This window comes from Leucobacter sp. Psy1 (assembly GCF_020096995.1).
GTDB lineage: Bacteria > Actinomycetota > Actinomycetes > Actinomycetales > Microbacteriaceae > Leucobacter.
In genome coordinates this window covers 455,562-513,232 of record NZ_CP083692.1, presented here as the reverse complement: position 1 = coordinate 513,232, position 57,671 = coordinate 455,562, and the positions used below count along the sequence as shown (strand labels likewise).

The 57,671-nt window shown below is 67.7% G+C and carries 47 protein-coding genes and 2 tRNA genes (2 of these 49 cut by a window edge); 13 read left to right on the top strand and 36 right to left on the bottom strand.

The annotated features are described in order from the left end of the window. The 5 genes from K8P10_RS02340 to K8P10_RS02320 form a co-directional block, all read right to left on the bottom strand. On the bottom strand, nt 1-1,488 hold the 5' portion of the coding sequence (locus K8P10_RS02340; protein ID WP_224780202.1) for an ABC transporter ATP-binding protein. The gene continues 462 nt to the left of window position 1, outside the view; only the first 1,488 of its 1,950 coding nucleotides appear in the window; it begins with the start codon at nt 1,486-1,488; its stop codon lies beyond the left edge, outside the window. Beyond that, complete coding sequence (locus K8P10_RS02335; protein ID WP_224780201.1) at nt 1,488-3,242, bottom strand: ABC transporter ATP-binding protein; 1,755 nt, start codon at nt 3,240-3,242, stop codon at nt 1,488-1,490. The genes K8P10_RS02340 and K8P10_RS02335 overlap by 1 nt, the downstream gene beginning before the upstream one ends. Before the next feature lie 208 nt (nt 3,243-3,450). Further along, complete coding sequence (gene rplL / locus K8P10_RS02330; RefSeq protein WP_208240670.1) at nt 3,451-3,834, bottom strand: 50S ribosomal protein L7/L12; 384 nt, start codon at nt 3,832-3,834, stop codon at nt 3,451-3,453. A gap of 72 nt (nt 3,835-3,906) precedes the next feature. Next, a complete protein-coding gene (rplJ, locus tag K8P10_RS02325) occupies nt 3,907-4,416 on the bottom strand; it encodes a 50S ribosomal protein L10 (RefSeq protein ID WP_224780200.1) in 510 nt (169 codons plus the stop codon). A 268-nt stretch (nt 4,417-4,684) separates the two neighbouring features. Further along, the gene (locus tag K8P10_RS02320) at nt 4,685-5,410 is read right to left on the bottom strand and encodes a response regulator transcription factor (protein ID WP_305069237.1); all 726 of its coding nucleotides are present in this window, start codon (nt 5,408-5,410) and stop codon (nt 4,685-4,687) included. A 64-nt stretch (nt 5,411-5,474) separates the two neighbouring features. On the opposite strand from K8P10_RS02320, the gene K8P10_RS02315 reads away from it, so the two are divergent. Then, nucleotides 5,475-6,062, top strand: a complete 588-nt coding sequence (locus K8P10_RS02315) for a YqaJ viral recombinase family protein (RefSeq protein ID WP_224780199.1) — start codon at nt 5,475-5,477, stop codon at nt 6,060-6,062. A 1-nt stretch (nt 6,063) separates the two neighbouring features. Here K8P10_RS02315 and K8P10_RS02310 read toward each other — a convergent pair whose 3' ends face one another. The 3 genes from K8P10_RS02310 to K8P10_RS02300 are packed head-to-tail and all read right to left on the bottom strand — an operon-like array spanning nt 6,064 to nt 8,785. Next, nucleotides 6,064-6,606, bottom strand: a complete 543-nt coding sequence (locus K8P10_RS02310; protein ID WP_224780198.1) for a PH domain-containing protein — start codon at nt 6,604-6,606, stop codon at nt 6,064-6,066. Continuing rightward, nucleotides 6,603-8,204, bottom strand: a complete 1,602-nt coding sequence (locus tag K8P10_RS02305; protein ID WP_224780197.1) for a flotillin family protein — start codon at nt 8,202-8,204, stop codon at nt 6,603-6,605. The genes K8P10_RS02310 and K8P10_RS02305 overlap by 4 nt, the downstream gene beginning before the upstream one ends. Then, entirely contained in the window at nt 8,201-8,785 is a 585-nt protein-coding gene (locus tag K8P10_RS02300) for a hypothetical protein (protein WP_224781199.1), read from the bottom strand. Before K8P10_RS02300 ends, K8P10_RS02305 begins: the two co-directional genes overlap by 4 nt. A 195-nt stretch (nt 8,786-8,980) precedes the next feature. Here K8P10_RS02300 and K8P10_RS02295 point away from each other — a divergent pair, with 195 nt between their 5' ends. Further along, nucleotides 8,981-9,577, top strand: a complete 597-nt coding sequence (locus tag K8P10_RS02295; protein WP_224780196.1) for a TetR/AcrR family transcriptional regulator — start codon at nt 8,981-8,983, stop codon at nt 9,575-9,577. Between the two features lie 466 nt (nt 9,578-10,043). Here K8P10_RS02295 and K8P10_RS02290 read toward each other — a convergent pair. The 4 genes from K8P10_RS02290 to K8P10_RS02275 all read right to left on the bottom strand — a co-directional run bounded on the left by K8P10_RS02290 (nt 10,044) and on the right by K8P10_RS02275 (nt 13,364). Next, nucleotides 10,044-10,116: transfer RNA gene (locus tag K8P10_RS02290), tRNA-Arg, on the bottom strand. A gap of 138 nt (nt 10,117-10,254) precedes the next feature. Further along, a complete protein-coding gene (locus K8P10_RS02285; protein ID WP_224780195.1) occupies nt 10,255-11,040 on the bottom strand; it encodes an NlpC/P60 family protein in 786 nt (261 codons plus the stop codon). A 224-nt stretch (nt 11,041-11,264) separates the two neighbouring features. Continuing rightward, complete coding sequence (gdhA, locus tag K8P10_RS02280; protein WP_224780194.1) at nt 11,265-12,617, bottom strand: NADP-specific glutamate dehydrogenase; 1,353 nt, start codon at nt 12,615-12,617, stop codon at nt 11,265-11,267. Nucleotides 12,618-12,671: 54 nt separating this feature from the next. Beyond that, nucleotides 12,672-13,364 (bottom strand): metal-dependent transcriptional regulator, encoded by a 693-nt coding sequence (locus K8P10_RS02275; RefSeq protein ID WP_224780193.1) that lies wholly within the window; start codon nt 13,362-13,364, stop codon nt 12,672-12,674. 116 nt (nt 13,365-13,480) lie between these two features. Here K8P10_RS02275 and serC point away from each other — a divergent pair, with 116 nt between their 5' ends. Next, nucleotides 13,481-14,599, top strand: coding sequence for a phosphoserine transaminase (gene serC / locus K8P10_RS02270; RefSeq protein WP_224780192.1), 1,119 nt, complete (start codon nt 13,481-13,483; stop codon nt 14,597-14,599). 52 nt (nt 14,600-14,651) lie between these two features. Here the strand turns inward: serC and K8P10_RS02265 are convergent, their stop codons facing one another. Both K8P10_RS02265 and K8P10_RS02260 read right to left on the bottom strand, forming a co-directional pair. Then, entirely contained in the window at nt 14,652-15,185 is a 534-nt protein-coding gene (locus K8P10_RS02265) for a DUF3027 domain-containing protein (protein WP_224780191.1), read from the bottom strand. Then, nucleotides 15,178-15,555 (bottom strand): cold-shock protein, encoded by a 378-nt coding sequence (locus K8P10_RS02260; RefSeq protein WP_224780190.1) that lies wholly within the window; start codon nt 15,553-15,555, stop codon nt 15,178-15,180. Before K8P10_RS02260 ends, K8P10_RS02265 begins: the two co-directional genes overlap by 8 nt. 121 nt (nt 15,556-15,676) lie before the next feature. On the opposite strand from K8P10_RS02260, the gene K8P10_RS02255 reads away from it, so the two are divergent. The 6 genes from K8P10_RS02255 (at nt 15,677) to K8P10_RS02230 (ending at nt 22,951) form a co-directional block, all read left to right on the top strand. After that, nucleotides 15,677-15,952 (top strand): hypothetical protein, encoded by a 276-nt coding sequence (locus K8P10_RS02255; RefSeq protein ID WP_224780189.1) that lies wholly within the window; start codon nt 15,677-15,679, stop codon nt 15,950-15,952. Between the two features lie 13 nt (nt 15,953-15,965). Further along, nucleotides 15,966-17,810, top strand: coding sequence for a helicase-associated domain-containing protein (locus K8P10_RS02250; protein ID WP_224780188.1), 1,845 nt, complete (start codon nt 15,966-15,968; stop codon nt 17,808-17,810). A gap of 68 nt (nt 17,811-17,878) precedes the next feature. Then, the gene (locus tag K8P10_RS02245) at nt 17,879-19,537 is read left to right on the top strand and encodes a DNA repair helicase XPB (RefSeq protein WP_224780187.1); all 1,659 of its coding nucleotides are present in this window, start codon (nt 17,879-17,881) and stop codon (nt 19,535-19,537) included. A gap of 56 nt (nt 19,538-19,593) precedes the next feature. Continuing rightward, entirely contained in the window at nt 19,594-20,295 is a 702-nt protein-coding gene (locus tag K8P10_RS02240) for a response regulator transcription factor (RefSeq protein ID WP_208240719.1), read from the top strand. Between the two features lie 4 nt (nt 20,296-20,299). Beyond that, nucleotides 20,300-21,769, top strand: coding sequence for a HAMP domain-containing sensor histidine kinase (locus K8P10_RS02235; protein WP_224780186.1), 1,470 nt, complete (start codon nt 20,300-20,302; stop codon nt 21,767-21,769). Nucleotides 21,770-21,901: 132 nt separating this feature from the next. Beyond that, nucleotides 21,902-22,951, top strand: coding sequence for a homocysteine S-methyltransferase family protein (locus K8P10_RS02230; protein ID WP_224780185.1), 1,050 nt, complete (start codon nt 21,902-21,904; stop codon nt 22,949-22,951). A 50-nt stretch (nt 22,952-23,001) separates the two neighbouring features. Here the strand turns inward: K8P10_RS02230 and K8P10_RS02225 are convergent, their stop codons facing one another. Genes K8P10_RS02225 through K8P10_RS02205 form a run of 5 tightly spaced genes read right to left on the bottom strand, consistent with a single transcriptional unit; the run spans nt 23,002 to nt 29,332 of the window. Further along, nucleotides 23,002-23,802, bottom strand: coding sequence for a putative hydro-lyase (locus K8P10_RS02225; protein WP_224780184.1), 801 nt, complete (start codon nt 23,800-23,802; stop codon nt 23,002-23,004). Next, entirely contained in the window at nt 23,799-25,559 is a 1,761-nt protein-coding gene (locus K8P10_RS02220) for a biotin carboxylase N-terminal domain-containing protein (RefSeq protein WP_224780183.1), read from the bottom strand. Before K8P10_RS02220 ends, K8P10_RS02225 begins: the two co-directional genes overlap by 4 nt. After that, nucleotides 25,556-27,253: an urea amidolyase family protein gene (locus tag K8P10_RS02215; protein ID WP_224780182.1), complete on the bottom strand. Its 1,698-nt coding sequence runs from the start codon at nt 27,251-27,253 to the stop codon at nt 25,556-25,558. The genes K8P10_RS02220 and K8P10_RS02215 overlap by 4 nt, the downstream gene beginning before the upstream one ends. After that, nucleotides 27,250-28,035: a LamB/YcsF family protein gene (locus K8P10_RS02210; protein WP_224780181.1), complete on the bottom strand. Its 786-nt coding sequence runs from the start codon at nt 28,033-28,035 to the stop codon at nt 27,250-27,252. The genes K8P10_RS02215 and K8P10_RS02210 overlap by 4 nt, the downstream gene beginning before the upstream one ends. 37 nt (nt 28,036-28,072) lie before the next feature. Continuing rightward, complete coding sequence (locus K8P10_RS02205; RefSeq protein WP_224780180.1) at nt 28,073-29,332, bottom strand: NRAMP family divalent metal transporter; 1,260 nt, start codon at nt 29,330-29,332, stop codon at nt 28,073-28,075. A gap of 139 nt (nt 29,333-29,471) precedes the next feature. On the opposite strand from K8P10_RS02205, the gene K8P10_RS02200 reads away from it, so the two are divergent. Beyond that, nucleotides 29,472-30,158, top strand: a complete 687-nt coding sequence (locus tag K8P10_RS02200; protein WP_224780179.1) for a GntR family transcriptional regulator — start codon at nt 29,472-29,474, stop codon at nt 30,156-30,158. 135 nt (nt 30,159-30,293) lie between these two features. Here the strand turns inward: K8P10_RS02200 and groL are convergent, their stop codons facing one another. The 8 genes from groL to K8P10_RS02160 all read right to left on the bottom strand — a co-directional run bounded on the left by groL (nt 30,294) and on the right by K8P10_RS02160 (nt 43,513). After that, nucleotides 30,294-31,913 (bottom strand): chaperonin GroEL, encoded by a 1,620-nt coding sequence (groL, locus tag K8P10_RS02195; RefSeq protein WP_224780178.1) that lies wholly within the window; start codon nt 31,911-31,913, stop codon nt 30,294-30,296. A gap of 153 nt (nt 31,914-32,066) precedes the next feature. Further along, the gene (locus tag K8P10_RS02190) at nt 32,067-32,795 is read right to left on the bottom strand and encodes a LytR C-terminal domain-containing protein (RefSeq protein ID WP_224780177.1); all 729 of its coding nucleotides are present in this window, start codon (nt 32,793-32,795) and stop codon (nt 32,067-32,069) included. Nucleotides 32,796-32,919: 124 nt separating this feature from the next. Further along, the gene (locus K8P10_RS02185) at nt 32,920-33,699 is read right to left on the bottom strand and encodes a heme ABC transporter ATP-binding protein (protein WP_224780176.1); all 780 of its coding nucleotides are present in this window, start codon (nt 33,697-33,699) and stop codon (nt 32,920-32,922) included. Then, complete coding sequence (locus K8P10_RS02180) at nt 33,696-34,772, bottom strand: FecCD family ABC transporter permease (protein ID WP_370631936.1); 1,077 nt, start codon at nt 34,770-34,772, stop codon at nt 33,696-33,698. Before K8P10_RS02180 ends, K8P10_RS02185 begins: the two co-directional genes overlap by 4 nt. Then, nucleotides 34,769-35,926, bottom strand: coding sequence for a hemin ABC transporter substrate-binding protein (locus K8P10_RS02175; RefSeq protein WP_224780175.1), 1,158 nt, complete (start codon nt 35,924-35,926; stop codon nt 34,769-34,771). The genes K8P10_RS02180 and K8P10_RS02175 overlap by 4 nt, the downstream gene beginning before the upstream one ends. Continuing rightward, nucleotides 35,923-36,810 (bottom strand): HtaA domain-containing protein, encoded by an 888-nt coding sequence (locus K8P10_RS02170; protein WP_224780174.1) that lies wholly within the window; start codon nt 36,808-36,810, stop codon nt 35,923-35,925. The genes K8P10_RS02175 and K8P10_RS02170 overlap by 4 nt, the downstream gene beginning before the upstream one ends. A 48-nt stretch (nt 36,811-36,858) precedes the next feature. Then, nucleotides 36,859-40,620 carry an HtaA domain-containing protein gene (locus tag K8P10_RS02165; protein WP_224780173.1) on the bottom strand — a complete coding sequence of 1,254 codons (3,762 nt, stop codon included), beginning with the start codon at nt 40,618-40,620 and terminating at the stop codon, nt 36,859-36,861. A 160-nt stretch (nt 40,621-40,780) separates the two neighbouring features. Beyond that, nucleotides 40,781-43,513: an HtaA domain-containing protein gene (locus tag K8P10_RS02160; RefSeq protein ID WP_224780172.1), complete on the bottom strand. Its 2,733-nt coding sequence runs from the start codon at nt 43,511-43,513 to the stop codon at nt 40,781-40,783. 174 nt (nt 43,514-43,687) lie between these two features. On the opposite strand from K8P10_RS02160, the gene K8P10_RS02155 reads away from it, so the two are divergent. Beyond that, the gene (locus K8P10_RS02155; RefSeq protein ID WP_224780171.1) at nt 43,688-44,269 is read left to right on the top strand and encodes a nitroreductase family protein; all 582 of its coding nucleotides are present in this window, start codon (nt 43,688-43,690) and stop codon (nt 44,267-44,269) included. Between the two features lie 24 nt (nt 44,270-44,293). On the opposite strand, the gene K8P10_RS02150 is transcribed toward K8P10_RS02155, so the two are convergent. From K8P10_RS02150 to secA, 8 genes are all read right to left on the bottom strand, one after another. Beyond that, nucleotides 44,294-45,280, bottom strand: coding sequence for a glycine betaine ABC transporter substrate-binding protein (locus K8P10_RS02150; protein ID WP_224780170.1), 987 nt, complete (start codon nt 45,278-45,280; stop codon nt 44,294-44,296). Beyond that, nucleotides 45,277-46,029 (bottom strand): ABC transporter permease, encoded by a 753-nt coding sequence (locus K8P10_RS02145; RefSeq protein WP_224780169.1) that lies wholly within the window; start codon nt 46,027-46,029, stop codon nt 45,277-45,279. The genes K8P10_RS02150 and K8P10_RS02145 overlap by 4 nt, the downstream gene beginning before the upstream one ends. Continuing rightward, nucleotides 46,022-47,251, bottom strand: coding sequence for an ABC transporter ATP-binding protein (locus K8P10_RS02140; protein ID WP_305069236.1), 1,230 nt, complete (start codon nt 47,249-47,251; stop codon nt 46,022-46,024). Before K8P10_RS02140 ends, K8P10_RS02145 begins: the two co-directional genes overlap by 8 nt. Beyond that, the gene (locus K8P10_RS02135; protein ID WP_224780168.1) at nt 47,244-47,885 is read right to left on the bottom strand and encodes an ABC transporter permease; all 642 of its coding nucleotides are present in this window, start codon (nt 47,883-47,885) and stop codon (nt 47,244-47,246) included. The genes K8P10_RS02140 and K8P10_RS02135 overlap by 8 nt, the downstream gene beginning before the upstream one ends. A 295-nt stretch (nt 47,886-48,180) precedes the next feature. Further along, nucleotides 48,181-49,146, bottom strand: a complete 966-nt coding sequence (locus K8P10_RS02130) for a DMT family transporter (protein ID WP_224780167.1) — start codon at nt 49,144-49,146, stop codon at nt 48,181-48,183. 40 nt (nt 49,147-49,186) lie between these two features. Next, nucleotides 49,187-49,262: transfer RNA gene (locus K8P10_RS02125), tRNA-Thr, on the bottom strand. A 46-nt stretch (nt 49,263-49,308) separates the two neighbouring features. After that, the gene (locus K8P10_RS02120; protein WP_224780166.1) at nt 49,309-50,322 is read right to left on the bottom strand and encodes a thioredoxin domain-containing protein; all 1,014 of its coding nucleotides are present in this window, start codon (nt 50,320-50,322) and stop codon (nt 49,309-49,311) included. 1 nt (nt 50,323) lies between these two features. Continuing rightward, on the bottom strand, nt 50,324-53,122 hold the full coding sequence (gene secA / locus K8P10_RS02115) for a preprotein translocase subunit SecA (protein ID WP_224780165.1): 2,799 nt from the start codon (nt 53,120-53,122) through the stop codon (nt 50,324-50,326). Nucleotides 53,123-53,359: 237 nt separating this feature from the next. Between secA and K8P10_RS02110 the strand changes: the two genes are divergently transcribed. Continuing rightward, nucleotides 53,360-54,820 carry a catalase gene (locus K8P10_RS02110; protein WP_224780164.1) on the top strand — a complete coding sequence of 487 codons (1,461 nt, stop codon included), beginning with the start codon at nt 53,360-53,362 and terminating at the stop codon, nt 54,818-54,820. Between the two features lie 73 nt (nt 54,821-54,893). On the opposite strand, the gene K8P10_RS02105 is transcribed toward K8P10_RS02110, so the two are convergent. Next, nucleotides 54,894-56,570: an amidohydrolase gene (locus K8P10_RS02105; RefSeq protein WP_224780163.1), complete on the bottom strand. Its 1,677-nt coding sequence runs from the start codon at nt 56,568-56,570 to the stop codon at nt 54,894-54,896. 202 nt (nt 56,571-56,772) lie between these two features. Here K8P10_RS02105 and K8P10_RS02100 point away from each other — a divergent pair, with 202 nt between their 5' ends. Continuing rightward, nucleotides 56,773-57,671, top strand: partial view of an Lrp/AsnC family transcriptional regulator gene (locus K8P10_RS02100; RefSeq protein ID WP_224780162.1) — the 5' portion only. Its footprint extends 22 nt past the window's final position; only the first 899 of its 921 coding nucleotides appear in the window; the start codon lies at nt 56,773-56,775; its stop codon lies beyond the right edge, outside the window.

Here is a 57,671-nt window from a genome sequence, read left to right as displayed (position 1 = left end):
CCGATCGACCATGGTCGCCTGCGCCGCCGCGACGACCTCCTCGTCGGTGGCGTCGAGCCTGCCGTAGCGGATGTTCTCCCGGATCGTCCCCTCGAAGAGGAAGGCATCCTGGAGCACCATGCCGACGTGGCCGCGGAGCTCGGCCCGGGAGAGCCTGGTGATGTCGACGCCGTCGAGCAGGATCCGCCCGGCGTTCAGCTCGTAGAACCGCATGATGAGGTTCACGAGAGTGGTCTTCCCCGCGCCGGTCGGGCCGACGATCGCGATCGTCTGCCCGGGCTGCGCTGAGAGCGACAGCTCCTCGATGAGGGGTTCGGCCGGATCGTAGCTGAACGACACGCGCTCGAAGTCGATACGGCCGGCGGTCCGTTCGGGGAGGTGCTCCGATGCGGTGTCGGGATCCTGCTCGTCGGCGTCCAGCAACTCGAACGTCCGCTCGGCCGAGGCGACGCCCGACTGCAGCATGTTGGCCATGCCGCCCATCTCTGCGAGCGGCTGCGCGAACTCGCGCGAGTACTGGATGAACGCCGTCACGTCGCCGAGTGACATCTGCCCCGCGGTGACGCGGAGCGCACCGACGACGGCGATGAGCACGTAGCTGAGGTACTGCACGAACTGCATCGACGGCATGATGGTGCCCGACAGCGCTTGCGCCTTGTAGGCGGCCTGGAAGAGCTCTTCGTTGCGCCGGCCGAACTCTTCCGCCATCTCGCGGTCGCGGTTGAAGATGCGCACCAGCTCGTGTCCGGTGAACGACTCCTCGATGTGGCCGTTCACGGCACCCGTGTACTTCCACTGGGTCACGAAGAGCTTCTGCGCGCGCACGCCGACGATGCCGACGATGATCGCCGACAGCGGGAGGGCGATCAGCGCGATCAGCGCCAGCTGCCAGGAGACGATGAACATCATCGCCGCGATCCCGATGACCGTCAGCACCGACTGCACCAGTTGCGAGAACGCCTGCTGCAGCGCCTGCTGGATGTTGTCGACGTCGTTCGTCACGCGCGAGAGCACGTCGCCGCGTTGGCGGCTGTCGAAGTAGCTGAGCGGCAAACGGTTGAGCTTCGCCTCGATATCGGCACGGAGGCCGTAGACGATGCGCATCACCATGCGGTTCAGGATGTACCCCTGCAACCACATCAGCACGGAGGCGACGAAGTACAGCCCGATGACCGCGATGATGAGTCGCGAGAGCACGGGGAAGTCGATCGGCGAGCCGCTGACGACGCCGTCGAAGATGACGTCGACGGCCTGGCCGAGGATCTTCGGTGCGATGACCGTGAGCACCACCGACAGCACGACGAGCACGACCACGAAGGCGAAGAGCCATTTCTCGGGCTTCAACAGGCCGAACAGTCGCTTCGCCGACGGCCAGAAGTGCTTCGCCTTCTTCGTCGGCTGCGAGCCCGACCAGTCGTCGTTATCGGGCTGGTAGTCGTCTGGCAGCTCGAACTCGTCGGTCTCGGCCGACTGCTGCTTCCGGGCCATTACGCTGCACCCCCTTCCGGCGTCGCGTCGGATTTCTCGAGCTGGGACTCGACGATCTCCTGGTAGACGGGACTGCACTCAAGTAGCTCCTCGTGGGTGCCTCGACCGACGATCTCCCCGTCTTCCATGACGAGGATCTGATCCGCCTCGGTGATCGTCGATACGCGCTGCGCGACGATGATCGTCGTCGCGCCCTCGGTCGCCGACGGGAGCGCCTCGCGGAGCCGCGCGTCGGTCGCAACGTCGAGGGCGGAGAACGAGTCATCGAACAGGTACACCCGCGGTTTCGCCACGAGTGCTCGAGCGATCGAGAGCCGCTGCCGCTGTCCGCCCGAGACACTGGTGCCGCCCTGGGAGATCGGTTCGTCGAGACCGTGCTCCTTGGCGCGGACGAAGTCGTCTCCCTGGGCGACCCGGAGGGCCTCCCAGAGCTCCTCATCGGTCGCTGCCTCATTGCCGAAGCGCAGGTTGGTGGCGACGGTGCCCGAGAACAGGTACGGCCGCTGCGGCACCAGGCTCACGGCCTTCGCCAGCTGGGCACGGGTGAGCCGCGTCACTTCGGCGCCGTCGATCGTGACGCTCCCGCTCTGCGGGTCGAAGAGGCGCAGCACGAGGTTCAGCAGCGTCGTCTTGCCCGAGCCAGTCGACCCGATGATCGCGGTCGTCTGTCCGGGCTCCGCCACGAAGGAGGCGTTCTTGATCACGGGCAGCTCCGCTCCGGGGAACCCGAAGGTCACGTCGCGGAACTCCACGCGCCCCTCAGCAGGCGTGGGCACGGACTCGGTCTCGGGGAACGAGAGGGCGGACTCGGTGTCGAACAGGTCGCGCAGGCGCTCGGCGCAGACGACGGCGCGAGGGATCATCATCGTCATGAAGACCCCCATCATGACCGCCATGAGGATCTGCAGGAGGTACTGCAGGAAGGCCGTCAGAGAGCCCACCTCGACCAGGCCGGCGTCGACACGGTGCCCCCCGAACCACAGCACGGCACCGGTCGCGACGTGCAGCACCATCATGATGACGGGGAACATGAGGACGAACACGTTGCCGACCTTCACGGAGACGTCGGTGATGTTGCGGTTCGCGACCTCGTAGCGATCGGTCTCGAAGTGCTCGCGCACGAACGCGCGAACCACGCGGATACCCATGATCTGCTCGCGGAGCACGCCGTTGATCGCATCGACGCGGTCCTGCATCTTGCGGAAGAGGGGCAGCAGCAACCAGACGAGGAAGCTCACGATGACCGCCAGCACCGCGACCGAGACCCAGACGAGCCAGGCGAGCCCTGCGTCCTCGCGGAGCGCCATGATGATGCCGCCGATCGCCATGATCGGCGCCGTGACCATGAAGTTGAACGTCATCATGGCGAGCATCTGGATCTGCTGCACGTCGTTCGTGCCACGGGTGATGAGCGTGCCGGCACCGAAGCGCATCGCCTCGAGCGTGGAGAGGGAGTCGACCTTGCGGTACACGCGACTCCTCAGGTCGCGACCGATGCCCATGCTCGCTCGGGCCCCGAAGTAGACCGCTGCGACCGCCGAGAGCACCTGGCCGAGGGAAACGAGGAGCATCAGGCCGCCCGTGCTCCAGATGAAGTCGGTATCGCCACTGGAGATACCGCGATCGATGATCTGCGCGTTCAGGCTGGGCAGCACCAGCGCGGCGATTGTCGCGAGCAGTTGGAGCACCAGCACCAGGATGATGAAGATGCGGTATCGCTTCGCGTGGTGGAGCGTGAGCCTGAGGAGCGCCACGAGAGTCCCTTCGTCCAGTGAGCACGGAAGCTCGCACCCTCAGGTCGACCAGGAGGGGTTCAGGGACGATGCGATGCTTCAGGGCAGACGGGTGAGACTATCAGATTCATCGAGGCCCTGCAATGACTGACGGTGGGCGGGGGCCGAGAAACGCCGCAGGGGCGGCACCACCCGTGAGTGGTACCGCCCCTGCGAACTGCGAAAGAACTTACGCGAGCTTGACGCCTGCGCCTGCCTCTTCGAGCTTGGCCTTGGCCGCCTCGGCGTCCTCCTTGTTCGCGCCCTCGAGCACGTTCTTGGGGGCCTCCTCGACGAGGGCCTTCGCCTCGCCCAGGCCGAGGCCGGTGAGCTCGCGCACGACCTTGATGACCTGGATCTTCTTGTCGCCGACCGAGTCGAGGACGACGTCGAACTCGTCCTTCTCCTCCTCAGCGGCGGCCTCGCCACCGGCGGCGGGTGCAGCGGCAACCGCGACGGGGGCAGCGGCCGAGACGTCGAAGGTCTCCTCGAACGCCTTCACGAACTCCGAGAGCTCGATGAGGGTGAGCTCCTTGAACTGCTCGAGCAGCTCTTCAGTCGAAAGCTTAGCCATTGTGTATCTCCTTGGTGTGTGCCCGTACGGGACGAGCGGATCTTGTCAGTACCGAACTGCGTGAACGAGTGCTTACGCGTCCTGCTTTTCCTGCAGCGCGCCGAAGCCGCGAGCGGCCTTGGCGGGCAGAGCGTTGAACAGCTGCGCTGCACCGATCAGCGATGCCTTCATGGCGCCGGCGGCCTTGGCCAGCAGCACCTCGCGGCTCTCGAGATCGGCGAGCTTGCCTACCTCAGCGGCGGTGAGGGGCTTGCCATCGAAGTAGCCAGCCTTCACCACCAAAAGAGGGTTTGCCTTGGCGAAGTCACGCAGTGCCTTGGCGACCGCGACGGTGTCACCGTGCACGAAGGCGATCGCCGAAGGGCCGGCGAGCTCGTCATCGAATGCGGTGATCCCGGCGTTGTTGGCCGCAATCTTGGTCAGCGTGTTCTTCGACACGGCGTACGTCGCGTGCTCGCGGATGCTCCGCCGCAGTTCCTGCAGCTGTGCAACCGTGAGTCCGCGGTACTCGGTCAGCAGAACGGCGCTCGACTCTTCAAACTTCTGCTGAAGATCGGCAACCGTAGCTTCCTTCGTAGCCATGGCGCTCCCTAGCTTGTCGTCATCCGCTGGACGGGCGTCCAGCGGCGGCCGCGACGCTCGAAGCTCCTCGGAAAACAAGAAAAGCTCCGGCGCGCACGCACGGAGCTTCGGAGTGTTTCGAAGATTCGCACCTGCGCAGGTCTCCGCTTTCGCGGACGTTCCGGGATCCGGGGGATCCTACCGACGGTCTTTGGCCAGGTATGACCATACCACGCGCGGGTCGACCAGGCAATTCGCCCGGTATCCAGACGGCCGACAGCCGACCTGCTCAGGAGTCGGCGGCCTTCAGCATGTATCCCGCCCCGCGGACCGTGTGGATCATCGGTGACCGACCGGCGTCGATCTTCTTGCGGAGGTACGAGATGTAGAGCTCGACGACGGCCGGCTTCCCGGTGAAGTCGTAGGTCCACACCCGGTCGAGGATCTGCGCTTTCGAGAGGACGCGGCGCGGATTGCGCATGAGATAGCGCAGCAGCTCGAACTCGGTGCTCGTTACGTCGATCGCGTCGCCGCCGCGCTCGACCTCGTAACTGTCCTCGTTCAGTGTGAGGTCACCCACGCGGATGATCGGATCGGGCGTCGCGCTCTGCGTGATCTGAGAGCGCCGCACGAGGCCGCGGAGCCTGGCGATGAGCTCTTCGAGGCTGAACGGCTTGACCACGTAGTCGTCGCCTCCGGCGGTGAGTCCGTTGATCCGGTCGTCGACCGAGTCGAGCGCCGTGAGAAACAGCACGGGGACCGTCACTCCCTGACTGCGGAGACGCGAGAGCACCTGCATCCCGTCGATGTCCGGCAGCATGATGTCGAGCACTGCGACATCCGGCGAGAACTCCCGGATGGCGTCGAGAGCACCCTGCCCCGTTCCGGAGGTCCTGACCTCCCACCCCTCGTAACGGAGCGCCATCGCGATGAGCTGCGAGATCGAATCCTCGTCGTCGGTAATGAGCGCTCGCAGCTTCCCGCCGTCGGCGCGCAGCATGTCACCTGGGGTCATAGGGAAATTGTGGAGCGCTCTGCTGTGTGCCCGCTGAGCCTCGCGAAGTGGCAGAATACAGACGATGTCAGTCCCCGCCCCGAGCTATCTCACCCGCGTCGTCACCGACGGTACCGACCGCGTCGCGTGGATGCGCGCGCGTTCACGGGGAATCACGGCGACCGACGTGGCGAAGCTCTCGACGCCGCGCTCGATCGAGACGGCGGCGCACGCCAAGCTCTTCGGCACCTCGTTCAGCGGAAACATCTACACGGATCACGGCAGGGCCCGCGAACCCGAGATCGCAGCGTGGGTGCTGCGGGAGCACACCATCTCCCCCAGCGCCGCGCTCTTTCACGCCGCGTCGGACCTGCGGCACCTCGCGACGCCCGACGGGATCGTCGAACGCGAGGACGGGCGCATCGAGCTCGCGGAGATCAAGACGACGAACAAGGAGTGGCGGTCGATCCCTCGCCACTACCTCCGCCAGGTCTGGTGGCAGCAGTACGTGCTCGGGGCCGAGCGGACGCTCATGGTGTGGGAGCGCCACGAGGGGTTCGTTCCCGTCGGCGATCCGGAATGCCGGTGGATCGACCGCGACGAGAACGAGATCGCGCGGCTCGTCGGTCTCGCCGGACAGCTGATCGACACGCTCATCGCGCGCACCACCTGAATCAGAACCGCTGCGGTGGAGCGGCGTTCCGGGCGACGAGTTCTTGGACGGCCTCGGCGACCCGCGTCATGCCTGGCACGTCAGGGATGGTCGTGCGGTCAGGACCGACGCAGACGTCGATGTCGCCGGATCCGTGCATCCGCTGGCCCACTGTGCGGCGCGTGCGCACCTCGCTCACGCGCGACAGCGAGATCTCGAGTCGATGCCGGACGAAGAACCCCCGGCGCATGATCACGCGCCGCGTCGTGATGGTGGTCCGCTCCGCCAGCCAGGTGAGGATCGGGACGAACACGAGCAGGATGCTGAGCAGGATCGCGCCCGCCCCCGCTGCGATGTTCGCGAGGGGTTCGGCGAAGGAGCCGACCCAGTAGCCGCTCGCCGCGGTGATGACGAAGAGCAGGATCACCGGAACCGTGAGGTGACGACCGTGCCGACGCACGCGCAGGACCACGATCTCGGGTCTCGCCGGAGGTTCCGGTGCCGGCCCCAGCGCGGCCTCGAGATGGGCCGCGCTGGAGTCGAGCGAACGTCGCTGCCGACTCATGACGCGTCGGTACCGCCGTTCTCCGTGGCCTGGTCGGTGGACGCTCCCGCATCGCTACCGAGGTCGGAGCCGAGATCGGGAGTCGCGATCGTCGGGTCCATGCCGGTCCCCCGCTCGTTCACGCGATCCGCACCGCGATCAGCGGTCTCCGCGGCGTAGTCAGCAGCCTCGCCGAAGCTCGACGACGCACGCCGCTGCGCGCGGCCGGCTGCGGCCCCCGCAGCACTGCCGGTGGCCACGCCGTTGAGCATGCCGACGAGGTCGACGCCGACGGTGTCGCGCGCCATGTCGAGCAGCCCCTTGATGTTGCCCATGGCATCGCCCGCTACCTTCGAGGTGCCGTCCGCCGACACCACGGTCATCGTGTCGATCGCGCTGATCGCGTTCGCGTACTCCGCGGCGATCTGCGGGAGCAGCTGGATGAGTTCCTGCGCCAGCACCGCCTGCGACTGGGTCTCCAGTGCACGGGCACGCGCGTCGATCGCGTCCGCCTCTGCCGTGCCCTTGGCTCGGAGCGCGCGGGCTTCCGCCTCGCCCTCGGCCGCCAGCGCCTCGGCGCCCGCGATACGCGCGGCACGTGCGGCGAGGCCCTCGCGCTCGGTCGCCTGCGCGCGGCCGTCCGCGGCTGCGACCGCGGCGGCGGCTTCGGCCTTCGCGATCTGCTCGACGCGGTACGCCTCAGCCTCGGCAACGGCGCGAACGTCGGCGTTCAGCTGCTCCTTCCGGAGCGTCACCTGGCGCTGCGCGGTGAGCTGCTGCTGCTCGACGATGCCCTGCTGCTGGATCGCATCCTCGAGCGGCTGCGCTGCCGAAGCCTGCGCGGTCGCCTTGTCGGTCTCAGCCTGCACGGCCGCCTGGCGCAGCTTGAACTCGCGATTCCGATCGAGCAGGTGCTGCTCGGCCGAGATCTTCGCCTCCTCGGAGGCCTGGTACGCGTTCGTCTCCGCGATGTCGGCGGCCTGGCGCACCTTCGCGGCTTCGGGACGACCGATGTTGGTGATGTAGTCGGCCCCGTCGCGGATCTCCTGGATCTGGAGCGTGTCGACCACGAGGCCCTGCTTCGTGAGCGCCTCTTCTGCTGCTTCGAGCACGCTCTGAGCGACCACTGCGCGATCCCGGATGATCTGCAGCACCGTGAGCCCGCCGATGATGGAGCGGAGCGAACCCGACAGCACTTCCTGGGTCGACTCGTCGATCTCGTCCGAATTCGAGAGGAAGCGCTGGGCGGCAGCACGGATCATCTCCTGGGAGCCCCCGACCTTCACCACGGCGACCGCCTGGGCCTGGATCGTGATGCCGTCCGTCGTCTGCGCCTCGGTGGTGATGGTGAGGCGCCGGGAACGGAGAGAGATCGTGAACGACTTCTGCACGAAGGGCACGACGAACACGCCGCCGCCCGTGACGACCTTCTGCCCCGACAGGTCGCGGACGGTCTGCCCCGTCTTGGAGTCGGAGACCTCCTTGCCTCTGCCGCCGGTGACGATGATCGCCTCGTCGGGCTTCGCAATGCGGTAGCGCTTGATGATGACCAGCGCGATCAGCACTAGCGCGACTATCGCGCCGAAGATCCCGACGATGGCGGGGGTGAACAAGATCATGAATGCTCCGTTCTCGGGGGGTCAGGCGTTTCCGGGGTGTCGGCCTCGACCGGCGCGACCTGCACCGACGTCGACGTCAGGGTCTGAACGATGCGCACTGCTGCGCCCCGCTCGATGCTCTGCTGAGCGGTAGCGGACAGCGAAACGCGTTCTCCGTGACGCACGAGCGCGACCTCTCCGAGTCCGCCCTGCGGGATCGCCAGCACGACGAACGCTTCGCTGCCGATCAGATCGCTGCCGCTCACCGCTGTCGAGGACTCCGCGCCTCGGATCAGCTTACTCAGCCACCACGCGGCGACCGCGCCGATGAGCCCCGCGATCGCGCCGACGACCGAGCCAGCCCCTGGCGACATTCCCGCCCCGACGCTGGCGAACGCTGTGAAGCCGAAGATCGAGGTGAACGCGGCGATGGTGGTGAGGCTGAGCGGGCCGTCGCCGAAGTCGAACGCATCGAAGATGCCGTCCAGCACCAGCGAGATGAGCAGCAGGACGCCGCCCACGATGCCGATGACCAGGAAGATGCTGCCGGCGAAGAGCGAGCCGTCGAGGAGACGCCCGAACCAGTCCATCGCTGCCATCATTCCCGTCACCCCGCTCTCCCCGTCGCTGCCCCCAGTGTAGCGGCCCGGCCCACGGAGACCGCAGGCACCAAGCACCTCCGCCACTCAGAGAAACACACGTGACGAAAATGTGAGCAACGTCACTGTATCGATTGCCCGTAAGACAACTAGTGTAGGTTTCGGGTGGGCTCAGTACTTGTCAAAGGAGTGGCGAAGATGGCGAAGCGACAGCCGGGGAGACCGTTCTCCACCGAGATCACGACTGATCTTCTCGAAGCCGCGGAGCGCGCCATGGAGCGCGGCGGTTACTCGAATCTCACGGTGGACAACCTGGTCCGCGAAGCAGGAACCACTCGCGCCACGTTCTATCGACGATTCACCGGCGCCTCGCACCTCGCCTACGAGGTGCTCGCAGCGAAGTTCGGAGACGTCGCCGATGTCGACACCGGGTCACTGCTCGACGATCTGATCGAGATGCAGCGCGCCGACGTGAAGGTGCTGTCGTCGAAGCTCATGCGGAATAACCTCGCCGGACTCCTCGAAGCGATGCGCACCGACGATCAGGTGCGAGATCTCTACCGCGACCGATTCCTCGACCCCAGGCGTGAAGCGATCCGTCTCGCCGTCGAGCGCGCGACGGTGCGCGGCGAAGTCTCCTCCGAGCTCACCATCGACATCGACGAGATCAGGGACCTTCTCGTGGGGCCGATACTCGCCAGGACACTGCTCCCGACGGGCGGCAAGTTCGATCAGGAGTACCCTGCGCGCTCAGCGGCGGTCGCCTACCGCCAGATCACCGGCGCCGCTGCGTAACACCCACTGCGGTCTTGAGTCGCGCACCCGGTCACCCAACGGCCGCGACTGGACACCCGGACAGTCTGGCACCAGGGCACACAATATTCGCGTGCACACACGAAATGTTCGCTTCATACGATGTGCGCGGGTGAATTTCCTGTGCCGACAGGACAGAGTGCCCCGGAGAGTGTCTGAGTTCATGACATACGTCTCAACTGACTCGTCGCTCAGGAGTCGCGACATCCGCCATAGTCTCGAATCTGTCGAGAGCACGCGTCGCTGTTCTGAAAGTCATCTCCCACGAACCCACCGTCACCCAAGCCGCAACCCAATACGGCTACTCACGACGACTTGGCGAACGCGTCATCATCCTCATCGATGAGCACACGGCCGCCATGGCCCACCTCTACGCCGGCGATATCATCGCACACACCTCATCGATGCCGCCCGCAACTACTGGCGAGACCAGCGACTCATCGCAGAGTGCCCTGGAGAGGAATCGAACCTCCGACACCTTCTTTAGGAGAGAAGTGCTCTATCCACTGAGCTACCAGGGCGGTCGGGCGCGACCGCATGTGTCGCACCAGTGATCCAGGCTAGCAGAACCCACTCCCGGGCAACGACGGGGGCCCGCATACGACTGAAGCCCGCCTCCCCGAAGGGAAGCGGACCTCAGTCTGAAGTACTGGGAGCGTTTAGAAGCGGACGACCGCGCCGGGGCCGCCACCCATGGTGCCACCCGAGATCGGGCCGATGGCGGTCGTGCCGCCGTTCCAGCCACCGTGGACGGCCTGGCCGTTGCCGATGTAGACGGCGACGTGCGCGCCCGGCCAGACGAGGATGTCGCCGGGGGCCATCGAGCCGGTCGAGACCTGCTTGCCACCGAGGGCGGTGTACTCGCCGACCTGCGTGCCGAGGTCACCGGCGGGAATGCCGGCCGCACGGAGCGACTTCTCGACGAGCGCGGTGCAGTCCTGAGCAACGCCCAGCTGAGCCTTGGCGGCACTCACGATGGCGCCGGCGCCCTCACCCGAGGGGATGTCCTCGCCCGCGGGCTCCGAAGCGGAAGCAGCATCGTCAGAGCTGGATGCCTGCTGAGCCTCGAGGGCCTCGGCTTCCTTCGCCGCTTCGGCGTCGGCCTTCTTCTTGGCCTCGGCTTCAGCCTTGGCCTTCTCCTGCTCGGCGGTGTACACGTCATCGCTCATCGCGGACGGGGCTGCAACTTCAGCAACCTCGGAGATGCTGCTCTCAGGCGCCGTAAGCGACTGGGCGTTCTCAACAGGGGCGCCGTACTCGGCGGCCTGGGAGAGCCCGTCGGGACCGTTGCCGGCGTCGTCGAACGTGGCGTATGCGGGGAACGCGAAGGTTCCCATGAGACCGACACTCAGTGCCGCAGCGCCTGCTACCTGGGCGAATCGCTTGGTCTTCGAGGGTGCCGAGGGAGCGGCGGTTGCCGCTACGAGTTCGGAGCTCTGGGTCACGAGTGAATCTGCCTAACGTTGTGCGTACGTGGACGTATGAGGTTCCTTGCGAACCACGACTCGGACCAGCCTAACCGAAGATCACGAAATTGTCACACTGTCCGCGAAAGTTCTTCAGGAACCCGAGAAATCGGCGAAATCACGCCAATTTCACGCACCACATCTCCAACACTCATCGCTCGGCATCAAGATATTACGCGTTCGTCGGAGAACTCGGCGGGGTGTCAGATGACGCCCTGCTCCACCATCGCCTGCGCCACCGTCACGAATGCAGCGGAGTTCGCACCGAGCACGTAGTCCCCCGGCCGGCCGTACCGCTCCGAGGCGGTGTAGGCGGCGTCGTGGACGTCGCGCATGATGCCGTGGAGGCGGGTCTCGCTCATCTCGAAGTCCCAGCGATCCCGCGACGCGTTCTGGCTCATCTCGAGTGCCGAGGTCGCGACCCCTCCGGCGTTCGCCGCCTTGCCTGGACCGAAGAGCACGCCGGCTTCCTGCAGCATCATGACGGCGTCAGGCGTCGTGGGCATGTTCGCGCCCTCGGCGACCGCGCGCACCCCGTTCGAGATGAGCTCGCGCGCGGCGGCGGCGTCGAGCTCGTTCTGCGTCGCACACGGGAGCGCGACGTCTCCGGCGACGTCCCAGACCGATCCGCCCTCGACGAACCGCGCACTGGGCTTCCGCTCGGCGTAGACCGAGATGCGTCCGCGCTCGACCTCCTTGATCTGCTTGAGCAGATCCAGATCGATGCCTGACTCGTCGACGACGTACCCTGAGGAGTCGGAGGCCGTGATGGCCGTACCGCCGAGCTGGCCGACCTTCTCGATGGCGTAGGTGGCGACGTTGCCCGATCCGGAAACGATCGCTCGGCGCCCGTCGAGTCCCTCGCCCGCGCGCTGAAGCATCTCGTCGAGGAAGTAGACGGCCCCGTACCCCGTGGCCTCGGTGCGGACTTCTGCGCCGCCCCAACCCTTCCCCTTGCCCGTGAGCACACCGGCCTCGTGGCGGCCGGTCAGTCGGCGGTACTGCCCGAACAGGTAGCCGATCTCCCGACCACCGACGCCGATGTCGCCGGCGGGAACATCGATGTCTTCTCCGATGTGGTTGACGAGCTCCGTCATGAAGCTCTGGCAGAACCGCATCACCTCGCGATCGCTCTTCCCGCGCGGGTCGAAGTCGGAGCCGCCCTTGCCTCCGCCGATGCGCTGCCTGGTGAGGGCGTTCTTGAAGATCTGCTCGAACCCGAGGAACTTCACCACCGAAAGCGTCACGCTCGGGTGGAAGCGGAGTCCGCCTTTGAAAGGGCCCAGCGCCGAGTTGAACTGCACCCTGAACCCGCGGTTCACCTGGACCCGGTTGTCGTCGTCGATCCAGGGGACCCGGAAGATGATCTGACGCTCCGGCTCGACGAGGCGCTCGAGCACCCCGGCTTCGAGGTATTCGGGATGCTCGGCGAGCACCGGCGTCAGCGTATCGAGGACCTCGTGGGCGGCCTGCAGAAACTCTGGCTCGTTCCTCCCCCGTTGCTCCAGAGTCTCGAGGACGGTCCGGATATGAAATTCAGGGGTGTGGACAGCCAATGCGGGCTCCTTTGCTCTCTGTTCGCTGCCCGTCACTGGGCGACTCGGTGATCCCTACTCCGAGACGAAGACGTAGGGCATGAACTCGATGGGGAGCAGGAACTCCTCCGAGTCTCCGTCCACGCGAATGCGCACCGAGTCGGCATCGCGCACGAAGGTGGCCATCTGGCCGGGGGTGATCCGGGCGTCCGCGAGCTGCTTCAGGAGCTCGGGATCGTACTGCGCGGGCTCCGCGAGACGTCGGACGCGCGCCGTTACGGTCGCACCGACACCGTCGAGCACCGTCGAGAGGTTCTCCACACCGACCTGGAACGAGGCACCCGATCGCGCGCCGAGCTCTTCGAGACCGGGGATCGGGTTGCCGTAGGGAGACTCCGTGGGGTGGTCGAGGATCTCAAGGAGCTTCCGCTCGACCTGCTCGCTCATGACGTGCTCCCAGCGGCACGCCTCCTCGTGCACGTACTCCCACTCGAGTCCGATGACATCGGCGAGCAGACGCTCTGCGATGCGATGCTTGCGCATGACGTGCACGGCCTTCTCGCGCCCCTCGGGGGTGAATTCGAGATGCCGATCACCCGTGACGACGACGAGGCCGTCCCGCTCCATGCGGCCGACGGTCTGGGACACGGTGGGCCCGGAATGGCCGAGACGCTCGGAGATGCGCGCGCGCAACGGCACGATCCCCTCTTCCTCGAGTTCCAGGATCGTGCGCAGGTACATCTCCGTCGTGTCGATCAGATCCGTCAACTCGCCACCTCCATGCGCTTTCCGCGACCAGTGTATGGCACGAGTGTATGCCACGCGCACCCGGGCAAATGCCGGGTGCGCCGGACCCCCGGTTCTCCCGGGTCTAGGATCGGTGCATGGCCGAAATCGTGATCCCTGCAGACCTGCTCCCCTCCGATGGACGATTCGGATGCGGTCCATCGAAGGTGCGTGACGCTCAGCTCCGCTTCCTCGAGTCCGTTCAGGGATCGGTGCTCGGAACCTCCCACCGTCAGGCACCGGTGAAGGACCTCGTCGGCAGCGTCCGTGAGGGGCTCGCGCAGCTCTTCCGCGCCCCTGAGGGCTACGAGATCCTCCTCGCGAACGGGGGCGCCACCACTTTCTGGGACTCTGCGGTGCACTCACTCATCGAGACGCGCAGTCAGCACCTCTCGTTCGGCGAGTTCGGGGCCAAGTTCGGGAAGGCCGCGGCGGCCGCACCGTTCCTCCAGGATCCCGACATCCGCACCGCGGACGCCGGGTCGCGCGCCACCGCCGAAGCAGTCTCAGGCGTCGACGTGTACGCCTACCCCCAGAACGAGACCTCCACGGGCGTCATGGCCCCCGTGCGGCGAGTGCACGGAGACGACGGGGCGCTGACGGTGGTCGATGCCACGAGCGGTGCCGGAGGGATCGACTTCGACGCGAACGAAGTCGACGTCTACTACTTCTCTCCGCAGAAGAACTTCGCATCGGACGGGGGCCTGTGGTTCGCACTCGTCTCCCCCGCCGCGATCGAGCGCATCGAGCGGGTCACTGCATCCGGACGATACATTCCCGAGGTGCTGAACCTGTCGGGCGCGATCGAGAACTCCCGGAAGAACCAGACGCTCAACACTCCTGCCCTCGCGACCGTCGCCATGATGGACGAGCAGGTGCGCTGGATGAACGAGAACGGCGGGCTGCCGTGGGCGGCATCACGGACGGCGGAGTCCTCAGGGGTCCTCTACACCTGGGCCGAGCGCAGTTCCGTGGCCACCCCGTTCGCGGCGAAGCCCGAGGACCGCTCGCAGGTCGTCGTGACCATCGATTTCGACGAGAGCGTGGACGCGTCGCAGATCTCACGCGTGCTCCGCGCCAACGGAGTCGTCGACACCGAGCCGTACCGGAAGCTCGGGCGCAATCAGCTCAGGATCGCGACCTTCACGGCGATCGATCCCGACGATGTGCGTGCGCTCACCCGCAGCATCGACTACGTGCTCGAGCGCATCGTCTGACCGGAGCGCTCTCGGTGGGAGCCTGCAGCGATGCAGGCCCCCACCGGATGGGTCAGGCCTCCTCGCGAGCGTCACTCTCGGTGTCGTCGCTCTCGGACCCATCGTCATCGAGCTCGTCGATGTCGACGCCATCGATGTCATCCTCGACACCGTCGAACTCGTCGGTGTCTTCGTCGGCGTCGTCGGTCTCGTCATCGGAGGATTCCTGCGACTGCGCGTCGCGGAACTGGGCGAGGCGCTCGGACCAGGGCACCCACTCGGGAGCGACCACGGCGCCCTCGCCCGGAAGCAGTTCGACCTCCAGCACCGTGATCGGGGAGTCCTCGTCGACGCGGGTGAGCGATGCCGCCCAGCGCCACCCAGGGTAGCCGAGCAGGCGGCACTCGAAGTAGAGCGTCGCGACGCGCGGCTCCGACATCTCCGCCCCCGCGGGCGCGCCGATGTCGGCGGGATCCGTGACCTCGGCGATAGCGGCCCTCGCCTGTTCGTACGCACCGAGCAGCGCCGGATCCTCGGTGATCACCGTGTCGGTTCCCTCCGCCGTGGCTGCTGTATCGGCCCGGGCGGCGGCGTCTGACTCAGACATCGAAGTCGTCCGCAACCTTGCGCAGCATTGTAGCGATCTTCCGCGACTGCGCGCGCTCCGGGTACTGGCCGTGCTGCAGGCGCGTCCCCATCCCGTCGAGCAGCTTCACGAGATCCTCGATGATGACCGCCATCTCGTCTGCCGACTTCCTCGAGCGTTTCGCGAGCCTGGGGGCGTCGAGCACCCGCACCGACAGGGCTTGCGGACCCCGGCGCCCCTCACCGACGCTGTACTCGAGGCGCGATCCGGAGTGCACCTCAGTACCCTCGGGGATCACCGAGGCGTGCAGGTACACCTGCTGCCCGTCATCGCCCTGGATGAAACCGAAACCCTTGTCCTCGTCGTAGAACCTGACCTTGCCGTTCGGCATGCCTCGTCCCTTTCCGCTGCGCAGCCCGGGCGGGCTCCGCTCTCGCTCTTCGTGGTCCGCAGTGCGCGCCCCACCCGGCCCCCACTCTATCGCGGGAGCGGACCGCGATAGACTGTGCAGGATGTCCCGAGATCCGAACACCCCGTCACGCCTCGAACGCGTGCTCGCGTTGGCGACGCTGACGATCATCGGCGTCGCCGTGATCTGCTTCTTCGTCACGCTGATCGTCGGCATGAATGATCGCTTCCTCCTGGCCGAAGGGGTGTGGCCGGTACTCGTCGCGCTGACCTACGTCGGCCTCCCCGTCGCGTTCGTGCTCCTGGTCGTGCTGCTCATCATCAGCATGCGGCGTCGGGGCAAGGAGAACGCGTCGGACGCCCGGAACCGGCAACGGTAGTCCGGGGACGACCATGAGCGGAACGCTCGCACTCGCCACATCGATCGCCGCTCTGGAGCGCGCGGAGCTCGAGCGGCTGGTGGAGCGCCGCCCTCCGGTCGCACCGACGCAGGTGGTCGACAGCATCTCGCTCGCTCTGGACCTGCTCCGCGAGGACTCCCTCGCCCGCGCCCTCGAGGCCCAGGATCGCGCGAGCCTCGCCGGCCTCAGGGACCTCGGGTCCGCGGACGCCGACATCGCGGCCTCATTGAGGTCGTGGGGACTAGTCGGCATCGATGCGACGGGGATCGTGGCGCTCCCCGAAGTGACCGCGGCCCTCGAGGCCGCCTCCGCTCGCGCGGCGCACGATGCGGTAGCCGGAACGTCTGATGCCTCCGGGTCCGCGATACGGGAGCGACGGGAAGACCTCTCGGCCTGGTATGCGCCTGCGCTCGTCGAGACGCAGCGCGCCGCCGCGATACTCCGCGGACTCCGCCAGGCGCCTGGCAAAGCGAACCGTCGCGGCGAGGTCGCCGTGACGAGCGTACGCGCCCTCGCGGAGGCGGCCAGATCGGAACCCGAACTCGCCGCGCGCACCCTGACGACGCTGCGACTGGCGGGGCTCATCACCGTGACCGGTCAGCGCGATGTCGCCGAGCGCCGGGTCGTGGTGACGGAGCGCGCGGGAGCGTGGCTCGCCCACCCCCATGCTGCGCGCTGGATCACCCTCGCCTCGGCGAGGGTGGCGGCCGTAACGCCCGCGCTCCGCCGCGTCGTCGCACTCGCCGGCGGGGACGTCCGCGCAACCGTCGGCAGCAAGCTGCGCGACGAGTACCCGCTCAGTTCCGACCGCACGCTCGAGGCCGCGAGCGAGTTCGCCGAGGCCGCCGAACAGCTCGGGCTCACCCTCGATGGGTTCCTCACCGCGCCTGCGACCGCACTGTGGGACGACGCCTCGCCCACCGAGGACCTGCTCGGGACCGTCGAGGCCGCACTCCCCGACCAGGCTCCCGGCGTCTACCTGCAGCCGGACCTCAGCGTCGTAGCACCCGGCCCGCTCGCCCCCGAGGACGAGGAGATGCTGTTCGCGCTCGCCGTGGTCGAGCAGCTCGGCGTCGCCTCCACGTTCCGGCTTTCCGATGGCTCACTGCTGCGGGCGCTCGATGCGGGTCTCCCGATCGGCGATGTGCGAGCATTCCTGGAACGCATGTCGCTCACGTGGATCCCGCAGCCGCTCGAGTATCTGCTCGGCGACCTCTCAGAGCGCGCCGGGAGCATCACCGTCGAGGTCCACCACGGTGATGAGGGGCGCTCGCGGGTGCGCGTCGCGAAGAGCGACGTGCTGCACCGGCTCGCCGCCGACCGCGCGCTCCGCCACCTCAGGCTGCAGACCTTCATCGTGTCCGAGGTGCCGCCTCGCTCGGGGGCCGGGCCGGTGGCTCAGGCCGACTCGGAGCCTCCCGTCGAATCGCTCTCGCTGTTCTCCCCGCTCGCCCCTGAGCACGTGCACGCCGCGCTCGTCGATGCGCGGTACCCGGCCAGGCTTGCCGCCGACGCGGCACCGCCTGCCCGACCCACCGGCGCTGCGGCCTCCTCCCCCGCGCCCGTCGGCACGGATGATCCCGGAAGCGATCTCGTCGAGCGGGTCTTCGCCGCGTCCCGTAGCGAGCCGGGCGCGGGCGACTTCACCCGGCACCTCGAGCTCGCGATCCGAGATCGCCGCCCGGTCAGGGTCAGTGCCGAAGCCCGCGGTGCGACGCACAGCTTCACCTTGCAGCCCCTCTCGATCAGCGGGGGGCGTCTCCGCGCCGCCGATCAGCAGGCGGGCGTCGAGCGCACCCTCCCCATCACCGCCATCACGGGCGTCGAGTCGATCTGACGCCGGTTACGGGTGCCCTGGCACCCCGCTCAGCCCGGCGTGACCGTCCGCGAGTAAACTGGAACACTATGACTCTCGGCCCCCTCATCGTGCAGAGCGACCACACCGTGCTCCTCGAGGTGGCGCACCCTGACGCCGAAGAGGCCAGGCACGCCCTCGCCGTCTTCGCTGAACTCGAGCGCGCACCCGAGCACATCCACACCTACCGCGTCACCCGACTCGGCCTGTGGAACGCCCGCGCCGCCGGGCACACTGCCGAGGAGATCGTCGGAACGCTGAACGAGTACGCGAAGTTCCCGGTTCCGACCTCGGTGTCGAGCGAGATCGAAGAGACCATGCGCCGGTACGGCAAACTCACGATCGAGCGTTTGGAGCCCGCAGTGGGCGACGACGACGGGACGGCGCAGCTGGTGCTGCGATCCGACGAACCCGCCATCTTGAAAGAGGTGGCGAGCGCGAAGAAGATCGCACCGCTGCTCGGCAACCAGCTGGACGAGCGCACCTACCCCGTCGAGGCGTGGGCGCGCGGCCAGCTGAAGCAGGAGCTGGTGAGCCGCGGCTGGCCTGCGGAGGACCTCGCGGGGTTCACGCCGGGCGAGCCGCACGAGATCACGCTCGAGGAGGACGGCTGGCACCTCCGCGACTATCAGGCCAAGGCCGTGGACGCGTTCGAGCGCGGCGGTTCTGGCGTCGTCGTGCTGCCGTGCGGTGCGGGGAAGACGATCGTGGGCGCCGCCTCGATGGCCGCGGTCGGGGCGAAGACGCTGATCCTCGTGACGAACGCCGTATCGGCCAGGCAGTGGCGCGACGAGCTGATCAGGCGCACCTCGCTCACCGAGGACGAGATCGGCGAGTACTCCGGGCAGGTCAAGGAGGTCAAGGCGGTCACCATCGCGACCTACCAGATCCTCACGAGCCGCCGGAAGGGCGAGTACCAGCACCTCTCGCTGCTCGACGCGCAGGACTGGGGGCTCATCGTGTACGACGAGGTCCACCTGCTGCCGGCGCCGGTGTTCAAGCTCACCGCCGACCTGCAGGCGCGCCGCCGCATCGGCCTCACCGCCACCCTCGTGCGCGAGGACGGCCGCGAGGGCGACGTCTTCAGCCTGATCGGGCCGAAGCGCTACGACGCCGCATGGCGCGACATCGAGGCGCAGGGGTTCATCGCACCTGCGGAGTGCTTCGAGGTGCGCGTCGAACTGCCCGAGTCCGAGCGCATGGACTACGCCGTCGCCGAGGATCAGGATCGCTACCGGATCGCCTCGAGCGCGTCGGTGAAGCAGCCCGTCGCGCGCCGCATCATCGCGAAGCATCCCGGCGAGAGCGTGCTCGTGATCGGTCAGTACATCGAGCAGCTCGAATCGATGGCGGAGGCCCTCGGGTGCCCGCTCATCACCGGGCAGACCCCGGTCGACGAGCGGGAGCGCCTCTTCCAGGCGTTCCGGGAGGGCTCCGAGCGGATCCTCGTCGTCTCGAAGGTCGCGAACTTCTCCGTCGATCTGCCCGACGCCTCGGTGGCGATCCAGATCTCGGGCTCGTTCGGGTCGCGACAGGAGGAGGCTCAGCGTCTCGGCCGTCTGCTCCGCCCCAAGGCGAACGGGGCCTCCGCGTCGTTCTACACGCTTGTCACCCGCGACACCGTCGATCAGGACTTCGCGCAGAACCGTCAGCGGTTCCTCGCCGAGCAGGGATACGCCTACACGCTCATGAACGCGGACGAGCTGTAACCCGACAACACACCGCTTTCAGCCACTTCATAGCAAACCGTCAGACACTGGTGAGCATGAACGCACAGCCCAAAGGCCCCAGGATCCTGATCGTCGACGACGAGCCCAGCATTCGCGAGCTCCTGAGCACCAGCCTGCGGTTCGCCGGTTTCGGCATCCGCGCCGTGGCGAACGGTGCGCAGACCATCTCGGCCGTTCTCGAGGAGGAGCCGGACCTCATCATCCTCGACGTCATGCTGCCCGATATGAACGGGTTCAGCGTCACGAAGCGTCTCCGCAGTGCCGGGTACACGGCGCCTATTATCTTCCTCACTGCGAAGGACGAGACCGACGACAAGGTCGAAGGCCTCACCGTCGGCGGCGACGACTACGTGACGAAGCCGTTCAGCCTCGACGAGATCATCGCCCGCATCAAGGCGATCCTGCGCCGCACGACGCAGGAGGACGAGGAGTCGGTGCTCTCCGTCGGCCCCATCACGATGGATCAGGACACCCATGAGGTGTCGGTCGCGGGGACGCCCGTCGAACTCTCCCCCACCGAGTTCAAGCTGCTGCGCTACCTCATGCAGAACACGAACCGCGTGCTCTCGAAGGCGCAGATCCTCGACCACGTGTGGGAGTACGACTTCAACGGCGACGCCGGGATCGTCGAGTCCTACATCTCGTACCTGCGCCGCAAGCTCGACCCGCTGACCGAGGAGTCCCTCATCCAGACGAAGCGCGGCTTTGGGTACATGCTGAAGACCGAGCAGAAGTAGCCTCGTGGCGAAGCGCACCCTCACCGAGCGCTTGGCCGACGTATCACTGCGGGCCAAGACGACCGCGGTGACGGTGTTCATCCTGTTCCTCGGCCTGTTCGTCGCGGGTATCGGCACGCTGACGCTGCTGCAGCCGCTCCTGCTGGGGTCGCAGGAGACGCAGTTGCAGCAGCTGCGGAGCGACCCCTCTGGCGCGCTCGCCCCTGAGGCGGACACCGGGCAGCTCAAGCGGAACGACGTGCTGTACGCGACGAATCAGTACTACGTCGCTGTGCTCGGCACCGACGGCGCGGTCCAGTACGACAATACTCGCGGCTCGACCTCGGCGAACGTTCCCCACGTCCCGCACCTCACGCGGGCCGAGGTGGCCGCCAACGGGAACGAGATCACCCGACTCTCGGGTGAGGACGGGGCCACCTGGCTCGCCGTGACCCTCCCGATCACGGGAACGAGCGGCGAGGTCACCGGCACCCTGCTCATCGCGAGTTCGACCGCGTGGGCGACGCGAGTGCTCACGCAGTTCGTCATCATCTTCAGCGGGTTCGGGATCGCCGTGATCCTGCTCGGCGCGGCGCTCACCCGGATCCTGATCACCGGCACCCTCATGCCGCTGGCCTCGGTCGAGAAGACCGCGCTCGAGATCTCGAAGGGCGACTATTCGAAGCGCATCATGGTCGCGAGCCCCCACACCGAAGTCGGACACCTCGGCGAGTCGTTGAACGTCATGCTCGACCGCCTCGACGGGTCGCTCGCCGACCGTGCGCGCACCATCGAGCAGATGCGCCGCTTCGTCGGCGACGCCGGTCATGAGCTCCGCACGCCGCTGGTGTCGGTGCGCGGCTACGCCGAGCTTTACCGCATGGGCGCGCTTCAGGATGAGGAGCATGTCGCCCAGGCGATGGAGCGCATCGAGAAGGAGGCGATCCGCATGACCTCGCTGGTCGAGGATCTCCTCTCCCTCGCGAGGCTCGACGAGCGACGCCCGCTCGAACTCGCCGAGCTCGCGCTCAACGATCTCGCGAACGATGCGGCGCTCGACGCCGGCGTGCAGGCCCCTGACCGGGAGATCACCGCCGTCACTGACCCCACGAACCCCGTCGTCGTGGGTGACGAGCACCGCGTCAGGCAGGTCATGACGAACCTCATCGGCAACGCACTGCGCCACACGCCAGAGGGCAGCCCCATCGAGGTCGTCGTGTCGCGTCCCGAGGGCGCGAGCGGCGCACGTTTCGAGATCGTCGATCACGGTGAGGGGATCCCCGAGCAGATTCGCACCAAGATCTTCGACCGGTTCTGGCGCGCCGACACCTCGCGGAACCGCGAGACGGGCGGCTCGGGCCTGGGGCTCGCGATCGTCAAGTCCATCGTCGATCTGCACGGCGGTTCCGTCGCGGTCCACGAGACCGCCGGTGGCGGTGCAACGTTCCGCATCGACCTCCCCGGGCCGGCGGAGAGCGGTACCACGCAGGCGTGATCACGCGCCCGCACCGCTGCGACGCCGACGCGTGTGTGGTTGTGTTACGTCGGCCGGGAAGAAGCAGTGGCCACCCGATTATCATCGGGAACTGCGGCCGGACGGCCGTCGCAACGACTTCAGGAGATCCGCATGACCGAGACCAATCCCCTCAAGGCCCGCCTCGACGCGGGCCCCGTCATCTGTGCCGAGGGCTTCCTCTTCGAGCTCGAGAAGCGCGGCTACCTGACCGCCGGAGAGTTCGTTCCCGAGGTGGCCCTCGAATTCCCGGACGCCCTGGAGTCCCTCCACATCGACTTCCAGCGGGCCGGCTCCGACATCGTGGAGGCGTTCACGTACAACGGTCACCGGGAGAAGATGCGGGTCATCGGCAAGGAGGACCTGCTCGAGCCCCTCAACCGGTCAGCGCTGCAGATCGCGCGACGCGTCGCCGACCGCGTGCCCGGCAACTTCATGGCGGGCAACATCTCGAACTCGAACATCTGGGATCCCGCCGATGCCGGCCGACAGGCAGAGGTGCGGGGCTTCTTCGACGAGATGGTCGGCTGGGCCGTCGAGGAGGGCGCTGATCTCATCATCGGCGAGACCTTCTACTTCGCCGGCGAGGCGATCGCCGCGGCGGAGTCCGCGAAGGCCAGCGGGCTGCCTGTGGTGCTCACGCTGGCGCCGATGGCGTTCCAGGAGATGGCCGACGGGGTCAGCATCGTCGAAACCGCGCAGCGTCTCGAGCAGCTCGGCGTCGACGTCGTCGGCCTGAACTGCTTCCGCGGTCCCGAGACGATGCTGCCCTGGCTGCGGCAGATCCGCGAGGCGGTCTCGTGTCACGTCGGCGCGCTCCCCATCCCCTACCGCACGACCGAGGCGGAGCCCACCTTCTTCAACCTGTCAGACCCGCACGCCGCGGTGCCCTCGCCGCACGGCCGCACGTTCCCGACGGCACTCGACCCGCTCTACACGAACCGGTACGAGATCGGCGCCTTCGCGAAGGAGGCCTACGACCTCGGCGTGCACTACATCGGCGTGTGCTGCGGCGCGACCCCCATGCACATCCGCGAGGTCGCGGAAGCCGTTGGACTCACCACCGAGGCGAGCCGGTTCTCCGAGAACATGAAGAACCACTTCATGTACGGCGACAACGAGCGCCTGGCGGACAACGTCGTCGCACTCGGCGACCGCGCCTAGGCACCGCTCGCGCGGGTGAGCCCACCGGCCACCCGCGCGAGGCACCCGTCTCAGACGAGGTAGTTCGCGTCGGGGACGTCGGTGATGAACATACTGCCGGGAGCGTGAGTCAGCGCGAACGGCGGACGCGAATCCATGATGGCCGCCTGCGGCGTCACGCCGCACGCCCAGAACACGGGAACGTCGCCCGGCTCGATGACCGGCGCATCGCCGAACTCGGGAGCGTGGAGATCCGCGATCCCGAGCGCGGCGGGATCTCCCACGGCGACCGGGGCTCCGTGGACCGCGGGGTACCGACCCGAGATCTGCACCGCGTCCGCGACCCGCTCGGCGGGAATCGCGCGCATCGAGACGACAGTGTCGCCGCGCAGACGACCCGCTGGAGCGCACGCGCGCGACGTGCGGTACATCGGAACGTTTCGCCCGGCCTCCTGGTGCCGGATCGGAATTCCCGCCTCGACGAGCCCCGCCTCGAAGGTGAAGCTGCATCCGATGAGGAACGACACGAGGTCGGGGTGCTCCTCCCACACAGAAGCGGCACCGGACACCTCCTCCGTGAGCACGCCGTCACGCCAGACCCGATAGCCGGGAATGTCGGTCCTGAGGTCCGATCCCGGCGCGAGCCGCGACTCCCAGGCACCGGCGTCGAGCACCTCGAGGACGGGGCAGGGCTTGGGATTTCGCTGCGCAAACAGGAGCACGTCGTACGCCCAGTCGGCCGGCACCGAAATCAGGTTCGCCTGCACGAGACCGGCGGCGAGACCGCTGGTGGGCGCCGTGGAGCCTGAGCGGGCGTCGGCACGCGCCGCACGCGCCGCCGCGAGCTGTTCAGCAGTGGGACGCACGCTCATGCGCTCGTCACCTCCCCCAGGGTCTCCTTCGCGGCGACATCCGATCCCGTCGCGGCGGTCTGCCGGAGCACACCGTCGATGGGAGCGGTGACCGGCACCTCCATCTTCATCGCCTCGAGCACCGCGACGGTCTGGCCAGCGGTGACCGCATCGCCATCGGCGGCCTTCCACGCACTGAGCGTTCCCGCGAATGGCGCGAGCACCGCTCCGTCCGACGGACCTTCCTCGGTGTCAGCCGGGTCAGCGGCTGCAGCGTCCTGAGGCGATCCCGCTGCCGATCCGAGCGCGCTGAGCAGCGCACCGGGGAGCCCGATCGTCGTCAGGCGCCCGTCCCACTCGATCGGCACCCGCGTCAACGACGCGGCCGCGGGATAGGAGACGTCAGCGCTCGGAGCGAACTCCACCGTGCAGTCGTCCTCGATCCAGCGCGTGTGCACCGAGAAACCGGCGGAACCGCGGCCGGTGAACGCCGGATCCTCGACGATGTGACGGTCGAACGGCAGCACCGTGGCCACGCCGCCCACCGTGAACTCCGCGAGTGCGCGCCGCGCACGCGCGACCGCCTCGTCGCGATCTGAGCCCCACACGATGAGCTTCGCGAGGAGGGAGTCGAAGCTTCCCGACACCACGTCCCCCGCAGCCACGCCAGAGTCGAACCGGACGCCCGGCCCGGCCGGAGGCTCCCACTGGGTGAGTGTGCCAGGGGTCGGCAGGAAGCCGAGCCCCGGATCCTCCGCGTTGATGCGGAACTCGATGGCGTGCCCGATGGGCGTCACCGTCTCGGGAACATGCGTCGGTTCCCCGGCGGCGATGCGGAACTGCTCCTGCACGAGGTCGACACCCGTGGTCACCTCGGTCACCGGGTGCTCGACCTGGAGGCGCGTGTTGACCTCAAGGAACGTGAGCGTGCCATCTTCGCCGAGGAGAAACTCCACCGTCCCAGCGCCGACATAGGCCGCAGCACCGCAGATGTCAGCCGCGGCACGGTGGATGCGCTCACGCAGCGCGTCGTCGATGAACGGCGCAGGGGCCTCCTCAACGAGCTTCTGGTTGCGACGCTGCAACGAGCAGTCACGCGTTCCGAGCACGACGATACGGCCGTGGCGGTCGCCGAGCACCTGCGCCTCGATGTGCCTGGGCCGGTCGAGGAAGCGCTCGACCAGACAGGCGCCAGCCCCGAACGCCGCCTCCGCCTCGCGCACGGCCGACTCGTACTCCTCGGCGATGCGCTCCCGGTCGCGCACCACCCGCATACCGCGCCCGCCTCCGCCGTGCACCGCCTTGATGGCGACGGGGAGACCGTGCTCATCGGCGAAGGCGATGACGTCGTCGGCGCTCGTGACGGGGTCGTTCGTTCCTGGCACCAGCGGTGCGCCGACGCCCGCGGCGATGGTGCGCGCACGCGCCTTGTCACCGAGCTGCTCGATCGTCTCGGGGTCTGGACCGATCCAGACGAGTCCCGCGTCGATCACCGCCCGGGCGAACGCGGCGCTCTCAGAGAGGAACCCGTAACCGGGGTGCACGGCATCCGCGCCGGAACGGCTGGCCACCTCGAGCAGCTTCTCGGCATCGAGGTAGGTCTCGGCCGGCGTCGAACCGCCGAGCGCGTAGGCCTGGTCCACGGTGCGGACGTGGAGGCTCTCGGCGTCGCCGTCGGCGTAGACGCCGATCGAGGTGATGCCCGCGTCGCGCGCGGCACGGGCGACGCGCACGGCGATCTCGCCGCGGTTCGCGATCAGTACGGTTCGGATCGTCATCGGATCACTCCTTCGGTCTCGGCGCCGTCGAGCGCCGCGAATCTCACGCGCGCCCCCGGAGGGAGCTGCGCTGCACGGTCGAGGTCGGCGTCGACGACGACGCCAATGACCGGATACCCGCCGGTCAGCGGGTGGTCTGCCAGAAAGAGGACGGGCTGGCCGTCCGGGGGCACCTGGATCGCCCCGCGCACGAGCCCCTCGCTCGGAAGCTCGACATCGCGAGCGTGCGGTGCGCGCACGAGCGGGTCGCCGGCGAGCCGTACGCCGACGCGGTCGCTGCGGGGGGTCACTTCCCAGGCCTGCTCGCCGAGCGCGGTGAGCGCCGACTCGTCGAACCAGTCGTCGCGTGGACCTCGGCGCACCCGCAGCACCGCCTCAGCACCGACGCGCGGGAGCCCCTCCGTCTCAGCGGCTTCGGCGGCCGCACCATCCCGCACCGGAGTCTCGCTCCCCGAGCGTGACTCGACACCGGCCACGCGCACCTCATCGCCCGACGCGATCGGGGCGGGCCCGAGGCCGGCCAGTGTATCGGTGGCGGCGCTGCCGAGCGTCTCGCGCGCCGCGACGCCTCCGCGGATCGCCAGAACAGTACGGAGTCCCGCCTCGGCGGCACCGAGCCGCAGCTCCTCCCCCGCATCGATGCGGGTGGGGGTCCCCATACGAATCGTCCTCGCGCCGGTGGGTCCGCTGATCGAACCGGTACGCGGGGCACCGGTGAGTCCGATCACGAGCATCCGTTCGGCGCGAATTGCGAACTCGCCGATCCCGATCTCGAGCACCGCAGCCGCATCGGCGTTGCCGACGATCCGGTTCGCACGACGGTGCGCGGCACGGTCCGCAGCACCCGAGGCGCTGACGCCGAGATGCGCGAGCCCCGGGCGGCCGAGATCCTGCACGAGGCACTGCAGCCCGGCGTCGCGCACCGTCAGAGCCACGGGTCCGGTCAGCGGGCTCCCGGCACTGTCAGCGCTGTCCGTGTCGTCGTCGGCGGCGCGGTCGGCCGCGACGAAGCGCACCCGCGTGCCCGGCTGCAGGAGCGCGGGGGGATCCCTATCGAGGTCCCACATCGGCACCTCGGTGCGCCCGATGAGCTGCCACCCGCCCGGACTCTCGCGGGGGTACACCCCGCTGAACGGACCGGCGAGCCCAACCGAACCGGCGGGGATCCTTGCCCGCGGCGACGAGCGGCGCGGCACCTGCAGGGCCGGATCGCCTCCGGCGATGTACGCGAAGCCGGGCGCGAAGCCGGTGAACGCAACGGTGTACTCGGCCGCCTGGTGGCGCTCGATCACCTCCGCAGCCGTGAGCCCGGTCAGCTGCGCCACCTCGTCGAGGTCGGCACCGTCGTAGACGACCGGAACCTCGACGGGGGTCTCGGGTGCCGCCGCGCGTGCCGTGCTGCCGGCGTGAGCCGACCAGATCTCCGCGAACGGGATCCGGGCGCGACCCGCGACGTGATCCGCCGCGTCGCGCCCGCGCACGAGCACCGTCCGGGCGGCCGGCACGAGTTCATCGATGCGCAGGGCGCCGTCCCCCCAAGCCCGGGACAGTGCTTCGTGCATCGCGAGGGCGGCACCGAGGTCACCGCAGTCAACGAGCACCGCGCCGTCACCGGCGGGTCGCACGTCGAAGTCGGCCGGAGGCGCGTCCACTGCCGTGTCGCCCGACGAGTCCCCCGCGTGAGCCGCGCTCAAGATTCGCTCCGATGCATCTGACGACCGACCGTGAACGGAGCGAGCTCCTCCCCGGCATCGAGCAGTGCGGTGCGGACGGTGGCAGCGATCTCGACCGCCCCCGGACTGTCGCCGTGCACGCAGATCGATGCGGCGGGAACGGCGACCTCCGTCCCGTCCCTCGCCTCGATCACTCCCTCGCGCGCCAAGCGGACCATACGCTCCGCCACCTGCTCGGGATCATGGATCACCGCGCCGGCCTCCCGCCGCGAGACGAGGGCCCCGTTCGGCTCATATGCCCGATCCGCGAAGGCCTCAGGCACGGCCCGGAGCCCGGCGGCCTCCGCCCACTCGACCAGCGGCGAGCCGGCGAGACACACGAGCGGCAGGCCGGAGTCGACAGCGCGGATCGCACGGATGACCGCTGCTGCCTGACGCTCATCCCGCGCGATGGTGTTGTACAGCGCTCCGTGCGGCTTCACGTAGGAGACCTCGGTACCGGCGACCCTCGCGAGCGCCTGAAGCGCGCCGATCTGATAGATCACATCGGCCTCGAGCTCGGCGTCGCTCACGTCCATGGGCCTGCGGCCGAAGCCGACGAGATCGGGGTACGCAACGTGCGCACCCACGGCCACCCCGCGCTCGACAGCGCCGCGAAGCGTCTCCAGGATCGAGCGGGGATCCCCCGCGTGGAACCCGCAGGCGACGTTCGCACTGGTGACGATCTCCAGCATCGCGGCGTCGTCGCCGAGCGTCCAGGCACCGAAGTGCTCGCCGAGATCGCTGTTCAGATCGATGCTCATGGTCCGGCCTTTCTCTCGTGGATGGTGCAGGATCGGTTCACGCCGCCAAGAAGGCGAAGATACCGCTGAACGACATGACTCCCATGTACCACGTCAGCACCGTGACGATGGTTCCCGAGATCAGCAGCCACTTCGGCACCCGGTATCCGTGCAGCAGATCACGGCGGAACCACCCGATGTACATGAAGATCGTGAAGCCGATCGGCAGGATCAGGCCGTTGAATCCACCGGCGAAGACGAGGAGCGCGACGGGCGTGGTTCCGAGGATCAGGTACACGGTCAGACCGACGAGGATGAAGCCCACCGTGATCCACGACCGCACTCTCAGATCGATGCGTCGACTGAAGACGGTGGTGAACGACACCGAGGTGAACGCGGCGCCGATGACGCTCGAGATGCCGGCGGCCCAGAGCACCAGGCCGAACGCGCGGAGACCGATCTCGCCGGCGGCGGCCTGGAACGCATCCCCGGCGGGGTTCCCCGCGAGGTCGAGTGTCACGCCGCTGGCGGTGACGCCGAGAAATGCGAGGAACAGCACGTACCGCATCACGCCCGTGACCGCGATGCCGGTGAACGCGGAACGGGTCACCTGCTCGGCGTGCTCGACCCCTGCGACGCCGGAATCGAGCAGCTTGTGCGCTCCCGCGTAGGTGATGTAGCCGCCCACGGTTCCGCCGACGATCGTGGTGATCATCGCGAAGTCGATCACATCGGGAAGGACGGTCTGCGTCAGCGCCTCGCCGATCGGCGGGTTCGCCACGATGGCGACGATCACCGTCAGGACGATCATGACGAGTCCCAACGCGACGATGACCCAATCCATCACGACGCCGGCTCGCTTGACGATGAAGATCACGATCGCCAGCGCCGCGCTGATGGCGCCGCCGATCTTCGCGTCGATGCCCAGCAGTGCGTTCAACCCGAGGCCGGCACCAGCAATGTTGCCGATGTTGAAGACGAGACCGCCGAATATGACGAGCACGGCGAGTACGTAGCCGCTGAAGGGCACCGCCGCGTTCGCCAGTTCTGCCGCACGGCGCCCGCTCACCGTGACGATGCGCCAGATGTTCGCCTGCACGACGAAATCGATGATGATCGACACGAGAATTCCGAACGCGAAGGCTGCTCCGAGCGTCGCCGTGAACGTCGCCGTCTGCGTGATGAACCCCGGCCCGATGGCCGAGGTCGCCATCATGAAGATCGCACCCAGGAGGGACGCGCGTCGTGCTCTGACGAACCCGACCGCCCCGCTCGCGACGGTCTCGGGGCCCGGAACCGCGGTGTTCCGTTCACTCATCTGCTGCTGCCTTTCATCGGTGCCACTCTGCGCCGGTCTCCCGGCTCGACGCCAGTGCGTCCCGACCATCCTCCGACAGATTGTTCAACAACGCAAGCGATCCGTTCAACAGAATACGTCAGGCGATAGACTCATCCGTATGACCTCGCCCGCCGACGACGCCGCGGCAGAACCCCTCGGACGATCACGAGCCGAAGAAACCGCGGCCGCACTCCGCTCCCTCATCGCAGACGCCGCACTCACGCCGGGAATGCGGCTGGCCGAAGTCGAACTCGCGCGCACGCACGGCGTCTCGCGCAACACGCTCCGGGAGGCCTTCCGCATCCTCAGCGAGCAGTCCCTCGTCGTCCAGATCCCCCACCGCGGAGCGTTCGTCGCCACGCCATCGGTGATGTCGATCATCGACATCTACCATCTGCGCCGCTTGATCGAGTGCGGCGCCCTGCGCGCGGCACTCCCGAAGCATCCCGCCGTCGCGCGCATGCGCGAGGCCGTCGAGACCGCGCTCGCCGCACGCGAAGCCGGAGACTGGCGCACCGTCGGCACCGCCAACATCCTCTTCCACTCCGCAATCATCGAGCTCGCCGACAGCCCGCGGCTCACCCGCTTCGCCGACGCGCTCGCGGCGGAGGTGCGATTGGCATTCGGTCTCGTCGACGACCCCGAGTATCTGCATGCCCCGTTCATCGATCAGAACGCGCGCATCGTCGAACTGCTCGCGGCCGGGCGCCCCGATGAGGCCGCCGAGGCGCTCGAAGCCTATCTGCACCGCGCCGAGCGGATCCTTGTCACGGCGTACGAACGGGCGAGCGCCGATCGCGGCTGATTCCGGTCGGCAGCGCCCGCCCGACGGCGGGCCAGCCCGATCATCGCAGCAGTCAGGAACACGAAAGCGGGGCCGCACCCGAAGGTGCGACCCCGCTCGTGGAGGGCTCGCCGAGCGGCGACCCCGAACCGGGACTTAGAAGTCCATGCCGCCCGTCGGGTCGGCCGGTGCCGCAGCAGCGGGCTCCGGCTTGTCCGCGACGACGGCCTCGGTGGTGAGGAAGAGGCCAGCGATCGATGCCGCGTTCTGCAGCGCCGAGCGGGTCACCTTCGCCGGGTCCAGGATGCCCTGGGCCACCAGGTCGCCGTACTCGCCGGTCGCTGCGTTCAGGCCGTAGCCGACCTCGAGGTTCGCAACGCGATCCGCGACGACGCCCGGCTCGAGGCCGGCGTTCTGCGCGATCTGACGCAGCGGAGCCTCGATCGCGGTCTTCACGATCTTCGCGCCGACGGCCTCGTCACCCTTGAGCTCGAGCGATGCGAAGACATCCTTGCCGGCCTGGATGAGCGCGACACCGCCACCGGGGAGCACACCCTCGTCGACGGCTGCCTTCGCGTTGCGCACGGCGTCCTCGATACGGTGCTTGCGCTCCTTCAGCTCGACCTCGGTCGCCGCACCGGCCTTGATGACGGCCACGCCGCCCGCGAGCTTCGCGAGGCGCTCCTGCAGCTTCTCACGGTCGTAGTCGCTGTCGGTGTTGTCGATCTCGCGACGGATCTGAGCCACGCGGCCCTCGATCGCGTCGTTCTCGCCGCCGCCCTGGACGATGGTGGTCTCGTCCTTGGTGATGATGACCTTGCGCGCGGTGCCGAGCATGTCGAGCGTGGCGTTCTCGAGCTTGAGACCGACCTCTTCCGAGATGACCTGGCCGCCCGTGAGGATCGCGATGTCCTGCAGCATGGCCTTGCGGCGGTCGCCGAAGCCGGGAGCCTTGACGGCGGCCGACTTGAAGATGCCGCGGATCTTGTTGAGCACGAGCGTTGCGAGCGCCTCGCCCTCGACGTCCTCAGCGATGATCAGGAGCTGCTTGCCCGACTGGATCACCGGGTCGACGATCGGCAGCAGGTCCTTGATGTTCGAGACCTTGCTGTTCACCGTGAGGATGTAGGGATCCTCGAACACGACCTCCTGGCGGTCTGCGTCGGTGACGAAGTACGCCGACAGGTAACCCTTGTCGAAGCGCATGCCCTCGGTGAGCTCGAGCTCGGTGCCGAAGGTGTTGGACTCCTCGACGGTGACCACACCCTCCTTGCCGACCTTGTCGATCGCCTCGGCGATGAGCGCACCGATCTGCTCGTCAGCGGCAGAGATCGAAGCGGTCGCGGCGATCTGATCGGTGGTCTCGATCTCCTTCGCGTTCTCGAGGAGCTTCTCGACGACGGCCGCGACGGCCTTCTCGATGCCCTTCTTCAGCGCAATGGGGTCGGTGCCTGCAGCGACGTTGCGGAGACCCTCGCGAACGAGCGCCTGCGCGAGCACGGTCGCGGTCGTGGTGCCGTCACCAGCGACGTCGTCGGTCTTCTTCGCGACCTCCTTGACGAGCTCGGCGCCGATCTTCTCGTACGGATCCTCGAGCTCGATCTCCTTGGCGATGGAGACGCCGTCGTTCGTGATCGTGGGGGCGCCCCACTTCTTCTCGAGCACGACGTTGCGGCCACGCGGCCCCAGGGTCACCCTGACGGCATCGGCGAGGGTGTTCAGACCCCGCTCAAGGCCGCGACGTGCTTCCTCATCAAAAGCAATGATCTTTGCCATACAGTCGTCCCTCCCGGACGTTCCAGGTGTGCCCCAGTCCGGGACACGATGCTCACAGACTTAGCACTCGATCATTTCGAGTGCTAAGTCAATCTTGGCACTCACACCCGTCGAGTGCAAGCGCGGGAGGCGACTCGCGGCGACCTCGGAGGACTACTGCGCCGGCACCTCGCCCGAGGCGTCGACACCGGCGTCGACCTCGGCGGAGAGATCGGCGGAGGCGTCCGCTTCGACTCCGGCGTCCGCGTCGGGCGACTCCGTCCCCGGAATCGTGTTCTCGCTCGACTCCTGCTCCATCTTGGTGGCCTCATCGGCGCCAGGGCCGCCGTAATCGGTGCCGAGGAGCACAACGAGACGGGCGCCGTACGATGCGTAGCCATTGCTCTGGTAGATCGAGAGTCCGCCGAGTTCGCGCGCGAGACCCTCCGCAGCGGGAATGTCGGCCTCGTCCTCGTAGAACACGCCGGAGATCGCGACATCGGTCTCCGCGGCGTTGCCCGCGAAGACGATGACTCCGAGGTCGCCGTCTCCGATGACCTCGCCGACCCCCTCCGCGAGGTACGGGGTATCGGTGCCGTTCAGCACGGCGACCGAGGCTTCAGGGTCGAGCTCTGGTTCGACCTGAGCGGTGTCGCTGGAACCGCCGATGCGCTCATCCAAGCCGAGGCTCGCACCGATGCGCTCGACCGTGAAGATGCCGAGCCCGGTGAGCAGCGCGAACCCGATGACTCCGGCGATGACGAACCGCCAGGTGTTCCGCGGGCGGGCGACGACGCGGTGAGCGCCCACACGGCCACGCAGTTCGGGGTGGTCGAAGCGATCCTCAGGGTACTCCTGCGATGCGTCGCGCCGGGACGTGTCGTCGCGGGGTGGTTGACTCACGCGGATCCTCTCGAGGTTCTCTGACGGTCCGTGCGGGCTCGTGCGCCGTCGGACCTGCGCACCAGAATACAGGTGCTCGCTCGATGACCCCTCAGCGCGGCACCTCGATCCGCTCCCGACCCGCTCACCAGGCTCGACGCGGAATCACGACGGGGCGACCGGTGTCCGGATCCGGCATCACGCGGACGGAGGTGCCGTACACCGTCTCGATGCGCTCGGCCGTGAGCACTTCCTCCGGCGTCCCGCGCGCCGCGAGCGCACCGTCGGCGAGGATCGCGATCTCGTCGGCGTAGGCGGCGGCGAGCGACAGGTCGTGGAGCACCACGATCACCGCCTTCCCCGCGGCCGCCAGGCGCCGGGAAATGCGCAGCACCTCCTCCTGGTGGCGCAGATCGAGCGCTGCCGTCGGCTCGTCGAGCAGCACGATGCGGGTCTCCTGCGCCAGGACGCGCGCCAGCGATACCCGGGCTTTCTCCCCGCCTGAGAGCGTCGGGAACATGCGGTCCGTGAGATGCGCGACGTCGGTGACCGCGACGGCATCGGCGATGGCGGCGGCGTCATCATCCGCCCGTTCCGTCCCCATCCACGGCGCTCGTCCCATCTCGATGACCTGCTGCGCCGTGAAGGAGAAGGCGACCTGGTTCGCCTGCAGCAGCACGGCGCGCACGCGGGCCAGCTCCTTGGCGTCCCACTCGTGCAGCGGGCGACCGTCGAGCGCGACCGTGCCCTCGGTCGGCGAGATATCGCCAGAGAGGAGTCCGAGCACCGTCGACTTGCCCGCGCCGTTCGGGCCGACGAGGGCGAGCACCTCGCCGTACCGTACGTCCATGGAGACCGCGTCGACGATCCGGATCCGCCCCGCCCGATAGCTCGCCGAGATCAGCTGCTGCGCTGCCCCGTTCATGCCCAGCCTCCCGCGCGCCGACGGTTCCTGCGGATGAGCCAGTAGAAGAACGGCCCGCCGACGAGCGACGTGAGCATTCCGATCGGCAGGTCTGCCGACGGGACGATGGTGCGCGCGAGCAGATCGGCGTAGACGAGCAGCGTCGCGCCCCCGATGATCGAGCAGATGAGCAGCCAGCGGTGCGCCGGTCCGAGGATCATGCGCACCAGGTGCGGCACCACGAGTCCGACGAATGCGATGATGCCGACGAACGCGACACCGACGCCGGTGAGCAGCGCGACGAGCACGACCGACCAGATGCGCAGGCGCTCCACTTTCACCCCGAGGTGCGACGCCGTGCGGTCGCCGAGTGAAAGCAGATCGTACTGCGGTGCGAGCTTGAGCGACACGGCAGCGGCGACAACACCGACGATGGCGACGATCGCGACCTCGTTCCAACGTGATCCGTTGATGGAGCCGAGCTGCCAGAACACGATCTGCTCACGACTCGCGGTGTCCCCCGCGAACATGATCAGCGCGAGCCCGGCCCCGGCGAAGGCGTTGACGGCGATGCCCGTGAGGAGGAGGGTGACGACCTCCGTGCGTCCCTGGGCGCGCGCCGTCGCGTAGACGACGAGCGTGGCGGCGAGACCGCCGAGGAACGCGAACGCGGCGATCGTCCACCCGCCGAAGACGGAGAGCCCGAACGTGATGGCGCCGGCCGCGCCGAGCGCCGCCCCCGAGGAGACGCCGACGACACCCGGCTCGGCGAGCGGATTGCCGAAGATGGCCTGCATCACACCGCCCGCGACGGCGAGCGCGGCACCGACGAGCAGCGACATCATCACCCGCGGGAATCGGATCTGCCACAGCGTTTGCTCGATCAGGCGATCGTGGGGGGCCCAGGCGTTGTCGATCCCGATCGCCTTCAGGATCGACCCGACGACCTCCGCCGGACCGATGGGCAGTTGCCCCAGTCCTGCCGAGAGCAGCACGCCGACGACGAGCAGCACCGAGGTGACGACCACGACCCATGCGCCGCGCCCGGAGCGCTTCACCGGTCGCTGCGGGGCCCGCGCTGCGAGGTCCGTCACGGGGCCTCGGATCCGGATGCCGGGGCGTAGATCGCTCGTGCCAGCGCGTCGATCACCTCGGCCGAGCGGGGCCCGAACGACAGCACCGCGCCGTCGTCCATGTCGACCACGCGACGGTGCTCACCCGCAGCGGTGACCGCGATCGCCGGTTTCTCCTGCACCAGCCCGTCCACCCCTCCGACCGATTCGATTCCACCGGTCATGGTCAGGATCAGGTCGGGATTCGCCGAGACGAGTGCCTCGTCGGTCATCGGCTTCATTCCCGTCCAGCCGAGTTCGCCTGCGACATCCACGCCTCCGAGTGCCTGGATCAGCTGATCCGCGCCGGATTCCGATCCGAACATGTAGTACACCCCGGCGTTCCCCCTGAGGTAGAGGAACAGGATCCGCACCCGGTCCCCTTCCGCAGCCGGCACCATCTCGGCGATCTCCGCGATTTTTGCATCCACCTCGTCGCCGATCCGCTCGGCGAGCTGCGCGCCGGCAGCCTCGGCTCCGTAGACGGCCGCCACCTGCTGCACCAGGCTTTCGGCGCCCTCAAAGGATGGATCGTTCTCGACGAACACTACGGTGATCCCGACGTCCCTGAGCTGCTCGATCACATCGCGCGGTCCGATCGTTCCGTCCGTGATCACGACGTCCGGTTTCAAGCCGATCACGGCTTCGGCGTTCACGGTGTGCCCGCCGGAGGTCACGGTATCGATGTCTTCGGTGCCAGGGAAGGTCGTCGACTGGTCCTTCCCGACGAGCGTCTCCCCGAACCCGAGAGCCCACGCGCTCGCGGCGATCGAGCCCGCGAGATCGAGCGCGACCACGCGGTCGGTGGATTCCACCGTGACCTGCTCTTCGCCGCCGCCCTGGACCTGGGAGGTCACGGTCGATGGCAGCTGCTGCTCAGGGCTGTCGGAGATCGGCTCGATCGCCGAGTCAGGCAGCACCGCGGTCGAAGGCCCTTCGTAACTGCGAGGATCGTCGAGCACGTCCAGTGCGCTGAGCGGCTGCTGCGACCCGCCTGCAGTATTCGGCGTTCCCTGCGGACTCCCCGAGCAGCCGACGAGTACGAGCGCGGCGGCGAGCGCGCCGGCGACCCCTGCCGCGGCGCGGTGCCGGCCCCGGAGGCGGCCGAGCGTGCGCGATCGCGAACGCATGGTCATCGCTCCTCTCCCTCCGGCGCGGGAGTCTGCCGCGGCTGCGACTGCGGCTGCGGCTTCGGCTTCCGACCGCCGACCAGCATGCCGACGGTGAAGCCGATGACGAGCAGCGCAACGCCGCCGATGCCGATCGGCAGCCAGGGGATCGCTGGGGCGGGCGCAACGACAGCCTGCGTCTCGGTGTCGTCCTGTCCGGCGTCGTCCTGGCCCGCGGCCGGTTCGGTCGGAGCGGACACCGTAGCCGCATCGCACCCGGAGAACTCGAGGCTCACGGACACCGGATCGAGTTCGGCCCCGGCCTCGTAGAAGCCGACGAACGCTCCAGCGCCGGAGTTCGTCAGTTCGGCGGGCATGTCGGCGAGTTCGAGCGCGTCGTCACTCGGAACGACCTGGCTCTGCACGGTCAGGTCTCCGACCCACTCCTGCTCCTCATCGACGGCGACCTCGCCCTCCATGTCGGTGCTCTTCGCGTCGAGCAGGAGCGCCGCCTTGCCGTCGCCCTCGAACTCGATCGTCGGGTTCGCGAGCGTGAGGTCGAGCACCCCGTCATGTCCGGTGAAGTGCACCGTCCCCGTGAAGCTGACGGCACCGGTACCGGTCTCAGGCTCGATGGACCCGGACGCGTCGCCCCACTGGAAGTTCGGGGTCTCGTAGCCGGCCCCGCTCGAGGTCTCCCACGAGCCGTTGGCGATCGTCCCGCTGATGTAGGAGCGGAAGCTCTCCTTCAGTCCCCATGAAAGGGTCCCGCCACTGACTTCGCACCCCGCAGCTGCCTCCTGAGCGACGTGCGGGACCGCGGATGCCGCGGTGGGCACGGCGGCGAGCGCCACGGCGAATGATGCGCCGAGCAGCGCTCCACCGATGCGGGATACGGGGCGTGAGATCACGAATGTTCCTCCTCGTAGAGAATATCTGAGTTGTCGAACCGGCACGGGTCAGGCCGGCGCCGGCGCGGGCATGCCGGCGAGTTCACGACGCTGGCGGACCACGAGGACGGAGGTGCAGGCGGCGATCGCGACCATCGATCCCGCGCTCACCCACCATTCCCACGGCGCCAGACCGGCAGCGCGGAGGAGATCAGGGAGCGGTCCGCCGCCGGCGTTCGAGCCATCTGCTGCGGCGGCGCCGACCGCCTGCGCGGAGGAGTTCTCAGCGGCATCGAGGATCGTGATCTTCGCTCCGGCGTCGCTGCTGCCCTGGAGGGTGAGGACGTGGTTCCCTGTCCCCTGCTTCGGGAGAGTGCCTGACCACTTCACGACGCCGCTCTCGTCCGCAGTGGCCTCGTCGTCGAGCACGATCGGCTCGCCCTGCACCGGGTCGGTGTAGAGCACGACGAGCACCCCCTCGTCCTCGGGTTCGAAACCGGACGCCTGAGCCTCGATACGGCCGCCCTCGCGGATCTTGTCCTCGGGCGTGAGGATCTCGAGCCCCTCGGTGGTCGGGGGCGTGGCGGCAGCGGTGTACTGCTTCTTGTCACCGCCGTCCTGCGTCGCGCCGTAGGAGACCCTGCTCGGATCCCCCACCGTGAAGGTCAGGTCGTCGAAGCCGATGGTCTGGGAGGCGCTGATCCCCATCAGCGATCCCCTCACCGGCACGTTGCTCCAGGTCACCTCTCCGTTCGGCCCGACCGCCTTGCTGGCACTGGAGAGATCGAGCGAGTACGACGACTTGCCGTACGACGTCGTGTTGCCCGTGTGCAGCGTCGCAGACGACGCACTGTTCACCGTGATCGACGGGTTCGCCACCTGGAACATGGTCATGCCGTACCCCTTGAAAGATACGATGCCGGAGAACTTGACCGTTCCGGTCTGACTGCTCTTGTCCCAGCTGCTCCCCTCGGCCTGCGGGAACAGCCATCCGCTCCCGACGCCGGTGGTCTCGATCGACCCGCCGGCGCAGTGCTTCGAAGGAGTGGGGCACCCCGAGCCGGACTTCTTGCTCGTGTAGTCCGCGAAGTACTTCGAGACGCCCCACGTGAGGGATCCGGCGCTGCCGCCTCCACCGGCAGCGCCGGCGGCACGCGCTGCCGGTCCCTGCTTCGAGGCCTTCGGCGTCTGCGGCGTCTCCGCTCCGGCCTTCTCGAGGTTCGGGTCGTTCTCGCCCACGGTGAACGTGACGGGGTCGAGCGCCACACCTGCCTCGTAGAAGCCGCCGAACGCTTCGGCGCCCTGCTTCGTGAGCGTCGCAGATGCGTTGCTCCAGGTGGCCGTTCCGCCGGACTGCTGCGGAGAGCCGAGCTTGACGTTCGCCATCACGACGTTCTTCATGTCGAGGGCGCCGCCGACCTGGTCCATCCCCTCGAACTTGAGTCCCTTGACGTCGAAGATGAGCTGCGCGGTCGTCGCCGAGGTGACCGTGATGCGCGGGTTGAGGAAGGTCAGGTTGAGCGCGTGGCCGCCTTCCATCTCGTGACCCGTGAACTGCACTGCTCCGGCGTACTCGACAGTGCCTCGGCCGGTGGACGAGTTCCAGTTGCTCTTCTCCACCTGACGGAACACGAACGGGTCGCCCTTCGACTTCTGCGACGCGCCCGCTCTCGCCGACACCGAGCCGTGGGCGATCGGACCGGTGACGTACTTCTGGAAGCTCTCCTTCACACCCCAGCTCATCGTGCCGATCGTTCCGGAGCCCTTCTGCCCCACCGAGATCAGAGTGGTCCCAGTGGAGCGCTGGTACGCCCGCGAATCGGTAGGAGTGAAGGTCGCCGTGATCGTCTGCTCCCCGACGGGCAGAGCCCTGGTCTTGACCGACGCCTTACCGTTCTTCACGTCGCTCGTTCCAAGGCTCTGCGTGCCGTGCGTGAACTGCACCGTCCCCTGAACGGCGGCAGGAGCGACGGCTGCCGTGAGCGTGACCTCGTTCCCTTCCACGATAGAGTCGCGCGATGCCGAGAGCGTCGTCTTCGTGGACTTCGGGGTGGGTACAGGACCGGTGGACTCGCCGAGATCCGCCGTGAAGGTCACGGGATCGAGCTCGACGCCTGCGTCGTAGAAGCCGCCGAACGCCTCGGCTCCCTGCTCAGTGAGCGTCGCCTCGGCTTCGGACCACGTGTATGTTGTGCCGTGGACCTGAGGTGCCGAGAGATCCAGCTTCGCAAACGACACGTTCTCCGCTTCGAAGAACTTGTCGCTGATCTCCGTCATGCTCGTGAACTCTCGACTCTTCACGTCGAGGTACAGCGTCCCCTCGCCCGACGCCGTGAACTTCACGCGAGGTTTCGTGAACCGCATGTCCAACGCCGGGGCCGTCGTGCCGTCGACCGTCATCTCGTGTCCGGTGAAGGCGACGCCGTCTTCGGCACCAAAGGTCACATCGGCCGAACTGCCGTCGGACATCGCCTCGCCCGCTCCACCGGTCCAGTGGAACTCGCGATCCTTCGGCCGCATGTTCTCGTCATCGCTGGTCGTCGCGCCGAGGAGGTCGATCGTGCCGTGCGCGATGGGGCCCTGCAGGTAACTGCGGAAGGACGCTTTCACACCCCAGTCGAGTGTCGCCGCTTCGACAATGGTCTCGACGGGGCCCTCCTGCTTCTTCCCGACGACGACCTCGTCCGGATCGGACGTCGACTCGGCGAACGCTTTCGGATCCTTCGGGACGAACGTCGCGGTGATCTGATGGGTGCCTTCGGGAAGTGCGGAGGTCGTCAGCCCAGCTGCCCCGCCTGCCACCTCGACGGGGTTCCCGAGTTTCTCCTGACCGAATGCGAACTGGACGCTGCCCACGGCCTCCCGGGGTGTCACGGCTGCTCGGATGCGCAGCTCGTCACCCTCGGTGATCTTCGCTTTCGCCGCGGTGACCGTCGTGGTCGTCCCGACTGCCCCATCTGCCTCGCCGTCAGGATCGGATGAGTCGTCCCCGGGGTCAGACGACCCGTCGCCCGGATCCGTCGACCCGTCATCCGGGTCCGCCGAGCCGTCCCCGTCGGCGACTCCATCACCGGGGTCGGCTGATCCATCTCCCGGCTCCACGGCCCCGTCATCAACCGCTTTGATGGGGAGGGTGAACGTCACCGGATCCAGCTCAGCACCGGCCTCGTAGAACCCGCCGAACGCCGCCCCTCCCTGATCCGTCAGCGTCGCCGGAGCAGCCGACCAGGTGAACGTCGCCCCGTCCGCCCCGGGGTCCGCCAGGTTCAGCGTCGCGAACGGAACGTCGCTCTCCTCGAAGAACTCCTGACTGATCGAGGTCATCCCCTCGAACTTCCGGCTCTTCACATCCAGATACAGGGTCCCCTCCGTCGCGGAGGTCACCTCCACCCGAGGATTCGTGAACTGCATATCCAGCGCCGGAGCCGTCACACCGTCCACGGTCATCTCGTGCCCCGTGAAATGCACGCCGTTGCCCACACCGAAACTCACATCAGCAGTGCTGCCGTCCGTCGCAGCCGTTCCCGTACCACCGGACCATGACAGGTGTTCAGCGGCCGGACGCAGATTCTCCGCACTCGCCGTCGTGTTCCCGAGCAACTCGTAGGCGCCATGGGCGATCGGACCGAACAGATAGCTTCGGAACGACTGCTTCACCCCCCAATCGAGGGTGGCACCGGCAACGGTCCCGTCAGCGGGCGCAGCGTACGCGAACGGTGTCGCAACGAGCGCCGCACCCGCGGCGAGCACCGAGGCCAGAGCGGCACCGAGTACCCCACGGATTCTCCGCTTGCCCGACGACGCGATGTCGCCTCGGTCCGCCCGAGGCATCCCCACGGATGGTGCCACTGAAACCACTCCAACTCTTACTTCACGCTCAGAGGGGGCCACCCACTGAGGTCTTCCACTTCGACTTCCGTCCGGATCTCGTGCCGGTGCGGTGCCCCGTTCGCTCCATCGAACGGGGCACCGCACCGGATCCTTCGGTCGACTACTCGCTGCGAGCAGCCGTCCGACCACGCGCCAGCATCAAGCCGGCCGCACCGAGGAGCATCGCTCCGCCGGCGAACAGCAGGCTGAGCCCGGGCCCGTCCGAACCGGTGTTCGCCAGACCACCCTTGCCGGCGGCCTGCCCGCCCTGGCCTGCGCCCTGGGCGGCACCCTGGGCGCCGTTCTGCTGCGCGTCCGCACCGACCTGGCCGCCATCGCTGCCGCCCTCGTTCCCATCGGCCGTGCCGTTGTCGTCACTGGCGCCGGGGGCCTCGGCAGCCAGCACCTCGAAGGTCGCCGACAGCTCGTCACCTGTTTCATCGATGAACACGATCGCGTGCTCGCCGACCTCGAAGTCCGCCGGAACAGTCCAGTTCGCGGTGACAATGCCCTCGGCGTTCGCCGTCTGCTCGCCGAGCTCGACGGTCTCCGAGCGAACCTCGACCTGGAACTTCTGCCCCTCCGCGAACGGTCCCGCGGTGAAGGCGACCTTCTCGCCCTGCGTGACCCTCGCGTCGGCACCCGCACCGTTGATCGAGATGGACGGTTGCTCGGGTTCAGGCTCCGGTGCCGGCTGCGCAACGGTGACCTCTGCGAACGCATCGAGCGAGCGATCGGTGACGGAGAGACCGTGCGCCGCCGAGGTGGCTACGTGGTACTCCTTGGCCGGATCCAGCGTGTCCGCGGGCACCTGCAGCGTCGTGGTGAAGCTGCCATCGGTGATCTGGTTCGCCGGGACCCAGCCCTGGGTGATCCAGCCCGCGCTCGGGAGCGCGCCCTCGCCCGACCATACGCTCTCCTCGCCGAAGAGCACGTACGCTCCGTTCGCCGCACCGGGGCCGACGAAGCCTGTACCCTCGACCGTCAGCGTGTTCTCGACGGCGGGATCGAGATCATGGGAGGGCGTCACCGTGATCTTCGGGTCGGCGACGACCTGCTCCGACACGGTAACCGTCACCTCGTTCGTCGAGGCCGATGGCGCGAACACTTCCGCTTCTTCGGGGGTGAATTCGGCCGCGATCCGATGCGCGCCGACCGGGAGATCCGTGACCTTCAGCTCGGCGGCGCCGTTCGTGACGGTCACGGGCTCGCCGAGGTTCGCCTCGCCGTTCGTGAACTGCACCGTACCGGCAGCCGCCGCGGGCGCGACCGTCGCGCTCAGCGTGACCTCATCGCCCTCGGTGATCTCGGACGCGGTCGCTGCGACCGTGGTGGTCGTCGCGACCGGTTCGACGACCTGCTCGACGAAGTTCACCGGAACGCCCTGCTCCTGTGAGGCGTTCTTCATGCCGCCGGCCGCGTAGGTGTAGACGCCGTACTGACCGTCCTCGATCTGCTTGGTCCCGTCGTGGTCTTCGATGGTGACTTCCCACTCGAAAGAGCCGTCGGTGTTCAGCTCGACCCACTGGCCGCGCACGATGCCCTGGTACTGCGGCGGAATCTGGTCGACCGTGTCCTCGGTCAGCACCCAGCCCTGTGCACCGATCGCTCGCGCGCTGCTCGGGGCATCCTCAGACGGGCGCCAGTTCTGCGCGAACTCGCCGAAGACGACGTACACGCCCTGCGGCATGGTGCTCGGAATCGGCACGCCGCGACCGCCGACGTTCGCCTCTGGATCGTAGCCGGTGCCCTTGACGACCAGCTGATCGCCCTCGGCCACCTCGGTATCACCGACCGGGGTGGTGCCATCTTCGAGGAAGACCTCCAGCTTCGGCTCCCAGACGACGGGTTCCTCGGCCTCTTCGACGGTCACTGTCACCGCGTCCGAGGTCGACGCGTTGAACGCCGCAGGGTCTGCCGGCACGAACTCCGCGGTCAGGCTGTGACCGCCGATCGGCAGGTCGGAGGTTCGCAGCGAGGCGGCGCCGTTCACGACCGCCTGGGCACCGCCCAGGTTCTCAGCGCCGTTCGTGAACTGCACGGTTCCCGCGGCTTCGACCGGCGCAACCGTCGCGGTCAGCTCGAGCTCGTCGCCCTCGGTGATCTTCAGCGCCGAGGTGTCGAGGGACGTCGTGGTGTCCTGGGCCACCGCTACTTCTTCGACGGGGAGGGTGAACGTCACCGGATCCAGCTCAGCACCGGCCTCGTAGAACCCGCCGAACGCCGCCCCTCCCTGATCCGTCAGCGTCGCCGGAGCTTCAGCCCACGTGTAGGTGGTGCCGGTTGCAGACACGCCACCACTCAGGTTCAGCGTCGCGAACGGAACATTGCTCTCCTCGAAGAACTCCTGACTGATCGAGGTCATCCCCTCGAACTTCCGGCTCTTCACGTCCAGATACAGGGTCCCCTCGGTCGCGGAGGTCACCTCCACCCGAGGATTCGTGAACTGCATATCCAGCGCCGGAGCCGTCACACCGTCCACGGTCATCTCGTGCCCTGTGAAGTGCACGCCGTTGCCCGCACCGAAACTCACATCAGCAGTGCTGCCGTCCGTCGCAGCCGTGCCCGTACCACCGGACCATGACAGGTGCTCAGCGGCCGGACGCAGATTCTCCGCACTCGCCGTCGTGTTCCCGAGCAACTCGTAGGCGCCGTGCGCGATCGGACCGAACAGATAGCTTCGGAACGACTGCTTCACCCCCCAATCGAGGGTGGCATCGGCAACGGTCCCTTCGGCAGGCGCGGCATTCGCCGCTGCTGGCGCGAGCGCGAGGCCGCTCGCAACGAGCAGCGCGGAGGTGAACGCGCCGACGAGCGTCCTCACCTTCTTGCGCGGGGCAGAACTGACTTTCATGCGAAAGTTCTCCTTTTCACAGGTGAGCGCGGGCGCTCCGTCATCATCAGATGGAGGTTAGGTTAGTCTTACCTTAACGTCCACTGGATATCATGGCGGCATTCATCAGATGATGCAACCCCGCGTACACTGGTCACCTCCGAGACCGCACACACATCACCCGGGAGAACCTCCGTGACGCACCAACCCGACCCCCAAGCCGCGCTCGAGGCGGTGCGGAACCGGAGATCCCACTCGAAGGTGACCGAGGACGCCCCCACTCCAGAGCAACTCGCGGAGCTCATTGCGCCGCTCTCCTCGATCGCCGACCACTCGGGCATGCGACCCTGGCGCATCATCGCGCTCCGCGGCGACGACCGCGACCTCGTCGGCCACGGTCTGGCCGACGCCGCGGGCGGCGATCCTGAACAGCACGAAAAATACGTCAAGAAGGCACGGCGCGCGCCGCTCGTGCTCGCGGTCGTCGCACGGACACAGGACAGCAAGAAGGTCCCCGCGTGGGAGCAGGAGGCCGTCGCCTCAGGCGCCGCCCACATCTTGTCGCTGCTCCTGCACGAAGCCGGCTGGGGCGTCATGTGGCGCACCGGTGTGCTGACCCGCTCGGAAGCGGTGCACCGAGCCCACCGACTCGAGGGTTCGGAGTACCTCCTGGGGTGGCTTTACGTCGGGGGCATTCCCGACCGGGATCGCCGCGAGAAGCCCCGCAAGCCGCTCCCCGTCGAACGCTTCCTCACCGAGGGAGTGGATCGGGACTGACTGTCGACGGCACCCGACAGGCATTCAGTCGGCGGTGACGAAGCCCTGCTCATCCATCCACTCCAGGGCGACGTCGGCGGGTTCCCTGCCCTCGACATCCACCTGCGCGTTGAGCTCCTGCATCGTCTCATCGGTGAGGAGGGGGACGAATTCGCCGAAGAGTTCCGCCAGTTCAGGATGCGCTTCGAGCGTCTCCGTGTTCACGACCGGTGCGCCGTTATAGGCCGGGAAGAACCCTCGGTCGTCCTCGAGCACGAGGAGGTCGAGTGCGGGAATGCGCCCGTCGGTTGTGAAAACCTCACCAAAGGCGCACGCACCGTCGGCGGTCGCCGCGTAGATCGCGCCGATGTCCATCACACGGATGTTGTCGCTCGGCACGCCTTCCGCGCTGTCGCGCGGGAGATCGTAGGCCTGCAGCATCGGGCTGAACCCGTCGGCCCGAGAGTTGAACTCGGCTTCCACGCAGAACGTGCGCTCTTCAACGGGAAGGTCACCGATCTCGCTGAGCTTGGTGACGCCCAGCTCCTCGGACAGGGCCCGAGGCGTGGCGAACGCGTAGGTGTTGTTCAGCGGTGCCGGATCCAGCCAGGTCAGACCGTTCGCCAGTTCGGCGTCCCGCACTTCGCGCCACTGCTTCTGCTGATCCGGAAATGCCTCCTCGTTGCCGAGGTAGGTCAGCCACGCAGTGCCGGTGTACTCCCAGCCCACGTCGGCCTGTCCGCTGAGCATGAGCTGCCGCGCGGGCTGGCTGCCGGGAACATTGCTGAGGTCGGTGACCGAGTATCCGGCTGCCGTCGCGGCGATGACGGAGATCTTGCCCAGCAGGAGCTGCTCGGTGAAGTTCTTCGTGACGATCGTCAACGGCACGCCTTCCGTCTCCTCCGACGGCGAGATCGATCCTGGGGAGAACGACGGGATGTACGCGGTCGCCGCCTGCAGGCCGCAGCCGGTCAGCGCGGCGGTGGCGACGACGGCGGCCACGCCACTCACGATACGGCGGAGTTTCTTCACGACAGCCCCTTCGGCGTAGCGACGTACTCGACGACACGGCCGAGCCAGTCGATGGACAATGCCAGGAGAGCGACGATGACGGATCCGGTGATGAGCACGGTGTTGAGCGCGAGGCTCACACCCGTGGTGATCAGGATGCCGAGGCCGCCGCCATCGACGAATGTCGCGAGCGTCGCTGACCCGACGAGCAGCACGAGCGCGGTGCGGATTCCGCTCAGCATGACGGGTACCGCGAGCGGCAGCTCGACGCGGAACAGCACGGCGGCAGCACTCATGCCCATTCCCCTCCCGCCTTCGACGAGGCGAGGATCGACTCCGGCGAGCCCCACCACCGTATTGCTGATGACCGGCAGCATGGCGTACACCACGAGGGCAACGATCGCCGCCCAGAACCCGAAACCGAGCCACATGGCGAGCAGCACGATCAGTCCGATCGCGGGGGCGGCCTGACCGAAATTCGCGATGGCGAGCACGGTCGGTTGCGCGCGCCTGAACGCCCGTCGCGACAGGAGGATCCCCACCGGAATCGAGATGAGCAGCACGATGATCGCAGACACGAGTGTCAGCAGGAGGTGCTCACCGACGTACCGGGTCAGCACGCTCGGTTCGAGCGTGCTGAGTTCGGTCGCGCTCAGGTCACTCCCGGAGAGCCAGAGCAGGAGCACGACACCGGCGACCACGACGCCGATGGGTTGCAGCAGGAGCGGAGCGAACGCGCGCAGCCGCGACCGCCGTCGAGTCTCACCCATCTGCGCGCCCCGTGGTGACCGGGACGGGCGACGTGTTGGTCCCGACCGGACCGTTCGCGTGGAGACGCGCGGCTTCCGCACGCGCGGCCGTGATCGCGTGCATCACCGTCTCCACGTCGATGACGCCGACGAAGGCATCGCGCCTGCCCACGACGAGGGCTGTTCCCGCACTGGACACCAGCATCGTATCGAGCGCGTCGTTGAGCGTCGCGCCCGTGCTGACCAGCGGCAGATCGGGGGCGGGCGTCTCGGGGATCGCTTCCAGGCGTCCGAGTTGCTTCACGGACAGCCAATTGATCGGCCGGCCCCGCCCGTCGAGCACGACCGCGTGCTCGCGCCCGCGCGCCCGCAACTCATCGCGCACGGCGGCCGCGAGCTCGCCCGGTCTGGTCGTCACCGCATCGGCGAGTTCGACGTCGCGGACGCGGGTCAGCGTGAGCTGCTTGAGACCCGCCCCCGAACCGATGAAGTTCTCGACGAACTCGTTGGCAGGCTCGGCGAGAATACGCTCGGGAGTGTCGTACTGCACGATGTGTGCACCCTCGGAGAAGATGACGATCCAGTCACCGAGCTTCACCGCCTCATCAAAATCGTGGGTCACGATGACGATCGTCTTCTGCAGCTCCTCCTGGATCTGCAGCAGTTCATCCTGCAGGCGCTGGCGCGTAATGGGATCCACGGCACCGAATGGCTCGTCCATCAAGAGCACCGGAGGATCGGCCGCGAGCGCCCGCGCCACGCCGACGCGTTGCTGCTGGCCGCCTGAAAGCTCCCGCGGGTATCGATCGCGGTAGACCTCGGGGTCCAGCGAAACGAGGTCGAGGAGTTCGTCGACCCGCGCAGCGATCCGCTGCTTGTCCCACTTGAGCATCTTCGGCACGATCGCGATGTTCTGCGCGATCGTCATGTGCGGGAACAACCCTCCCGCCTGAATCACGTACCCGATCCGGCGTCTGAGGTCGTCGCCGTCGATATCCGTCACGTCCTGGTCGCCGAGGCTGATGGTGCCCTCGGTCGGTTCGATGAGCCGGTTGATCATTTTCAGGGTCGTCGTCTTCCCGCAGCCGGACGGGCCGACGAGCATGACGATCTTGCCTGCGGGGATCTCGAGAGTGACCCCGTCGACCGCTGGCCTTCCCCCTGAGGAGTACCGCTTCGTGACCTCTTCGAGGAGAATGCGGGAGCCCCCGGTGGGGGCGGACTGTTCGCTGCTCTCAGACACGGATGCCTTTCGGGGTTGTCAACCGGCCGATGACGACCAGAATGAGATCGAGGATGAGGGCGATGATGACGACGCCGATGACGCCGACCAGGACGGAATACACCGCGTTCGCGCTGCCGAGTTGCGACAGTCCGGTGAAGATGAAGGATCCGAGCCCGGGGCCCAGCGCGTATGCGGCGACGGCGGCGACACCCATGACCATCTGCGCCGAGATGCGGATGCCGGTGAGGATGACGGGCCAGGCGAGCGGCAGTTCAACCCGCGCGAGGGTGCCGAGTCGGCTCACACCGATACCGCGAGCCGACTCGATGAGCGACGATTCGACTCCGCTCAAGCCGACGACGGCGTTCCGCAGGATCGGGAGCACCGCGAAGAAGGTGAGTACCGTGACCGCGAGCGGAACGCCGTACCCGACCGGGGCGATCAACAACCCGATGAGCGCGAATGACGGAATGGTCAGCCCGATCGCGGTAACGCCGTTCGCGAGCCCCACGAGCGCGGGGACGCGGTAGCAGAGGACCGCGAGGAAGACCGCGATGATGGTTCCGAGGATCACGCACTGCGCTACCAGACTGAAATGCTGCCAGGCGGCGAAGAGAATCGCTCCCCACCGTCCCGCAATGTACTCCCACACTATTCGCTTCCCGTCCTCACTGCACCGGTACCCACCGCCTCGCTGAGTTCGCGGGGGCAGCCGAGTGTCACGATAGCAAGCACTGCGACCGTCCGTTCAGGTGGTGGGACGCGCTTCGCGGAGACGCGGTCGACGTCCGCAACGCCCAGAACCGCGACGTGTCAGAGGCCAGGAGCCACCTCTTCTGCTTAGGAACGACTGGGATCCGCGCAATGGGGCATGCCGCCCGTTCTCGCGAGCGGCGCGGCTGTCTCGCGAGGCTCGAGAGGCCCTATTCCGTTACAGCACTGTGACCCTAGCGGGGTCCTTCCGGGCGCCGATACCGCGACGGCAGCGCCGCGATGACCACCGCGACCAGCGCAAGACCCACTCCGGCCAGCAGCGGGATCGTCACGCCCCCGGCCAGCGGAGACCACACCTCGAACACCATCGAGCCGACGAGCTGCCCCGCGACGTTCGACATGCTCAACAGCAGTACGCCCGCCGTTCGCACGAGAATCGTCGCCAGCGCGATGAAGACCACCCCCACGAGGCCGCCGACATAGAACCAGGGCTCCGCGGGCCACCCGGTCGGCCACCCCGAGAACGCCAACGACACCGCCGCAGCGATGGCGAGCACCAGCGTCCCGACCAGGAAGTTCACGAAGGTTGCGGTGATCGCGCTCTGCGCCACCACTCGCACCAGCCCGTTGACGGCGCTCTGCCATGCCATGCCAACACCGGCCACCACGGGGATGACGATGAGCCACACGGCTCCGCCGTCTCCGCCCAGGATGCGATCCGACACCGACACCGCGACCGCCACGACCGCGAGCCCCGTACCGATGAGGCGCGTCGTCGTGGGCGCGATCTTCCCGCTCGGGCCCAGCCCGATACGGTCGATCACCAAACCGCCGAGCACCTGCCCCGCGACGATCCCGACAGTGAAGAGCGCCACGCCCAGCACCGTGGCCACCAGACCCTGCGTCAGCACGAAGAACGCGCCGCACGCCCCGCCGAGAAGCCCCCACACCGGGAACTCACCCGCCGCGACCTCCCGTCGCACCCTCGCAAGGCCGCGTCGCCCGCGCGGCACGCATGCGACGAGCACCACCAGGATCAGCAGACCCGATCCAAAGGAGACCGCAGCCGCCAGATACCCGCTGTGCAGCTCCTGACTGAGGCCGCCGTTCACCCGCGATTGCGTGGAGACCATCATGCCCGCAATACCCGAGACGAGGAGCGCGGCCCACACGGGGAACGAAGATTTCGCAGCGGTCACCCGCCCACTGTACTCCTGCGCGAGAGGCGTCACACGCTATTGGAGCCGGCTATCGGACTCGAACCGATCACCTGCGACTTACAAGATCGCTGCTCTACCAGATGAGCTAAGCCGGCGGATGGGACCGGGCGCCGAAGCACCCGATCCCGGAACAGTCTAGCGTCACTCCGACTCGGAGGACCCGTCGGGCTGACTGTTCTTCAGCTGCTGCTGCTCGACCTCGCTCTTGACCTTGAGGAGGTAGGCCTCGAGGTCGCCGTCGCGGGACTGCACCCACTGCTCACCGTTCACGATCACGGTCGGCGTCTGGCTGAGCGTCTGAGGCTGGTCGGCAGGAATCAGCTGGTTGCCCGCCGCGATCTGCGCACCCTCGGCCAGGCCGAGCAGGCCCTGCTCGGTGACGGCCTTCGTGTTCGACGAGATAAAGCTGGAGAACCGCTTATCGCTCACGCAGCTCTCGAGCTCCGGAGTGATCTCGGCCCCGGCGAGTTCGGCCTGCTCGAGCAGCTCGTCATCGGTCAGGCCAGCGGTGCCCTCCTGGGGCTGCACCTCGGCGCTCAGCAGACGGTTGTGCACGGCGAACGCCACATCGGGCTGCTCCTCGACCAGGCAGCCGAACATGTTGGCCGCACGGGTCGAGTAATTGGTGCCCTGCGAGCGGTTGTCGAGGAAGTTCAGCGGGTACACGCGGAGCGTCGCGTCGCCGCCGCCCACGTAGTTCTCGAGCATGGTGCCGTAGGTCTGCTCGAAGTTGCCGCAGCCTGGGCACATGTAGTCAACGTAGAGCGAGATGTCGAGCGGCAGTTCCTCCCGGTTGACCTCGGGGTACTCCCGCGTCTGGTCCGGCTGCAGCGCGGCAGACGGTTGGACCTCGAGGTCTGCGCCGAACACCGCACCGCCCGAGGCCATGTTCTCCGGGCCGGGCCCTGCGGGCTTCAAGGTCTGCGTCAGCACGAGCGCGATGACCGCGACCACGGCGAGAACGCCGATGACGATGCTGCCCTGGATCAGGCGCTTGTTGCGCTTCTCCCGCTTCTGCTCGCGCTCGCGGGCCAATCGTGCCTGCTCGCGCGCCTGCTGTCGCCGTTCCGTCTTCGTCGGTCGGGCAGAATTCTCGTTTGCCATGGGGTCTCCGGTGGTTCCGTCGAGCGCGCCACGGAGCGGCGCGCCGGTCATGCTACTTCTGGGCGCGCCGCTGTGCGCGGTTCTGCGGTTCGGGTGCGCTCTCGCCGTTCTGGCCGAACGCGCCGCGCTGCTGGGACGCAGCCGCCTGGGCCTGACGCGCCTGGGCCTGCGCACCGGCCTTCTTGGCGCCCTTCTTCCCGGCCTTCGTCGCGGAGCCGCCCTGCGACTTGCCCTCGGCGTTGCGCACCTCGGTACCGCCGTCTTCGCTGGGGGCCGTGAAGCTGAGCTTCGCCTCGTCTGGAGCGGTCGACTCGTCGAGGCCGCCGCCCTCGAGGTGCACGTGATCCTTGGGCCCCTCGGCCGGGCGCACCTGCACCTCGAGGTTGTAGAGCAGTCCGAGCGACTCCTCCTTGATCTGTCCCATCATCGCGTTGAACAGCTGGTAGCCCTCGCGCTGGTACTCGATGATCGGATCGCGCTGCGCCATCGCGCGGAGGCCGATGCCCTCGCGCAGGTACTCCATCTCGTAGAGATGGTCGCGCCAGCGGCGGTCGATGGTGGTGAGCACGACGCGGCGCTCGAGCTCGCGCATCGCCTCGCTGCCGAGGGTCTCCTCGCGCTTCTCGTACGCGACGATCGCATCGGAGAGGATCTCGCGGCGCAAGAAGTCGCGGCTGACCTGGTTGGATCCGGCTTCGGCGAGCAGCTCGTCGATCGTGATGCCCACGGGGTAGACCTGCTGCAGGTCGCCCCACAGCGCGTCGTAATCCCAGTCGCTGTCGGTGCCGTGCGAATCGAGGATCGCGTCGATCACCTGCTCGCGGAAGGCCTCCACGCGAGGCTCGATCTCCTCGCCGTCCAGGATCTGGGCACGGTCGCCGTAGATCGCCTTGCGCTGGCGGTCGAGCACGTCGTCGTATTTCAGGACGTTCTTCCGAATTTCGGCGTTGCGGGTCTCGACCTGCGACTGCGCGCTCTGGATCGCGCGGGTGACCATCTTCGACTCGATCGCGAGATCGTCGGGGAAGCTCTCGCGGTTCATCAGCGCCTGTGCGGCACCCGAGTTGAAGAGGCGCATGAGGTCGTCGCCGAGCGAGAGGTAGAAGCGGCTCTCACCCGGGTCACCCTGACGGCCCGATCGACCGCGGAGCTGGTTGTCGATGCGACGCGACTCGTGGCGCTCCGTGCCGAGCACGTAGAGGCCGCCGACGGCGGTGACCTTGTCGGCCTCCTCCTTCACTGCAGCCTTGACGGCCGCGAAGACTTCATCCCACTCCGCCTCGTACTCGTCGGGCGTCTCGGTGGTCGACAGTCCCCGCGAGGCCATCTCCTGCACCGCGAGGAACTCGGCGTTGCCGCCGAGCATGATGTCGGTACCGCGACCGGCCATGTTCGTGGCGACGGTGACGGCTTTGAAGCGACCTGCCTGCGCGATGATCGCGGCCTCGCGCGCGTGGTTCTTGGCGTTCAGCACCTCGTGGCGGACGCCCTTCTTCGCGAGCAGACGCGAGAGGTACTCGCTCTTCTCGACGCTCGTGGTGCCGACGAGCACGGGCTGGCCCTTCTCGTGGCGCTCAGCGATGTCCTCGACGACCTGCGCGAACTTCGCCTCCTCGTTCTTGTAGACGAGGTCCGGCTGGTCCTTGCGGATCATCTCGCGGTTGGTCGGGATCGGAACCACGCCGAGCTTGTAGGTCGACATGAACTCGCTCGCCTCGGTCTCGGCAGTACCCGTCATGCCGGAGATCTTGTCGTACAGGCGGAAGTAGTTCTGCAGCGTCACGGTGGCGAGCATCTGGTTCTCAGCCTTGACCTGCACGCCCTCCTTCGCCTCGATGGCCTGGTGCATGCCCTCGTTGTACCGGCGGCCGGCGAGAATTCGGCCGGTGTGCTCGTCGACGATGAGGACCTCGCCGTTCAGCACGACGTAGTCCTTGTCGCGCGTGAAGAGCGCCTTCGCCTTGATGGAGTTGTTGAGGAAGGAGATGAGCGGCGTGTTGACCGACTCGTACAGGTTGGAGATGCCGAGGTAGTCCTCGACCTTCTCGATGCCGGGCTCGAGCACGCCGATGGTGCGCTTCTTCTCGTCGACCTCGTAGTCCACGTCGGGCTTCAACCGCTTCGCGAGGCGCGCGAACTCCGCGAACCAGCGGTTCGCCTCTCCGGCGCCTGGCCCCGAGATGATGAGCGGAGTACGGGCCTCGTCGATGAGGATCGAGTCGACCTCGTCGATGATGACGAAGAAGTGGCCGCGCTGCACCCGGTCCTCGGCCGACGACGCCATGTTGTCGCGCAGGTAATCGAAGCCGAATTCGTTGTTGGTGCCGTACGTGATGTCCGCGGCGTACTGCTTGCGCCGCTCCTTCGGATCCTGACCGGCGACGATGCAGCCGGTCGTCATACCGAGCGCGCGGAACACGCGCCCCATGAGCTCGCTCTGGTAGGTCGCCAGGTAGTCGTTGACGGTGACGATGTGCACACCCTTGCCCGCGAGGGCGTTGAGATACGCCGGCAGGGTCGCGACGAGGGTCTTGCCCTCACCGGTCTTCATCTCGGAGATGTTGCCGAGGTGGAGGTTCGCTCCGCCCATGATCTGCACGTCGAAGGGGCGTAGACCGATGGTCCGCTTCGCCGCTTCGCGCACGGCTGCGAAGGCTTCGGGCATGAGGTCGTCGAGCGTCTCGCCCTTCTCCAGACGCTCGCGGAACTCCACCGTCTCGTTGCGGAGCTCCTCGTCGGTGAGGTCGGCGAACGACTCTTCGAGCGCGGCGACGAGCTTCGTCTGCCGCTGGAGCTTCCTCAACGTGCGTCCTTCACCTACACGAAGAAGTTTCTCGAGAACTGTCGCCACGTGGTCTCTCCTGTACGGTTGCGCCGGCCCGTGCGCCGGATTTCGCGCACACGGGAGAGGTTGCAGAAATGTAACAGCTCCCCAGCCTAGCAAGGGTCTGTGCGCGCTGGCTGGGGAATCTGGGCACTTCGGAGCGCGCACCGGTCGAACACCCAGGGTTCATCAGATGTTGTTTTGATCGACTCAAAAAAGCGCTAAGGTGGGGAACCACGAACTGCACGCAACGAAAGGGCCTCCATGTCCGAGCAGAAGATCACCACCACCCAGACCGGTACGCCGATCGCGAGCGACGAGCACTCGCTCACCGTCGGCCCGAACGGACCCACCGTGCTCCACGACCGCTACCTGGTCGAGAAGCTCGCCAACTTCAACCGCGAACGCGTTCCGGAGCGCAACCCCCACGCCAAGGGCGGCGGAGCGTTCGGCGAGTTCGTCGTCACCGAGGACGTGTCGCAGTACACCCGCGCCGCGGTGTTCCAGCCGGGCGCGAAGAGCGAGACGCTGCTCCGCTTCTCCTCGGTTGCCGGTGAGCAGGGCTCCCCCGACACCTGGCGCGACGTTCGCGGCTTCGCCCTGCGCTTCTACACGACCGAGGGCAACCTCGACATCGTGGGCAACAACACCCCCGTCTTCTTCATCCGCGACGCGATCAAGTTCCCCGACTTCATCCACTCGCAGAAGCGCCTCGGCGACCGAGCGCTCCGCGATCCCGACATGCAGTGGGACTTCTGGACCCTCTCCCCCGAGTCGGCGCACCAGGTGACCTACCTCATGGGCCCCCGAGGGCTGTCGAAGAACTGGCGCCACCTGAACGGCTACGGGTCGCACACCTACCAGTGGATCAACGCCGACGGCGAGCGCTTCTGGGTCAAGTACCACTTCATCTCCCAGCAGGGAGTCGAGCCGATGTCGCCCGAGGCGGCGGAGCAGATGGCCGGGCAGGATGCGGACTACTACCGCCGCGACCTCTTCGAGTCCATCGAGCGCGGCGACTACCCCGCCTGGGACGTCTACGTGCAGATCATGCCCTACGAAGAGGCCAAGACCTACCGTTACAACCCCTTCGATCTCACCAAGACCTGGTCAAAGAAGGACTACCCCCGGATCAAGGTCGGCACGTTCACGCTGAACCGCAACCCGGAGAACTTCTTCGCCCAGATCGAGCAGGCGGCGTTCTCGCCCGGCAATCAGGTGCCGGGCACGGGCATCTCCCCCGACAAGATGCTGACGGCCCGCGTGTTCTCCTACAACGACGCGCACCGTCACCGGATCGGCTCGAACTTCAACCAGCTGCCGGTAAACCAGCCGCACGCGACCGAAGCGCACAACTACATGCACGAGGGTCACATGCAGTACCACTTCCCGCCGGCGGAGCAGCGGGTGTACCACCCGAACTCTTACGGTCCCGCCGGCGGCCCCGTTGCTGACCCGCAGGCCGGAATCGAGGCGAGCTGGGAGTCGGATGGCGAGCTCGTGCGCGCGGCCTACACGCTCCGCGAGGACGACGGCGACTTCGTGCAGGCCGGCATCCTGTACCGCGAGGTCTTCTCCGATGAGGAGCGCGCCGGGATCCAGGACGTGCTCCTCGGCCAGGCGCAGTCGATCACGGTCGACCGCGTCCGTGAGCAGTTCTTCACGTACTGGACGAACGTGGATGCGAACCTGGGCGCGACGCTCCGCGAGCGGTACGCAGCGTAGTTCGAAGAACGCCGACGGGCCCGTCACCAGCAGTTGACTGCGGTGGCGGGCCCGTCGGCGTTCCGGAAGAGCGTCAGGCTTCGCGCGCGTAGACCCGCTCGCCGCCGACCCAGGTCTCGAGCACGGCGACGTTCGCCAGATCCTCGACCGGCGTGCGGTACGGGTCCGCGGCGAGCACCGCGAAGTCGGCGCGCTTGCCTGCTTCGATGGAGCCGAGGTCGTCCTCGCGTCCAAGCGCCCGCGCCGCTGAGATGGTGTGTCCACGGAGCGCCGTATCGACCGAGACGCCGAGGCTCTCGGGTCCGAGTTGCGTGCCTCGGCGGGTGACCCGGGAGACGGCGGCCTGGATCGCCTCCATCGGACGGGGATCTGCCACGGGTGCGTCCGACGAGATGGTGACGGGAACCCCGGCCCGCTCGAACTCGCCGAGCGGGTTGAAGCGCTCACCCGGGGTGCCGATGGCCTGCTCCACGCCCTCGCCCCAGTTGAAGTGGTGCTGCGGCTGGTTCACCGGGTAGATGCCGGAGCGCGCCATGCGCTCGATCTGCTCGGGCGTCGGTAGGCCGCAGTGCTCGATGCGGTGCCTGGCGTCGGCGTCGGGGCGCTCGGCGAGCGCCTCCTCGATCGCGCCGATCACCATTTCGAGCGCGGTGGGCGACTGCGAGTGCGTGGCCGTTTGCAGACCGACGCGGTGGGCCTTCTTGATGAGCTCGGTGTAGTCGCGGGGGTCGTGGTAGAGCTGACCGGTGCGGCAGGGGTCCCCCACGTAGCCGTCGGGGAAGTACGCCGTCCAGCCGCCGAGCGTGCCGTCGGAGTAGAACTTGATGCCGGCGAAGCTCAGGTGCTCGTTGCCGAACTGGCCGTGGAGGCCCATCTCGATCGCCTCGTCGAGGAGGTGCGACAGCAGGTACATGCTGACGCGCACCTTGAGGTCGTCGGTGTCGGCGAGACGGAGGTACATGTCGAACTCGCGCCGGCTCACCTGGGCGTCGCCGATCGTCGTGACTCCGCCGGCGAGGAAGTTCTCCTGGGCCGCTGCGAGCTGACGACGGTGCTCCTCCGGTTCGTCCGCAAGGTGGAAGTTCGGTCCGTGGTGCCCGATCTTCACACCCTCGAGGCCGGTCAGCACGTTGCACGCGGCGTCCGACAGCTCCCCCGTCAGCTCACCGTCTCCGTCGCGGAAGAACTCGCCGCCCTGCGGGTTCGGGGTGTCCCGCGTGACGCCGTGCAGCTCGAAGGTGTAGCTGTTGACGACGCCCCCGTGCCCCGAAGCGTTCATGAGGTAGACCTCGCGATCGGTCGCCACTTCGTCGAGCTCAAAACGGGTGGGGTGCCGCTGCTCGGCGAGGTTGCGCTGCTCGTAGCCGTAGCCGCGGATCGGGCGCCCCGCCGGAATCTCGCGGGCCGCCTCCTGCAGCAGCGCGACGATCTCGGGGATCGATCCGGCGCGTTCGGGCCCGCAGTCGACCCAGCTCATCATCTGGCCGAGCATCAGGGGGTGCGCGTGCGCGTCGATGAAGCCGGGCACGACGACCGCATCGCCGAAGTCCCGAATCTCGGGTTCTCGCGGACTGAGCGTCGACGCGGTCTCGCGGCACTCCTCGAGCGAGCCGAGACGACGGACCCGGTCCTCGAACACGAGGAATGCCTCGGGTCGCGAACCGGTCTCGTCGAGCGCGTGGATCGCACTGGCGGTGACGATGAGCGGCGCCCGGTCTTCGCGGGCTCGGGTGAAGGCGAGTTTGCGCATCGGCTCTCCTGCGTGATGCTCTGCAAGCAGAGGGTGTGGTTCTGAACCCCGTCAATGTACGCCCGCACAGCGAACCCGCGCAATCGATCGTGCGGCTCTCACCGCAATCGGCCACCGTTCTGTACACTCGAAATCGCGCAACACGATCTCGCGTGCAGTCATACGACCCGTGCGCCGCCGTTCTGAGAGAAACTGCTGACACATGACACTCGCTCACACCCCTGGAGCCGTGCACGTGCGCGGCGACGGCCCGGACGCCGCACTGATCCGGGCGCTGCACGCCGCACCGCGCGCGAGCGTCTCGGAACTCGCGGAGACCGTCCACGAGACGCGCGCGACCGTGTCTCTGCGTCTCCGTGAACTCATCGATTCCGAGGCGATCCGAGTCACGGCCGCCGTGAACCCCGGATACCTCGGGCTCACCGTCATCGCGCACATCTCGATCGCCTGCCACACCTCCATCACCGAGGTCACCGAGTACGCACGGCACCGGGACGAGATCGTCCTCGTCTCCGCCGTGTCCGGCCAGTACCACTGCGTCATGGAGGCCAGGGTGCGCACGCACGAGGACCTCCAGCATCTGCTCCGCGAGTTCCGTGAACTCCCGTCGGTGGCGAAGCTTTCCACGCTCATCTACTCCCGCGTACTCAGGGGTGCGATCGCCCACGACACGTTCTCACCGGTGACGCTCGACCGCATCGACACCCGGATCATCAGCCTGCTCCGCACCGACGGCCGCGCCAGCCTCCGGTCGCTGGCCGATGCCGTGTCACTCTCCCCCTCCGCTGTGCGGATGCGCTTGCGTCGCCTGCTCGACTCCCGCGTGCTGAAGATCGGCGTCGTGGAGGCGAGCGGCCGCCGGGGCGCGCGCATGCTCATGGGGGTCGGGATCGGGATCGGCGCCGGCGGCGACAGGGTCGCCGACGCGCTCCGCAGCGACCCTGCCGTCGACTTCGCCGCCGAGTCCGTCGGGGAGTTCGACGCCATCGCCACCATCTCGGGTGCGACATCGATGGCGCTGCTCGAGGGCGTCGAGCGCCTCCGCAGGCTTCCCGGAGTCATCCGGACGACCACGTGGACGCACCTGCAGACCATCAAGGA

Excerpts from the sequence above, each read along its gene's own strand:
- K8P10_RS02250 (WP_224780188.1), top strand. The coding sequence starts at position 15,966 with ATGAGCGGAACGCTCGCACTCGCCACATCGATCGCCGCTCTGGAGCGC.
- K8P10_RS02120 (WP_224780166.1), bottom strand. The coding sequence starts at position 50,322 with ATGACCGGCGCGCCGCTCCGTGGCGCGCTCGACGGAACCACCGGAGAC.
- K8P10_RS02310 (WP_224780198.1), bottom strand. The coding sequence starts at position 6,606 with ATGAGTCGGCAGCGACGTTCGCTCGACTCCAGCGCGGCCCATCTCGAG.
- groL (WP_224780178.1), bottom strand. The coding sequence starts at position 31,913 with ATGGCAAAGATCATTGCTTTTGATGAGGAAGCACGTCGCGGCCTTGAG.
- K8P10_RS02295 (WP_224780196.1), top strand. The coding sequence starts at position 8,981 with ATGGCGAAGCGACAGCCGGGGAGACCGTTCTCCACCGAGATCACGACT.
- K8P10_RS02160 (WP_224780172.1), bottom strand. The coding sequence starts at position 43,513 with ATGAAAGTCAGTTCTGCCCCGCGCAAGAAGGTGAGGACGCTCGTCGGC.
- K8P10_RS02165 (WP_224780173.1), bottom strand. The coding sequence starts at position 40,620 with ATGCCTCGGGCGGACCGAGGCGACATCGCGTCGTCGGGCAAGCGGAGA.
- K8P10_RS02210 (WP_224780181.1), bottom strand. The coding sequence starts at position 28,035 with ATGAGCATCGATCTGAACAGCGATCTCGGCGAGCACTTCGGTGCCTGG.
- K8P10_RS02225 (WP_224780184.1), bottom strand. The coding sequence starts at position 23,802 with ATGAGCGTGCGTCCCACTGCTGAACAGCTCGCGGCGGCGCGTGCGGCG.
- K8P10_RS02245 (WP_224780187.1), top strand. The coding sequence starts at position 17,879 with ATGACTCTCGGCCCCCTCATCGTGCAGAGCGACCACACCGTGCTCCTC.
- K8P10_RS02240 (WP_208240719.1), top strand. The coding sequence starts at position 19,594 with ATGAACGCACAGCCCAAAGGCCCCAGGATCCTGATCGTCGACGACGAG.
- K8P10_RS02255 (WP_224780189.1), top strand. The coding sequence starts at position 15,677 with ATGTCCCGAGATCCGAACACCCCGTCACGCCTCGAACGCGTGCTCGCG.
- K8P10_RS02185 (WP_224780176.1), bottom strand. The coding sequence starts at position 33,699 with ATGAACGGGGCAGCGCAGCAGCTGATCTCGGCGAGCTATCGGGCGGGG.
- serC (WP_224780192.1), top strand. The coding sequence starts at position 13,481 with ATGGCCGAAATCGTGATCCCTGCAGACCTGCTCCCCTCCGATGGACGA.
- K8P10_RS02145 (WP_224780169.1), bottom strand. The coding sequence starts at position 46,029 with ATGGGTGAGACTCGACGGCGGTCGCGGCTGCGCGCGTTCGCTCCGCTC.
- K8P10_RS02200 (WP_224780179.1), top strand. The coding sequence starts at position 29,472 with ATGACCTCGCCCGCCGACGACGCCGCGGCAGAACCCCTCGGACGATCA.
- rplL (WP_208240670.1), bottom strand. The coding sequence starts at position 3,834 with ATGGCTAAGCTTTCGACTGAAGAGCTGCTCGAGCAGTTCAAGGAGCTC.
- K8P10_RS02320 (WP_305069237.1), bottom strand. The coding sequence starts at position 5,410 with ATGACCCCAGGTGACATGCTGCGCGCCGACGGCGGGAAGCTGCGAGCG.
- rplJ (WP_224780200.1), bottom strand. The coding sequence starts at position 4,416 with ATGGCTACGAAGGAAGCTACGGTTGCCGATCTTCAGCAGAAGTTTGAA.
- K8P10_RS02265 (WP_224780191.1), bottom strand. The coding sequence starts at position 15,185 with ATGTCTGAGTCAGACGCCGCCGCCCGGGCCGATACAGCAGCCACGGCG.
- K8P10_RS02220 (WP_224780183.1), bottom strand. The coding sequence starts at position 25,559 with ATGACGATCCGAACCGTACTGATCGCGAACCGCGGCGAGATCGCCGTG.
- K8P10_RS02305 (WP_224780197.1), bottom strand. The coding sequence starts at position 8,204 with ATGATCTTGTTCACCCCCGCCATCGTCGGGATCTTCGGCGCGATAGTC.
- K8P10_RS02230 (WP_224780185.1), top strand. The coding sequence starts at position 21,902 with ATGACCGAGACCAATCCCCTCAAGGCCCGCCTCGACGCGGGCCCCGTC.
- K8P10_RS02175 (WP_224780175.1), bottom strand. The coding sequence starts at position 35,926 with ATGACCATGCGTTCGCGATCGCGCACGCTCGGCCGCCTCCGGGGCCGG.
- K8P10_RS02205 (WP_224780180.1), bottom strand. The coding sequence starts at position 29,332 with ATGAGTGAACGGAACACCGCGGTTCCGGGCCCCGAGACCGTCGCGAGC.
- K8P10_RS02300 (WP_224781199.1), bottom strand. The coding sequence starts at position 8,785 with ATGATGGCAGCGATGGACTGGTTCGGGCGTCTCCTCGACGGCTCGCTC.
- K8P10_RS02110 (WP_224780164.1), top strand. The coding sequence starts at position 53,360 with ATGTCCGAGCAGAAGATCACCACCACCCAGACCGGTACGCCGATCGCG.
- K8P10_RS02105 (WP_224780163.1), bottom strand. The coding sequence starts at position 56,570 with ATGCGCAAACTCGCCTTCACCCGAGCCCGCGAAGACCGGGCGCCGCTC.
- K8P10_RS02260 (WP_224780190.1), bottom strand. The coding sequence starts at position 15,555 with ATGCCGAACGGCAAGGTCAGGTTCTACGACGAGGACAAGGGTTTCGGT.
- K8P10_RS02315 (WP_224780199.1), top strand. The coding sequence starts at position 5,475 with ATGTCAGTCCCCGCCCCGAGCTATCTCACCCGCGTCGTCACCGACGGT.